Below are 57,671 nucleotides of genomic sequence, written 5' to 3'. Positions count from 1 at the left end.
TTGATTATTGGAGTTTACAGTCAGTACAGGTGTAATTCCTGCTGGGAAAGTATGTGTAAAATGAGTTCCTGCTGTCATTGTTCCAGAAGAAACTGCAAAAGTTTTAGTTCCGTTTAATTTAATTATTGATGAAGTATCAAAAGAACCATCATTTATAATCGCTTCTTTAAAAGCTACAGCCGAAGCAGTAAGCGTACTTCCTGTAGAATTAACTCCTGTATCAATTAAGTTTTGTGCTTGCCAAAGAGATTTTCTCGCAGGGTGTTCTAAGGCAGCGAGCATTCTGTCAATCTGACCTTGCGTATACATTTTGTAGCAACCTTGTGCGCCATTGTATCCCATGTAATTTTCAAAATTTACTTTATCGCCACTACAATTTGTTCCTGGAGTACATCCTAAAGTATGTTTTCCGTCTTCCGCTGGAGTATCAGCAACTTCATCAGTTCCAGTACAACCGCCTTCAAAAGTATGAATCAGATTAAGAAAGTGTCCAAATTCGTGAGTAAGAGTTGCAGAGAATTCTTTACTATATGAGTTATCGTATAAATATGCTCCATTGAAAACAACACGAGCTGTATTGCTTGCTGTCATGTCTGAACTAGGATACCAAGCAACTCCAGAATTGTTTGTCGCTCCGTCATTATACAAATCATTCTGAATGTAAACATTCATGTATTTGGTATTATCCCAAGCATCGGCAGCAATCTGGTCATCGTAGCCTCCACCGTTTCCATAACCGTTTTTAGTTGGATGGAAAACAACACCCGTAGTACATCCGCCGTTAGGATCTTTTTTCGCGAGTTTAAATTCAATATTCAGCGTTCCGCGTCGAGCTTGAAAAAATGGTTCAACAGTTTGATAATCTGCATTACGGCCATTAAAATCATCATTAAGTTGAGCCAAATGGTTGACAATTTTTTCATACGTCACCGTTTTTCCACCTTGCACATCTCCATAAATATGAAATACTACTGGAATAGTGTAAGTAGTAACTGTAGCCGTTTTTGCTGTGGAAGATTTACGCTGTGCAGCAAAATTTTTGCTGAAAACATCAAAGTTCTTTTTTTCTTGAAGTGCATGAGGGTTATTCCGGTACACTTTTTCATTTTCTTCGCTTGTCCGACAAGGCAGACCTTGTGCACTAATTTTCACTGAACTGAAAATCAGAAAGCAGATTAGTAATTTTAATTTCATTTGTTTAGGTTTTTCATTAGTAATTGATCAAAGTTACCGCAGAAGCTTCTACCTTTCTGATAGTATTTTATTCAGAATTAATACATAATTATCATATTTTTAACCATAAAAAAACACATAATTAAAAAATACTTATAATAAAATATCAAAAACAAAAACCAATTAACTTAACTAAAAAACATCCATCATCCCTTACAAATACTATAAAACAAAAAAAACCAGCACTTAAAAAGTGCTGGCTCAAAAACAAATTAAACTAACTCAAAATTAAAATTTGTCCCAAAAAATCTTCGTTGTCATTAAATCTCCTCCTATTGCTGTTGAAGCTGCTTCATAATTAGCTGCGTTCAGCGTTTTATCAGATGTGGAATAAATATTTCTGACAGGAACTTTACCATTTGCTTCTTGCACTGCTGTTGGAGGCGCTACCAGTATAGGATAATCTAACCTTCTGTATTCGGTCCAAGCTTCAAAACCACGATTGTAGTAAGCGATCCAAAGCTGGTAGGCAATTTTTTGCTTGTCTGTTCCTGTTGCTGTAGCAAAAGCAACATCAGGACGTGCTAAATAAGTTTGGATATTCGCATCAGAAACTCCCCAAAATTTCATGCTTGCTTCTATTCCTTTTGTATAATATGTCGCCGCATCTGCACCTACGCTAAAGCCTCGGCTTGCTGCATCTGCTAGCAAAAAACAGGTTTCCGTATAATCGAATATTACTCCAGGATTTGTTTCTTTTCTCAATCTAAGTCCTGTATTTGAATAATCTACATATTTAACTAGCTGAGCATATGGAGCACCTTTGTATTTACCGTTTATTTTTGAAGCCGGATCAAAGAAAATATCACGTCTTGGATCTTCTTTTGCATTTAATTCATTAACAAAAAACTCTGCTATATTAATTTGGCTACTATTTACCAAACTATCATATAATGGATTCATATCTATTACTGATGAATAATACTGAAACAAAGCTGTATCAGCTTCTTTGCTCATTACCCCAGAACTATAAGCACTTTCCACCATAGCTTTAGCTCTTGCTGGTTCAACATCAGCAAGATGCAAACCCATTTTTAGTTTTACGCTGTTTGCCAATACTTTCCATTTAGCAACATTTCCTTGAAAAACTAAATCTGCTTTTTTATCAAAACTTGCGTTTGCGGTATCCAAATTTGCAATAGCTATATCCAAACGGGAAGCTAAATCCAAATAGATTGTTTTAGCATCGTCATATTTTGGAAGAGGGAACTTTTTAATATCTAAAGCTTCAGTGTACGCCACATTTCCAAACAAATCAACCAATGTCTGATATGTCATTACAATCTGTATTTCAAGAATTGCCAACTGATTTTTTTGCACCGCTTCTTCTACTGGACCTAATGCTTTAATTTCTCTGATTTGTTTTTGCGCATTTGATAAATCCTGTAATACATCTCTATAAAGCAATACAGCATGATTGCTTCCTAGATTTCTTTTTGCCTGGTTGTAATTAGCTTCATCTGTATAAGTCGAAGTCGACCAATGCTGAACATAAGCTCTGAAATTGTTTGAATTAACAGAAGCATTAGTCAAGAAATAAGCATAATTTACTTGAGCACTAGTCATTAATGCTGCAGGTACTGCTGTTTCATAACCTTTTTTGTCCTGATTCATATTGTCCAGGTTATCGCATGAAGCTATTGTACATAGAATAGCTCCAGCAAAAAATATTGTTTTTATAATTCTCATGTCTATATTTTTTAGAATTGAACTTTCAATGTAAAACTATACTCTTTTGTTGTCGGTAAAACCCCTGATTGAAAGCCTTGTAAATTACCCGAAGATGCTCCCGCTTCTGGATCTGCGTAAGGAAGGTTTTTGTGAATGATCCAAAGGTTGCTTCCATTAACTGCGAAGACCATATTATTGATAAACGTATTAGTTAAGAATCTTTTTGGGAATCTGTAGCTTAACCCAACTTCACGTAATTTTACATAAGATGCATCATAAACATATTCTTGTTGTGGCATAGAACCATAAAAATCGTATCCTGCAGCATCTGCGATTTCAGCAACCACAGTATTTGGTGTTCCATCTGCTTGAACTCCGTTTAGTAATACACCACCGCCATTAGCAACAGGCTCACGCTGTGGAACTCCATTATGGTTTTTACTCACTGTACTTTCATAGATACCTGTCTGATGTCCAAATTGTTGATCTAAAGAGTATACATCTCCTCCTTTTTTAACATCTATTAAGAAGTTGAAAGAAATATTCTTATACGTTAAAACGTTATTAAAACCACCAATCCAATCAGGATTTACATCTCCGATCACTACTCCTGAAGTTTTTTGATAAGTTCCATTTGAGTTAATAACTCTCTGACCATTTAAATAAGTATAACCAGAACCCACAAGCTGACCAACTGGTTTACCAACTTCTGCTACATAACTAATTCCTTGGAAACCTCCCAATGAAATCTGATTTGCTCCTGCTAAAGAAATTACTTCATTTTTATTAGTAGACCAGTTTACAGTTGCCTGCCATGTAAAATTGTTTGTTTTGATTGGAGTAGCATTTACCGTTAACTCAAATCCTTTGTTTTGAACATCTCCCCCATTAATCCATGCTCTAGTGTATCCTGTTTGTGTAGGCGTTTCAATAGATAGAATCTGATTTGTTGTATTTGTTTTGTAGTAAGAAAAGTCAACCCCTAATCTGTTTTTGAAGAACTTAAGCTCAAGACCTGCCTCAAAACCTTTTGTCAACTCACTTTTTAAATCGGAATTACTTCTACTATCTTCTGTTGAAAAACGAATTCCGTTTGGTCCAAAATTATTATTTTTAGAATATCTCGGAGAAGTTACTGCAAACTGAGCATCATTTCCTGTTTCAGCATAGTTTAAACGCAGCTTACCAAAAGATAGCCAATCTGCTTTAATATGATTACTAAAAATATAAGTTCCTGTGATTGAAGGATAAGAATAAGTATTATTCTCCTTTGGCAAAGTAGAAGACTGATCTATTCTATAGGTCCCTTCTACAAAAAATGTGTCAAGATAAGCAAAATTTGCTGTTCCGTAAATACTGTTTGTACCGATAGTCTGCTCGGCCTCGCCAGGATAGTTGATTAGATTTATTGAGTTTGTCAAAGCGTAAATTCCTGGAACAACCAATCCACCATTTGTCTCAGCATAAATAGAATTTAATACAGAACGTCTAGAGTTTCCTCCTAACATCCCCGTGAAATTAAGACCTTCCGTGATAGCCGTTTTAAAATTCAAAACTAAATCTAAGTTGATTTCACGAAAGTTTTTATCATATCTAGAGTATTGCCCTAATCCGTTTGATGTTCTTTTTGAACCTACAGCTATGCGCTCTTCTTGTAACTGATGATAAAAATCGACAGCACCTCTTCCCATGATATCAAACCAATTTGTAACTTCTGTTTTTAAGATTACATTTCCAAAGAAACGATCTCTTTTCATCGAGTTGTAATTGTTATAACGCTGAAAATAAGGATTATCATGAAACAAAACGGTCAACTTAGTTGGCGATTGCACGTTCCATGTTATATTTTTACCTGTTAATTCGTAAGCCTCTTTAAGATCGCCAAAATCAGCACTTGTACTGTACCATTGTCTTACACTGCTCAAATAGTTGTTCCCGCCATCTCCGTATCCAGTCTCATTCATACCAATCGCATCTGATTTCATATAATTTGACGATGCTGAAATTCTAGTTTTTGGCGCAATTTTATAGCTGGCAGAAAAATTAAAATTATCTTTTCTGTTATTGCTATTAGGCAGAATTCCTTGCTGCTGATTGTAGTTAGTATAACCAAATCTAAAATCACCCTGATCATTCGAACCAGAAATAGCAATATTATTGATATAAGTTAAACTGTTTTGATAAAAACTGTTTGGATTCTTTTTTACCGCTGTATAAGGTGATAATTTCCCATAAGTCGGTAGATTAGGATAAAAAGAAGTCCAATTGTACACCAAGACAGAAGGATCAAATTTTGGCCCCCAAGAAGCATCTTCTATACTTACAGACGGATGAGAACCGCTCCCTAAATCTACAGTTGACCCGAAAGATCCATATCCTCCACCATATTGGTTTTGATATTCTGGCAATGTTTCTTTATCAACCACCCCAACGTTTATTCCAGTGCTGAAATCTATACCTAAACCTCCTTTAGCTTTGCTTCCTTTTTTTAGTGTTACAATAATAACTCCATTTGAAGCTCTTGATCCATATAACGCCGTTGCTGCAGCACCTTTTAAAACGTTCATTGTCTCGATATCATCAGGGTTTATATCAGAGGCAGCATTACCATAATCATATCCGCCTTTATTACCACTTGATTTCTGGTCATTTGTATTGGTGTTATCATTGTTTAATATAATTCCATCCACAACCCACAAGGCCTGATTGTTTCCTGTCAAAGAAGTTGTACCACGAATCACAACGTTTGTAGATCCTCCAATATTATTATTTCTTCTAATTTGCACACCCGCAATTTTTCCTGAAATATTATTCGAAACGTTACCTGTATTTATTTTTGTAAGCTGATCTCCATTTATTTCTTGTGTTGCATAACCCAAAGATTTTTTCTCTCTTTTAAGCCCCAATGCTGTAACTACAATTTCCTGCAATTGCGTAGATCCTGCAGTCATTTTTACGTTTATGCTATTACCACGTGCTGGAACTTCTTTAGTTTGCATTCCAATAAAACTAAACACAAGTACCGCATTTGCATCAGCTTTTATTGAATATTTCCCATCAAAATCAGTCTGAGAACCTGTTTGAGTTCCTTTTACCAGTACTCCAACACCTGGCAACGGAACTCCATTCTCATCTGAAACAATTCCTGACACAACCCGATCTTGGGCAAAGGTCAGTTTAGTCAACAGCACAAAAAAGAGTACTGCAATTTTTCTAACATTAATCTTGAATTTCATAAAATGGTTTTATAATTAATGTGGCAAATATTTTGCTTTTTAGATAATTTTTCTGATAATATATTACCGAAAAACCTGCTTATATTACCCTATAAGTGCCAATTTCGCAATTACATAATTACTATATTACCATTTAGAAAAAATTTCAAAATCAAACACTTAACTCAAAACCAAAAGAAATAAATACATAAAAAAAGGAGAATTTCAATTTGATGAAACTCTCCTTTCTTTTTAGGATATGTATTTTTATTATTTTGCACCTGGCGGGCAATTTTTTTCAATAAATCTGACAAAAGTATCTACTAGATGTTTTTCTGTTCCTTCTCCTTCATCAATACTGTGAGAACGGTTTGGATAAATCATTAAATCAAACATTTTATCATATTTGATTAATTCATTTATTAAAACTTCTGCATTTTTATAATGCACATTATCATCGCCTGTTCCGTGGATATACAATAAATTTCCTTTCAGATTTTTAGCGTGAGTTACAGGAGAAGCCTGAATATAAGCTGCTTGATTTTCGTCTGGCAATCCCATGTAGCGCTCTGTATAGATATTATCATAGAAATGCTGATCTGTTACTGCTGCAATTGCAATTCCAGTTTTGTAAATCTCTGGATACTGAAACATTAGATTTAAAGTTACAGCACCTCCTCCGCTCCAGCCATGAATCGCCACACGATCAGAATCGATGAAATTCCATTTTAAAACCTCTTTGGCTGCCATTGCCTGATCACGCGTATTGATAATCCCTATATTTTTATAAATAGATTTTCTCCACTCTGTTCCTTTCATTACAGGAGTTCCTCTATTATCCATAGCAATTCCGATATATCCATTTGGAATCAATTCAGCGATAAAACCATTAAAATAAGGTTTGTCATTTGCTACAGAAGCCATTGGTTCTCCATAAACATAGAAGAAAACGGGATATTTTTTTGAAGGATCAAAGTCTAATGGTTTTGCCATTACTCCATCAATTTCAACTCCATCTGCAGTTTTCACTTTAAACTTCTCCATCGAATAATTTCGTCTTGGAGCTGCAAAAACATCTGCTTCTTTTGGATAAATCTTTTGGTGACCAGACAAAGCAATCAATCTCTGATTGTAATCTCTCGAAATGCTAGAATTAGTATGTCTTGCATAAGCTGCATCTGTAGAAAAAACATATCGGTTTGTACCGTCAAAAATTGCTGGAGTTATTCTTTTTGTTTTTTTCGAACTTAAATTCGTTTCATACAAATAACGCTGAGTAGCATCTTCTGGACTTGCGATAAAATATATTGTTTTTGTTTTTTCGTTGTAGGCTTTAAAATAAGCATCAAAATTAGTTTTAGTGATTAACTCTTTTGATTTTCCGTCAAGGCTTATTTTGTAAATATGCATCCATCCGTCTGCATCAGAACTCCATAAAAAGGCTTTTCCGTTGTCTACAAACTGACAAGGAAAAACATCATATTCACCAGCAGAAGTATCAAACACGTCAATCCATGCTTTTGATTCTTCTTTATAAATCACTCTCGCTGCACCCGATTTTGCATTACAATCATACATCGTAACCTGATTCTGGTTTCGGTTTAACTGAACCACCATAATAGATTCATTGCTAAGCCATTTCATTCGAACCAAATAATTATTATCTGGTTCTCCAGGGATATTTAACCAATTGGTTTGAAGAGAATCAATATTTACAATTCCGATTTTTACAGAAGAAGGTTTTTCTCCTGCTTTTGGATATTCTACAGGAATAATTGTTGGATACAATGAATCTGTATTATTGATCATAAAATGGAATTTAGTCGAAGTCGCATCAACTCTCCAAAAAGCAATACTTTTTCCGTCTGGACTCCATCTGAATCCGTCACGCGCAGCTAGTTCTTCTTCATAAACCCAATCAAAAGTTCCGTTAATAATTTTATCTGTGCCATCAGTTGTTACTGGAGTAATTTTTCCAGAATTCAGATTTTCAACATAAATATTGTGCTTTGAAACATAGGCAACATTTTCATTATCGCTAGAAAATTTTGCAAACATTAAGGATGATGCGTCTAAGTTTTTGCCCAATTGTTTTCCTTTTCCTGTAGCTAAATCAAAATACCAATAATCACCTCTGGTATTGTCTCTCCAAACTTTCTTTGAATTTGTATAAACTAAAACTTTTGTTTTGGAGTCGTTCCAAACCAACTGCTCAATTTCGCCAGTAAATCCAGCAGCTGCTAATTGTTCTTTCGATAAAATAGTGTTTTGTTTATCTAGCTTATCAACATCATAAATGACCACATTACTATCTTGATTTACCCAAAAAGAATGAGAATTGGGCAACCAATTTAGATTGTTAATATCAATCTTCTGTGCAAAAACAGAGGTGCATATAAACAGAAGAAATAACAAATACTTTTTCATCTTACTTTTTATTTTTAATTAAATTTTCAATTTCTGCAATTTCAATAGGCATGGCTTCACTCAGATTGATATTTCCATTTTCTGTTATTAGATAATCATTTTCTAAACGGCATCCTATTCCTTCTTCTCTAATGTAAATTCCAGGTTCGCACGTAAGCACCATTCCTTTTTCAAAAGGTCTTGAATACAAACCAACATCGTGAACATCAAGTCCTAAATGATGCGCAGTTCCATGCATGAAATATTTCTTGTAAGCAGGTTTTTCTGGATCTTGAGATTTAATTTCTTCTTCTGTAATTAATCCTAATTTTACCAATTCAGCTTCAACTAATTTTGCCATTTGAAGTTCATAATCTTTAGACAAAACTCCAGGTTTCAGCAATTTTGAACCTTCTTTCAAACAATGCAAAACAGATCCGTAAACCTCTTTTTGTCTTGGACTAAAAGTTCCATTAACTGGAATACATCTTGTGGTATCTGAATTATAGTTGGCATAACAGCTTCCAAAATCGAGAAGAACCATTTCATTCTCTTCGCAAATATCATCGTTTGTATTATAGTGCAGTGAACAGGCATTTCCACCAGACGCTATAATTGATTTAAAAGCTTGTCTTGTTCCTCCATTTTTTACGGTAGCATACAGCAACTCGGCCTCTAATTCATATTCGTTTATATTAGGGCGAATGGTATTCAAAATTCTATGAAAACCTTCAACACTTATTGCAGTTGCTTTTTTAATTAAATCAACTTCCTCGTTCGATTTAATTGGACGCAATTCACGCGTTATTTTTGCCACACGTTCGTATTGATGCAATGGATACTTTTCTTTGCACCATTTTATCATTCGGTCTTGTCTGGTTTCCATTTCAGCAGTTACCCTTTTGATATGCTCATTGTGACCTAAATAAAAAATATCAGATTCAAAAGCAAAAAGCTGCAAAGTCTTTTCAAATTCGTGAAGCCATTTGATATTCTGGATTCCGGAAATAGCTGTTACTTGTTCTTTAGTCAAAAAATTACCATCCCAAAGAAGTGTATGTTCATTTGCTTCTTTTACAAAAAGTATAACTCTGTTTTCTTCTTTAAAAGCATCTGGATAAAGCACCAGAATGGTTTCATCCTGATCAATTCCAGATAAATAAAACAAATCATTGTTTTGTGAAAACCCCATAACGTCATCCGCGTTATTGGGCATTACGTCGTTTGAAGTTAAAATTGCCACACTATTTGGCAGCATTTTGTCGGTAAATCTTTTTCGGTTTTCTATAAACAAAGAAACCGGAATCTGGTTGTATCTCATATTTTATATTTGGAATCTGTCAATAGCTACAGAAGTCGGTTTTCCAGAAATAATTTCTGTTATAATTTTTCCTGTTGCCGGTGCGAGGCTTAATCCCATCATGGCATGTCCTGTTGCTAAGGTCAAATTTACAACTTTTTTGTCTCTGGCAATAATAGGCATTCCCGATGGCGTACAAGGTCTAAACCCAAACCAAGTGTCTTCTGTTTTTGGCATTTCCACTTTCATGTCTGGATAGAAATCATTAATGCTGCTTATAATTCCCTGAAGCCTGTTTGCATTTATTTTATTGTCTTTGGCGTGAGTAATCTCCATAGTTCCTCCAAATCTTATATCATTTGCCATTGGAGTTACGGCCACTTTTCCTTCGCATAAAATAGATGGAATACTTGGTTTTTGGGATTTATCTTTTAATGTAAAACTGTATCCTTTTCCTGGTAAAATAGAAATTGAGATATTTAATTTTTTAGCCAAAAAAGGACTCCAAGATCCTGATGCCAAAACCACTTCGTCAGTTCTAAAAAGCCCTTTATCGGTAACAATTTTTTCAATTTTATTTCCTTCTAAAACAAAATCTTTAACGCTGGTTTGTGAATGGATTTCGACTTTTAAACGAGATAATTCTTCTTTGATAAAAGCCATAAATTTTTGCGGATACAAGTGGGCATCACTTTTATAATGAACTCCTCCAATTACATTTGTATTGGTTCCTTTTTCTAAAAGTGCCACTTCAGATTTTGACAGATAATCTACTTCAAGCCCTAGACGTTCTGCTTCTTTTCCTTCGTGATGCATCTCTTCTCCTACTTTATCACTTTTATAAAGCATTAAAAGCCCTTTTTCTTCATAAAAGAAAGAATTATTCTCTTTGGCAAAATCCTGATATAATTCTTTACTTAATAAAGATAGGTCACGTAAAGCAGGCATTGCATTTTCTACATGACGTAAATTGGCATGCTTATAAAACTGCATTCCCCAGTTTATTAAATCTTTGCTTAAACGTGGTTTTACATAAAACGGACTACGGCTGTCAAACATCCATTTTATTCCTTGAGCAATCATACCCGGCTGTGCCAGCGGAATTATGTGCGATGGTACAATCATTCCTGCGTTTCCGTACGAACAGCCATTGTTCATATCAGATTCATCAAATACGCTCACCTCGTAACCTTCCTTTGCAAGATAATAGGCAGAACATAAGCCTATAATTCCACCGCCAATAACAGCAACTTTTTTCATAAATTTTATTTCGTTAAGAGTTCTTTGAACTGCTAATTATATTTTAAATCTGTTGGATTAGATTATATGTTTCAATAAGTTAAAAATCAATTGCATTCGTCTTTACTTAGAAATTATTTTTTTTGCATCTATTTTTAAATATAGCCCGTGGTTTCAACCACGGGTATGTAATCAAAAAACAATCTATAGGAACCCGTGGTTGAAACCACGGGCTATGTCTGAATATTATTATTTAATTCTCAGCTCCAATCTGAATGCAAAAATCTCTTAATTTAACGACGATAGAGATAATCAAAATTGTAAAAGATGGTTTTAGCTTAAACAACAACCATGTTAATTTGGCTAAAGCCCATCCTACTTACAATTTCTAAAATCCCTTAGTCAAAACTAGAGACTATTCAAAGAACAATAATTTAGCTTAACCAACAGCTTAATTATATTATAAACTGATTTTTAAATAACCTGAAATCCAAATGCATACGGATCGTCGCTTTCATCAATTATAATATTATTGTATCCGTACACTTTTGCCCAGCCCTGAATGCTTGGAACAATAGCTGGAATATCTCCAATAGAAGTTTCTTCTACAACTTTTCCAATAAACTTACTTCCAATATAACTTTCGTGAATAAACTCTTCTCCTTTTTTCAATTTCCCTTTAGCGTGCAATTGTGCCATTCGGGCTGATGTTCCAGTTCCGCATGGCGAACGATCGATTGCTTTATCGCCATAGAAAACGGCATTTCTGCCAGATGATGTTGAATCTATAGGCGATCCTGTCCATAACATATGTGATACATCTCGAATTGTATCATTCTCTGGATGGATGAAATAATCTGGATATTTTTCGTTAATCTTTTTACGCACTTCCTGACTATACTGAACAATTTTACTTGCTGTAAAATCTTGAACACCAGAAAAATTCTTTTGCGGATCAACAATGGCATAGTAATTTCCTCCGTAAGCCACATCAAAAACAATTTCGCCCAATTCTGGACAATCAATAGTAAGTCCTTCTGCAGCTAGATAAGATTTTACGTTGGTCAGACGTACCCAATCTACTTTTTTTCCTGTTTGTTGATATTCGATGTGCACTAAACCTGCAGGCGCTTCCATTTTAATAATTCCTGGAACTTTTGGAGTCACCAAACCTTCTTCGACAGCAATTGTAATAGTTCCAATTGTTCCGTGTCCGCACATTGGCAGACAGCCAGAAGTTTCTATAAACAAAATTCCAAAGTCATTATCAGGATTACTTGGCGGATATAAAATGCTTCCGCTCATCATATCGTGTCCTCTCGGTTCAAACATTAATCCTTTACGAATCCAGTCATATTCTTTTAAGAAATGCTGCCGTTTTTCGCTCATCGAATTACCTTGTAGATTTGGTCCGCCACCGGCAACAACCCTAACTGGATTCCCGCACGTATGAGCATCTACGCAAAAAAAAGTTTTCTTTACCATTTTATATTTGAGATAGTGTTAGTTTATTATTTACTGTACGAACAATTTGCAGCGGATTCTCATTTTGTAATTCAGCTGGCAGCAAATGATCTGGCCAATTCTGAAAACTTACTGGACGCACCCATCTGTAGACTGCATCTATACCTACTGCAGTATAACGTGAATCTGAAGATGCTGGGTAAGGTCCGCCATGAAGCATTGAAGCACAAACTTCTACTCCTGTAGGAACGCCATTGTATATTAAGCGACCTACGCGATTCTGTAAAGCACCAATTATTCCTTTATGGGTATCAATTTCGTTCTCTTCACTTATAATTGTTCCTGTCAGCTGTCCTTCTAATTTAGAAATTACTTCTATTAATTCAGCTTCATTTTCGCATTCAATTAAAATAGAAAATGGTCCAAAAACTTCATTATGCAATGTCGCATTTTTTAAAAATTCTTTTCCATCAACTTTTAAAACAGTTGAAGCACCATGATTTGGTGTTGTCTCGCCTTTAAATTGAGCTATTCTTGAAACTCCCTTCTGTTCTTCTATTTTTGCAATTCCGTTATTAAAATCGGTATAAATAGAAGGATGAAGCATACAGCCTGGCTGAATTTTTTCGATTGCCTGATCTAGATTTTCTGCAAACTCATTTAATTCTTCTCCTTTTAAAGCTAATAATAATCCTGGATTCGTGCAAAATTGTCCTGCTCCCAAAGTAATAGAACTTGCATAAGCCGTTGCCCATTTTTGGCTATTTTTTTTCAAAGCATTAGGTAATAATACCACTGGATTGATACTTCCCATTTCGGCAAATACCGGAATTGGTTCTGGACGCTGTGCTGCTAAATCGCACAAAGCACGGCCACCTTTAATGCTCCCTGTAAAGCCTACTCCTTTTACTAATGGATGTTTTACCAAACTTGTTCCAAGCGTTCTTCCGTCACCGATAAGGTTAGAAAAAACACCTTCCGGCATATTGGTTTTCTTAGCCGCTTTTATAATTGCAGAAGCAACCATTTCGCCAGTACCTATATGCATAGAATGGCTTTTTACAATAACTGGACAACCTGCGGCCAAAGCTGAAGCTGTATCTCCTCCGCTTGTAGAGAATGCAAAAGGAAAATTACTTGATCCAAAAACCACAATTGGCCCTAAAGGTGTTAACATTTTGCGTAAGTCTTCTTTTGGCGCGGGCTGTCTGTCAGTTATTGCTGTATCTATTGTAGCTTTCACCCAGCTTCCTTCTGTAAGCATATCAGCAAAAGCTTTCAATTGGCCGATTGTTCTTCCGCGTTCTCCTTCTGCTCTTCCTCTCGGATAACCCGATTCAGTACAGTATTGAACTAAAAGATCATCTCCTAATGCTAAAATTTCATCAGCAATAGCATTTAAAAATTTAGCTTTTTCAATACCAGAATAATTTTTATAACTCGCAAATGCTTGATTGGCTAGCGCAACCGCTTCTTCAATTTCATCTTGAGTTGCCTCTGTAAAAACCCATGGATTTTCTGTATTCAATAGCGGATTAAACGTTTTTAGTATTTTTGAACCACCTGCTTTTAGCTGGCTTCCTATATAATTTTTTCCTGTAATCATGTTTTTTTCTTATAAATGAATTAAGTGCCATTTTAGTTTTCAGCCTCGGTTTTTAATCTCAAGTTTCAGTCGCAGCCCCAGTAAACACAGTATCCGAAAACCCTGACTGTAAATGGAAACTGAAAAACTGAGACTGCGACTGAAAGCTGAGAACCGAGACTGAAATCTAAAAAAGCAAAGCCAATCTTTTAAATATGCTGTTATAAGTTTTTATAATCTGGTAAAGTTGGTCTTGTACGCAGTCCTTCAGCAATAATCGCTAAAACTCTTTCTCTTTCTGCTCCTTGCAATGGCAATCTTGGTGCACGAACATATTCTGAACCAATTCCTGTTGCAACTTCAGCTAATTTAATATTCTGAACTAAAAATGCATTAATATCCAATTCTAATAAAGGCAAGAACCATCTGTAAATCTTCAAAGCTTCATCAAATCTTCCTGCTTTTGCCAATTTGTAAATTGCAACTGTTTCTTCAGGGAAAGCGCAAACCAATCCAGAAACCCATCCGTCAGAACCCATAAATAAGCTTTCTAATGCTAATGTGTCTACTCCTGATAATATTTTTAAACGATCTCCAAAACGGCTGATCATTCTAGTTACGTTAGAGATATCTCTAGTTGATTCTTTTACTGCTTGAATGTTATCATGTTTCAATAATTCTTCAAACATATCTAGAGTAACTTCAATTTTATAGTCAACTGGATTGTTGTATACCATAATAGGAAGAGAAGTATTTTTTGCCACTTCACTATAGAAAGTCACTGTTTCAAAATCAGATGCTTTGTAACGCATTGGAGGAAGCATCATTAATCCTTTTGCTCCATCTTGTTCAGCTTTATTAGCAGCCAAAATGGCATTTTTTGTAGACTGCTCTGCAATATTCATAATTACAGGCACTTTATTTTCTGTTAGCGCAACAGTATGTTTTACTAATTCTCTTTTTTCTTCTTCTAAAAGTGTACTGGCTTCACCTAAAGTTCCTCCTAAAATAATTCCTGAAACTCCAGCATTTAATTGTGCCTTCATATTAACTTCAAACATATTGAAGTCTAATTTGTCATCTGCAGTAAATTTTGTAGTTACCGCTGGCATAACGCCATTCCATTGAATACTCATAATTTTAATTTTTTATTAAGGCCAAAATTATCTAGAAACAACAGAGCGCACCCTTTAAAAATTACCACAAAATGATACTATATTACCCTCTATAGTGGTAAATTTTAAAAAACTGAACATTATAGCATCATTTTTTTATTCAAATGCAATATATTTGATCATAACTAACTAACCACTATATGAAAGTTTTCCCATTTAAAATTCCAAAATCTGGAGAAGATCCCCTTATATATCAAGAAGATATCGAAGTATCATTCTATGATAAACTACATCAGCATGAAGAAATTCAAATTAGTTTTATAGAAAAAGGAGAAGGTGCCGTTTTTGCTGGTGATACTATTTCGCAATATCATGAAGGCGATATACTCGTAATCGGAAGTAATTTGCCACATGTTTTTAGAAGCGACGTTCAGGAAAATGTAATTTCTGTAATGCGTACCTTATTCTTTACATTCAATTCGTTCGGAAGAGATTTTTTTGAGTTGCCTACTTTTAGAAATATCCATCCCATTCTGGAAAGCAGTAAAAACGGATTCATAATTCATAATGCACCCAAAAAAGTTGTCAAATATTTTAAGAAACTAAAGAAAGCTGACAGCTATACGCGTTTTATATTATTTCTGGATATTTTAAAATGGCTGTCAACATCTGAAACTACTCCACTTTCTAATTATTTATATCAAAAGAAAATAACGGATAACGAAGGAAAAAGAATGCAGATTGTGTTTGAATATGTAATGACCAATTTCCATAAAAATATCACGCTTGATGAAATTGCTTCGATTGCGAGTATGACAAAAAATGCCTTTTGCCGGTATTTTAAAGTCCGGACCAACAAGTCTTTTTTTCAATTTTTAATTGAAGTGCGTATTGAGAGAGCGGCAAAGTTATTATCTAATAATGAAGAACTCTCTGTTTTGGAAATTGCCGAATTATGCGGTTTCAATAATATTTCCAATTTTAATAGAAAATTTAAGGAATTAAAGCAGCTTTCGCCTTTACAATATAGAAAACTGAATTTGTAGGTCGTATAATTTCACGCAGATCTAACAGATTTCAGCAGATTAAATTAGATTTTTAATAACTGAAATTCCGTTCCAAATTTCTGTAGAGACGCAGTGCAGTGCGTCTAACTCGCAAAGTCACAAAGTCGCTAAGTTTTTTTTTGCCACAGATTATTAGGATTAAAAGGATTTTAAAATCTGTGAAAGAAAAGACATTTGTACAGACGCACTGCAATACGTCTAATGTATTGCGGATATACGTTGTGTAGACGCACTGCGGTGCGTCTCTACAGATATACTTTGGGTTAAAAATAAATCAGCTGTTTAATCTCATTATTTAAAACGAGATCAAACAGCTGATTTACTTAAAAAAAATATTTTTTAATTTCCAGACACTGCTGTGATTTCAAGCACTACACTTGATTCTACTTTTGAAGAAGAAACTCTCAAACCTACATTCATTAAATAATCTCCCGTAAAAGATTCTCCAGATTCTTGTAGCGTTTGCTTTGCTTCAGGCATTAAGTTGATTTCTTCAACTTTATACTTTTTATTGGCATCTAAACCTTGAAAACGAACCAAATTATATTGCGGATCATAAAGAGGATGAAGCGTATACGAAAATAAAACCGCTTTGTCTTTTGATTCGTCAACATACATTAATACAGCGCGACTGTCTTCATAAGGAGAAACAATTCTATACATATCGCCATGCCAGATTACAGAACTTAATCTTTTATAGTTGGCCACTGCATCCTGAGTATATTTTAATTCTTTTTCTTTCAGTTCTTTTACATTAATGTCAAAACCTAATTTACCCATCATAGCAACATCAGTTTTAAATTTAATAGACTGATTTCCCCATGATGTTACGTGATTGCAAATTGCAAAAGCTGGAAAAAACTGCGAATAACCCCATTGAATAAATACTCTATTATAAGGATCTGTATTGTCACTAGCCCAAAACTCAGTAAAATATTTTAAGAAAGCATAATCTGTTCTTCCGCCGCCACCTGCACAAAGCATCATTGGCAAATGTGGATATTTTGTTTTAATTCTTTCTAAAACTTTATACAAACCTCTGGTATATTCAATAAACAAATGCGATTGCTGATTTTTTAAATAAGTAGAATATGCGTTGGTCATCATACGATTACAATCCCATTTAAAGAATGCTACACCTCCATTTGTCTGCATAATATCATCAACTGTTTTAAAGACAAAATCCTGCACTTTAGGATTCGATAAATCCAAAACCAGTTGCGTACGATAGTAGCTTTCTGCTCTATTTGGCAATTTTAAAACCCAATCTGGATGTTTTTCATACAATTCACTTTTCGGATTTACCATTTCTGGCTCAATCCAGATTCCGAATTTAACTCCTGTTTTTTCTGCTTGCTGCATTAGAAAACCTAAACCATTTGGCAGTTTTGTTTTCGTTGCTTCCCAATCTCCTAAACCAGATTTGTCTCCGCTTCTTGGGTACTTATTTCCAAACCATCCGTCGTCTAATAAAAACATATCAACACCCAATGTTTTAGAATCCTCAAACATTTCTGTCAATTTGTTTTCGTCGAAATTAAAAAAGGTTGTTTCCCAATTGTTCAATAAAGTTAAACGAGATTTGTATCCATCTTTTACGCCATAGTTTTTTGCCCAAGAATGTAAATTTCTGCTCGCTTGTCCCTTTCCTTTGTTTGAAAAAGTGTAAATAAAAGAAGGCGTTGTAAATACTTCACCAGGCTGAAGACTGTATTCTGAAGCAAACGGATTAATTCCAGAACTGATTCTCAGTGATTTTTTATTGTCAAGTTCAAAAGTAAACTTAAAATTTCCCGACCAGGCAATAGTTCCTGCTACAAGTTCTCCAGTGTTCTCTTTTGCTTTGTCATTCAATGCCAAAAAGAAGACTGGCGTCTGGTACATATTGGTTCTTACACCTAATTTAGAATCGATTACTTTGGCACCGCTTGTCAATTCGCTTTCTTGCATTCTAACTTCTTTTGCCCAATCGCCATGAAATTGAGTCAGCCAATATTTATCAGCATCAAAATGCAACATAGACGAAGCATAGTTGTACAACGTTACAGGTTTCTTTTCGCGATGCACAATCTCTGTCCATTGCTCTATTACATTTTCTTTGTAAAAAGACTTATAATGAAGCGTAACTTCTACAGGATAAACTGGATCTTTCATTTTTATGCTAGTTTCAGTCGTATTACCATCAATCTTTGTGTTCTGATGGCTTACATAAACTAGCTCCAAAGCAGGATTTCCATCGTTATGCGTCATTCTGATAGCCGATTCAAACAAATTATCTGTCCCATAAGTTGGATATGCCTGATGTCTTAGATTAAGCAATGGATTTCCATCGTTTATAACAAATGTTCTTTCGGTTTCTTTAGAAAGCGCATTATATGCTGAAGCTTCAAGTTTTGTCCCTAAATAAGACTGGTAAAGCAATCCGTTTTTTGCTACTTTTAAGATTAATGCCGTATTCTGGGTTTCTATAGCAATAGGATCATTTTGTGCATTAGCCTTCCAAAAGAAAGAAGTCAGAACTAATAGGAATAGTACTTTTTTCATAAAATTTTAATTAACAATAGTGAATGTTCTTTTAATGAAGATTTCTAAAAAAAGTCAAAACAATCATTTTCAGATTAGAATTGTATTTCTTTTGAAACTCCGTGCTTCACATTTATCAATAAAATCACGAGAAAAAATTCATTTAAATACACCAATAGCGGAACATAACTGGTGCTATTCATAAGAAAAATGGCGTTGAGCTCTAATCAGTCCATTTTTAATTATGAAGAAATGAAATCCAAAAATAGCAAAATATAATTAAATCCAATTTTTTGCCTTTTGATTTTCTTTTTTAAAGCATAGAGAGTTTTTTTTCACAAAATAGACTTTTGATAAAAATTTTATCAGTTTTTATCGATTCTGATATTTTATTACCTAAAAATCGCTCCGAATCGTAAAATACGAATAAACATAAACAAGTTTACTCTTACATATTAGCTTAAAAACACAGACTGGTATGGTTAATAGAGGAAAAACGTTCAAAAAGCCTAAAATTATTTAGCAAAAAAAAATCTGATACTATATTATCCACTTTCAAAAATAAAAATTGATATTTCAGCAATTCAAATTTGCAACCAATTTTAAAAAACGGGCTTATAGACATAAATTTTAAATAAAACCTCATGCAAAAACCAAGAAAAACCTTATTTATTAACTCAAATCTTTCAAATTTGAGTTTTATGCATATATTATCCACTTTATTTTTGATATTATTTTAAACAAGTCATGTTTTTTACACATATCGCAAAAAACTGGTAGGTACTGGTATGTGTCAGCTTAGAAACATTTATACATTTGGATTTCACATTTATCTCTTTTTTCATGAACAATATGCAGGAGCTCAACGCATTTTGTTTTTCCAAATGAAAAAGAAAAAAACGGACCACGAGAGAATAAATTACTAACTGACAAAAACCATTAAGAAACATGACCAAACAAAAACCAACAAAAGATTGGCTTTCTTCTGAGACATGGAAGATTACCAAACTAACATCGGGAGCCTTACTGGCCCTTACTTTACAAACTTCTTTTGCCGCTGAGTCAAAAGAAACAAAATTCTCTACTAAGGTGAGCAGTGATCTAACTCTAAGAAAAGCTGAAAACACATCATTATTTGTAGAAAAACTGGTAAAAGGAAAAGTAACTGGTCCACAAGGAGAACCACTTCCTGGTGTAAATATTCTTGTAAAGGGAACAAAAATTACAGCTACTACTGACTTTGATGGTAATTTTACTATTGAAGTTCCAGATTCCAACAGTATTCTTGTTTTTTCTTATACTGGATTTGTAACTAAAGAAGTTCCAGCAGATCAAGCAATAAATGTAAAGCTTGAAGAGCAGAATCAAACATTGAACGAAGTTGTTGTCGTTGGATATGGAACGCAGAAAAAAGCTTCTACAACGGGAGCAATTGCATCGATTAAAGGAGGCGTTTTGACTCAAAATGCATCTGCAAACGTTTCTAACGGAATCGCTGGACGTATGTCTGGAGTAATTGCCAATAACCGTTCTGGAAGACCTGGTGATGACAGTTCGAGTCTTTTAATTAGAGGATTCAACTCTTTTGGCGGAGGAACAAGTCCGCTTGTAGTTGTTGATGGTATTCCTGACCGTGACTTAAACAGGATTAACCCAGATGATATCGAGTCTGTAACAGTTCTAAAAGATGCATCGGCGGCAATTTATGGAGTACGTTCTGCAAATGGAGTTATTCTGGTAACTACCAAAAGAGGAAAAGTAGGTGCACCAACTATAAAAGTAGATGGATCTTATGGTGTTCAGCAGTTAACTAGAATGGGCGAAAGAGTTAATTCGTGGGAATACATGACGTATTACAACGAACTTAATGCTCATAAAGGAACAACGCTTCCGTACACTCAGGCAGAGATTGACAAATACAAAGCTGGAACCGATCCAAATTATACGAGCACAGACTGGATGAAACAGGTTTACAGAAAAGATGCTCCTCAAGCCAACCTTTCGCTTTCTGTAAATGGTGGTAATGAGCAGGTAAAATATTTCTTTTCTGGCCAATATTTAAATCAAGAAAGTAATCTTAGATATAGTGACGAGAGATACAGACAATTCAATTTAAGATCAAACATTGATGTTAATATCACTTCAAACTTTAAGGTAAACTTAGATATTGCTACTCGTAAAGAAGACAGAAACTATCCAGCAGTAAGTATTGGAAGTATCATGCACGAAACGGTTAGTATGTATCCTTTTATTCCTGCTTATTGGAAAAATGGCTCGCCATCATCGGGTATTACAAATGGTAGAAACCCAATTTTAATGTCTTCGCCATCGGCAGGTTACGATCACGTGATAAACTTAATTGTAAACCCAAAAATCGGATTTGAATTAAAATTGCCAAGAATAACTGAAGGATTATCTCTTAGCGGATATGCTGCATTTGATTATAATGTGCGTAGCGAAAAGAAATTCACAAAACCTTGGGATGCTTATTCTTATGATAAAACAAACGATAGTTATAACAACGTAAAAAACAGTACCAGTATTACTAGCGTAATGCAAGATGAGCGAATTGCAAATCAAAATACGTATTTCGCAAAACTTGCCTACGATCGTAAATTCGATAAACACTCTGTAAACGCTTTTGTAGGATATGAGCAGACTACAATGGACAAAACTCAAACGTATGCTTATAGAAGAGATTTATTGAGTGATCAATTGGATCAGATTTTTACTGGAAGCACTAAAGGGCAAAATGCTACAGGTGGCGCTTATCAAGACGGACGTGAGAGTTTCCTTGGAAGAGTTGCTTATAATTTTGACGATAAATATTTTGCAGAAGTTACTGCTCGCTACAACGGATCATTCAACTTCCCATCTTCAACTCGTTGGGGTATGTTCCCTTCGGTAAGTGCAGGTTGGAAAATTTCTGAAGAACCTTTCTTCAAAAACAATATTAAAGGATTTGATTTACTAAAAATAAGAGCTTCTTGGGGAAGAATGGGTAACGACGATTTGAGAGAAACTATTAATGGCGTAGAATATCTTAATCAATATCTTTTCTTAACTAGATATCAGTTAACAACAGATCAGCAACTTTATAGTTACTTTGGATCAGACTATACATTAAACAACAGTATCTATCTTTCTTCTACTCCTAACCCAAATATTACTTGGGAAATTCAAGACTCTAAAAACATCGGTTTTGATTTTGGTTTCTTCGGAAATAAATTAACAGCAACTTTTGATTATTTCAGTAATAAAAGATCTGACATCTTAGCAGCAAGAAATGCTTCTGTGCCTTTGTACACAGGATTATCGCTTCCAAAAGAAAATATCGGAAAAACTGTAAACAGAGGAACTGATTGGTCTATTAATTATGCTGATCGCATCAATAGTTTTAAATATAGTGTTGGTTTTAATTTTACTTATGCGCAAAGTGAAGTATTGTTTCGTGATGAAGCGGCAAACATTCCAGCTTGGCAAAAATCAACCGGAAGAGCAATCGATTCTTGGTTAGTTTATCAAACAAATGGAATTTACCGTACTCAAGCAGACGTTGACAATTCACCGCATTTTGAAGGAGCAAAACCAGGTGATCTTTGGGTAAAAGATACTGACGGTGACGGAAGCATCACTTCTAATGATAAAGTGAGAATTCCTGAATCTGCAACGCCAAAAATTGCTTATGGTATTCCGATTAGAGCTGAATACAAAGGTTTTTCTGTAGACATGCTTTGGACAGGACAAGCAAAAGCAAGACAAATGATTTTACCACAAGCTCAAGGAGCTATCGTAGCACCTCCAAGATGGCTGTACGAAGACAGATACACTGCAGATAATCCAAATTCTAAATACCCTGTTGCATTCAATGATTCTGATCCTAGAAACAATATCGATGCAGACTTTTGGTTAAAAGATGCTTCATTCTTCAGATTAAAATCTTTAGAGGTTTCTTATACATTACCTGAAAAAATGCTGTCTAGATTCGGAATACTAAATATGAGATTCTATGCTGGAGGAACCAATTTGTTCTCTATTGACCACATGAAACAATACAATTTAGATCCTGAAACAAACAGTAGAACAGGTGTAATTTATCCACAAACCCGTATTTACAGAATCGGTGTAAGCATTGAATTATAACAAGGTAAAAGATCAAAACATGAAAAATTATAAAATCAATAAACTAATAAATATAAAAAAGAAAGCTGTTATTGCGGCTGCCCTTTTTGTCAGCTTTACTGCTGTAACATCCTGTAGTGAAGATCCTTTGGACAAAGCTCCTTTGGATTCTTATACAGATGAAAATGTATGGAATGACTTAAAACTTACAGAAGCTTTCGCTAATAATCTTTATACGGTATTGCCAAGCACTCAGCACAACTGGAATGATAGAACAAACAGAAGCTGGATCTTATCTACTGCTTGCGACGAAGCCTTCAATAACTTTAACGATTATGACGTGTGGAATCTTAATTCTGGTGCTCTTACTCCAGACAACGCAGGAGATTTCAATACTTGGAAACCAACTTATGCTACAATTCAAAATTGCAATATCTTTTTGTCCCGAATTGATAACGTGCCTGGAGATGAAGCTTGGAGAAACAGATTAAAAGGTGAAGTCCTTTTCTTAAGAGCTTATGCCTATTTCAAATTAATTAGTGATTACGGAGGAGTTCCTCTTGTTACTAAACCTTTTGAACTAAATAGCAATTTTAAAGTAGATCGCAGTTCTTATGACCAATGTGTTGATTTCGTTGTTGGAGAATTAGACAAAGCGGCTGAATTACTTCCTTTAACAGCTAAAGATCTTGGAAGAGTTACAAAAGGTGCAGCTCTTGCTATAAAATCAAGAACATTACTTTATGCAGCAAGTCCGCAATGGAATCCTTCTAATGATTTGGCAAAATGGAAAAAAGCATCAGATGCTGCAAAAGCGGTTATGGATTTAAATATGTATTCGCTTTACGACAAAAAGTATGAAGATCTTTTTACTACCAACAATTCAGAAGTTATCTTCTCTCGTTTGTCTAGTAAAGACCCACAATGGAGTGCTTTTAATGGAGTAGAAATGTTTAATTCGCCAAGTGGTTTTCATGGATGGGCAAATTTTGCTCCAAGCCAAAGCCATATCGATGCTTACGGAACAGCTGATGGAAAAGACATTACAGATCCAACATCGGGTTATGATCCTCAAAAACCTTATGTAAACAGAGATCCACGTTTTTACAAAAATATTGTATACGACGGACGTGCTTACGGAAAACCTGAATTCTTTCAAGATCGCTACGATGCAGGAAGTTCAAATAAAGCTGAGTTCTACGAAGGTGGTTTAGATTCTCCTCAAGGATGGGATACTTGGAATGCTAGTAAAACGCGTTATACTTTCCGTAAATATTGCGATACAACGTACAATTACAATAATGAAACACAGACTAATAAAGCTTGGATTATTTCACGTTTAGGAGAAATTTATCTTAATTATGCTGAATCAGAATTTAAATTGGGGCATGAAGGAACTGCTATTCAATATTTAAATTTATTAAGACAGCGTGCAGGAATTACAAATCCGTTAACTGGTTTAACAGGAACAGCTTTAGAAAACAAAATTCGTAACGAAAGACAAGTTGAATTATGTCTTGAAGGTTTCCGTTACTACGATGTGCGTCGTTGGAAAATAGCCGAAGAAACTGAAAATAAACCTTTAATGGGAGTAATTATTACCAAAAACAATGACGGTTCTAAAACTTACACCTACTCTAAAGTTCAGGAAAGGATTTTCAAACCACAGCATTATCTGCTACCTATTCCAAGAGATGAAATTAACAGAACAGGTTTACCCCAGAACCCAGGTTATAATTAACAATAACCAATTAAGCAAACCCATCTAAGGGCGATGGGTTTGCTTTTAAAATGTATTCAAACCAAAATCCAAATCGAAAATAGCTTTATGAAAAATCACTTTTTAGTTTTACTGACTCATTGCTGTTTCTTTTTGAATGCATTTAGTCAAGAAACAGTTACTTTCAAATCTTCAGATGCTGCACTTCAACTAGCTTTCGAGCGTGCCAAAAGTATGGCATTGAGTTATAAAGGAGATTCTAATGATCCTGTTGGCCCATGGTATGAAGCAGCTCTACCTTCTCGATCTGCATTTTGTATGCGAGACGTATCGCATCAGAGCATTGGCGCAGAAATCCTTGGATTGAGTAAGGAAAATAAAAACATGCTTTCGCTATTTGCTAAAAACATTTCAGAAAATAAAGACTGGTGTTCTTATTGGGAAATCAATAAATATGGAAAACCTGCTCCCGAAGATTACAGAAACGACAAAGAATTCTGGTACAATCTTAACAGCAATTTTGATGTCATATTTGCCTGCTGGAGACTGTATTTATGGACTGGTGATGAAGGTTATATAAAAAATCCTGAGTTTGAAAATTTCTTCGAAAAATCTTCAACAGAATATATAGAACGCTGGGTTTTACAAGCCGATTCTCTACTAACAAGACCCGAATTTGTAAACTCTCCTGCTCCATTCAATATTAAAGACGATTTTCATAAATGCCGCGGACTGGCTTCTTATTCAGAAGGCATTCCAGGTCTAAAAATGGGAGTTGATCTAGTTGCAGCAATTTATCGCGGTTTGCTTACCTATTCTTCTATTTTAAAAGAAAAAGGGCAATTTGAAAAAGCAGCTTTCTTTGAGAAAAAAGCAGTACAATACCAAGAGCAGATCGAACAAATCTGGTGGGATCAAAATGCTTCGGCTTATAATGTCATTTATACCGCTGACGGCAAATTCAGTAAAGATTTTGGCGAACTATTTTTATTATGGTTCGATGCTTTAACAAATACAGACAGAACCGAAAAAACAATTAAGAACATTCTTTCTTCCAAAAGCAATGTAGAAAACGCCTCTTATCTTCCTTTTTTATTATATAAATATGGTTACGAAGACAAAGCGTATGAATACATTTTACATTTAACAGCCCCTGAAACCAAAAGAAGAGAATATCCAGAAGTTTCATACGGCGTAATTGAAGGCATTATACATGGCTATATGGGAATAGAGCCAAATGCATCAAAAAAAACAATAACAACAGTAAATCGAGGAAAAAAAGATAGCATTTCTGAGGTCGACAATTTACCCGTGTTGCATACAACATTAGCTGTACAACACAAAAACCAAACAACAACACTACACAACAAAGGCGAAAATTTTATAGAATGGAAAGCTATGTTTACTGGAAATTATAATTCTATTTTTATAAATGATAAAAAAGCTGCCGTAATTCATGAAAAGGACAACAAGGGAAATCCCTACACTGCTATTACAATTCGTGTGAATCCTGGACAAAAAATAACGGCAGCCTTTCGCTAAAACAACTCGTCCAATGTACTACTAATACAATGGACACAATTTAAAATTAAACGCTATGAAGATATCTTCTAGAAAAAAACTTAAATCTTTTTTATTTGTCCTTATTGCATTCTGCTTTATTACAAATACAGCACTTTCGCAAAACGATCAACGTTGGCAAATTAATACCGACGGTTCGATTTCTTGGCAAATAAACAATACAATTCCGCATGATGATCATATCGAAATGAGCGGTAAAAGAATCTCGTGCGTTCTGAGATATGGTGTCGCGGCAGATGGTTCATTTCATGCTACACGCAGTTTGGTTTGGCCAATGCTGAGAACCATTCCGAATAATACGCATGCAAGTTTAACGCGTCAGTTTGCTCAGGATGCTTTTGATCTTGTGACAGTAAATTATAAACCAATTCCAGCAGAAAAAACAGTTTCATTAACATTAAACGGAACATTACTAGTTAAAAGCAAAACAGACAAACTTGAACTTACAAGACAGTTTTTTCCTTCTACAGCTTTAGCGGTTTATAATGAAATCTACACCATTAAAAACAGCTCTGATAAAAACTGCATTGTAGAAATTCCAAAATCGAATGCGGTTTATACTACAGATCCAGCAAAAGGAACTGAAGGCAGTTACACTATACATGCAGATCTTATTAATAATGGAAGTTTTAATTTAAAACCAAATGAATCGGTTAGCTTTTCTGTTATCTATTCAGGCGTTAAAGCAAACGAAACAGTTCCTGCTGTAAATGCTGAAGAAGAAAAAACGAAACGTTTAGAATTAATTAGCGAAATATGGAGCAAATTGATTTTGGAAACACCAGATCAGGTTTTGAATACCGAATTTGCTTTCGCGAAAATCAGAGCAGCAGAAAGTATTTTTGAAACCAAAGGCGGTCCAATGCACGGTCCAGGCGGAGAATCATATTATGCTGCCATTTGGGCAAATGATCAGGCGGAATATATTGGACCATTTTTTCCTTATTTAGGCTATGAGTATGGAAATAAAGCTTCGTTAAATGCCTATCTTCAGTTTGCAAAATTCATGAACAAAGAATACAAACCTATTCCGAGTTCTATTGTTGCTGAAGGAACGGATATTTGGGCTGGCGCAGGAGATCGCGGAGATGGCGCTATGATTGCTTATGGAGCTGCACGTTACGCGCTTTCGAGAGGAAATGCAGATGAAGCAAAACAATTATGGCCATTAATTGAATGGTGCTTAGAATATTGCCACAGAAAAATAAATACTGATGGCGTAGTTGCGTCTGATTCTGATGAACTTGAAGGACGTCTTCCCGCAGGAAAAGCCAATTTGAATACTTCTTCTTTGTATTATGATGCCTTAAATTCTGCTGTTTATCTAGGCAAAGTTTTAGGAAAAAACCAAACGCAACTTAAAGCATATAAAGCCGAAGCTGAAAAACTAAGAACTGCTATTGAAAAGTATTTTGGAGCTAAAGTTGAAGGTTTTGAAACCTACAAATATTATAAAGAAAATGATGTTTTAAGAGCTTGGATTTGTACTCCGCTTACAATGGGCATTTACGATAGAAAAGACGGAACTATAGATGCATTATTTTCTCCTAGATTATGGACAAAAGATGGTCTTGCAAGTGTTGCTGGCGATAAAATATTCTGGGATCGTTCTACTTTGTATGCTTTAAGAGGAGTTCTTGCTGCTGGCGAAACAGATAAAGCGCTTGATTTCTTGCATTATTATTCTGACCGACGCTTACTGGGAGATCACGTTCCGTATCCTGTAGAAGCGTATCCAGAAGGAGATCAGCGTCATCTTTCGGCTGAAAGCGGTTTGTATTGCCGAATTTTTACAGAAGGGTTATTTGGTATTCGCCCAACAGGTTTACACAGTTTTGATTTTACGCCTCGTCTTCCAAAATCTTGGAATACCATGAAATTAAAACAGATTCATGCCTTTGAACACGATTTTGATATTACAGTTGAAAGAGCCGGCAAAAATCTAAAATTAAAAATAACTGATGGGAAAAAGTTAGTAATCACTAAGGTTATTAAAGATGGTAATACTATAAATATTAAGTTATAATTTTTTTTTGAATTATTGTTTTTTGATACAAGCCTCCAAAATATACTTGGAGGCTTGTTTTTTTTATAGTTTTTTAAGCAGATTAGTTTATACATAAAGTATATCTGTAGAGACGCACCGCAGTGCGTCTACGCCCAGTATATCTACAACAGGAAAATCTTTGAGGACAAACGCGCGTGAGACGCACTGCAGTGCGCCTCTACGGAATATTGGAACGATAATAATTTCTGTATTTTGAATTCAAAAAAAAATCAAAATATATTTTAAACACAAAGCATATCTGTAGAGACGCACCGCAGTGCGTCTACGCCCAGAATATCTGCAACAGTAATGTTTGAGATAAACCAATCTCTACTTTAAAGCCTTAAATAATATTTCTACCGGATGTTGCGCTTTTCGTCCTGTGCCATCAGCAATCTGATGCCTACAGCTTGTTCCAGGCGCAGCGATTAAAGTAATGGCTTCCTCCGCCCTAATTGTTGGAAACAAAACCAATTCTCCAATTTTCATAGAAATATCATAATGCTCTTTTTCATAACCAAACGAACCTGCCATACCACAACACCCACTTGGAATATTTAAAACAGTATAATTCTTTGGCAATGAAAGTATCTTTTTAAGCGGCACTAAAGACGATAAACTTTTCTGAAAACAATGTCCATGCATGCGAACTCTTTCCGTTTGGTCTGTAAAACTATCAGGCGTAATTTTTCCTGCATCCAACTCTTTAGCCAAAAATTCTTCAATCAGAAAAGTTCTAGTTGCCACTTTTTTAGCTTTTTCTTTTAAATCTCCACGGCACAAATCAGGATATTCGTCACGAAATGAAAGTATTGCTGAAGGCTCAATTCCGATCAAAATGCTATCATTTGGAATTGCATTTTCAAAATCTCTGATATTCTGTTCCGCTATTTCTCGCGCCTCTTTCAGCATTCCTTTTGAGAGATATGTTCTTCCGCTAATGCCAATTTTAGGAACTAAAACTTTATACCCTAATTTATTCAAAAGTTTTACCGCCGTCTGCCCTATTTCGACATCATAATAATTCAGAAATTCGTCATTATACAAATACACCTTTCCGTTTCTAAAATCACCTATTTGACTATAATTTTTTATCCATTTTCCAAAAGTAATTTTGTGCATTAAAGGCAATTGTCTTTCTACAGCAAAACCAGTACTTTTCTTAATCCAATTTCCAAGAGTTCCTTTAGCAGATAAATTATAAAGCCACGGAGCTGAGGCAAACAATTGGTTTATTTTTGGCGTATTTCCAATTAGTTTAGATCTGAATTTTACTCCATTTTTATCATGGTATTGCTGTAGAGTTTCGGCTTTCAATTTAGCCATATCCACATTAGAAGGACATTCTGACTTACAGCCTTTACAGCTTAAACATAAATCCAAAACCTCCAACAGATTTTCATCATCAAATCGGTTTATTTCTGTAGAATTTGTTATGGTTTCTCTGAGCATATTGGCACGCGCTCGAGTGGTGTGTTTTTCATCTCGAGTAGCCATATAACTTGGACACATTGTACCGCCACTTTTCTCTGTTTTTCTGCAATCACCAGAACCGTTGCACATTTCTGCGGCGCGAAGAATTCCGTTATGTTCTGAGAAATCGAAATACGTTTCAGGCATCGGCGTATCTTGTCCTGCCATGTAACGCAGACTCGTATCCATAGGAGGCGTATTCACAATTTTTCCTGGATTAAAAACACCCCACGGATCCCAAACTTCTTTTATCTGAACAAATAATTGGTAAATTTCATCTCCCAACATTAGCGGAATAAACTCTCCTCTAAGCCTTCCGTCTCCATGTTCTCCGCTCAATGAGCCTTTGTATTTTTTTACCAAATGCGCAATATCGGTTGCAATGGTTCTAAAAAGTTCTGTCCCTTCATGAGTTTTTAAATCTATAATTGGACGCAAATGCAATTCACCCGTAGCCGCATGCGCATAATGCACACAGTTTAGATTTCTCTCCTTTAGAATAGCATTAAAGTCTTCTATAAAATCAGGTAAATCATTAACATCAACAGCTGTATCTTCAATTACAGCAACTGCCTTGGCATCTCCCGGAATATTAGATAATAAGCCTAAACCTGCTTTCCTTAATGCCCATACTTTATTGGTATCTTCACCGTAAACAATTGGGAAATGATATCCAAGATTTTGCGAACGCATCAAAGCTTCCATTTCTTTTGCAATGCGGTCTATTTCTTCTTGAGAATCTCTCAAAAATTCTACTGCCAAAATAGCTTGAGGGTCACCTTTCACAAAAAAACGATTCTTACTTTGTTCGATATTTTCTTTGGTGCATTCCAGAATATAATGGTCAATTAATTCCACACTATCTGGGTTAAACTTCAATGCTTCTATATTAGCTTTTAAAGATTCGTGAATGCTTTCAAAATGAACGCAAACCAAAGCCGAATACGGTTTTAAGGCATCAACCAGATTTAATTTTATAGCTGTAGAAAAAAACAAGGTTCCTTCAGATCCTGCAATTAGTTTACAGAAATTGAACTTTTCATCAGCATCATTAAACGGACTGCTGTCTGCCAATAAATCTAAAGCATATCCTGTGTTTCTTCTTGGAATTGATTTCTTAGGAAAATTAGCCTCGAATAAGCTTCTATTGTGCTCAGACGATAATATCTCTTTAGCTTGCAGATAAATTGCTTGTTCCAGTTCGCTTACAACATTAATTCCATTGCATTTATCTTCAAATTCAGCATTGGTCAAAGAACCAAAAACAACTTCATTTCCATCTGCTAAAAACCCTTGTATTTCGAGTACATGTTCTCTTGTTGATCCATACACAACAGATCTTGCACCACAAGCATTATTTCCCACCATTCCACCAATCATACAGCGATTGCTGGTAGAAGTTTCTGGTCCAAAAAAAAGTTTATATGGTTTTAAATGAAGATTCAATTCATCACGAATAACACCAGGTTCTACCCAAGCCGACTTTTCTTCCTGATTTACCGATATAATTTTGGTAAATTCTTGCGAAATATCAACCACAATTCCGTTTCCAACCACTTGCCCAGCTAATGAAGTTCCGGCCGCACGCGGAATGATACTGCTGTTGTTTTCTTTTGCAAAAGCAATAATTTTCTGGATATCTTCTTTAGTTTTAGGCACAGCTACGGCCAAAGGCATTTCTTTGTAAGCGCTTGCATCTGTTGCGTACAGCAGACGCATGGTATGATCGTAAAATAATTTGCCCTCTAATTGCTTTTCTAAACCTTCAAGTTTAGCAGAAATCTTTGGAAGGATATCATTATTCATTTTTATCTATTGTTAACTATTGATTTAACACATAGAAACATAGATTTTATTTTTAAAAAAGGTAATAAAAAAGAAACTCGTTTCTTAACACATAGCTATGTGCATTCATGCTAAGTGAAACGTCTTTCTCACAAAATAAAAAACTATGTTTCTATGTGTTAAAGAAAATCTATAATTCGCTTAATGCTATATCTAATAACTCAATCATTTCATCAGCATTTTGTTTATTAAATGGCATTGGCGGTTTTATTTTTAAAACATTATGCAGAGGTCCGTCTGTACTTAACAAATAACCTTTGGCTTTTAGTTTTTCTACTACAATATCAATTTCAGGAATGGCTGGCTCCATGGTAATTCTATCTTTTACCATTTCTGCACCAATAAACAAACCGTGTCCTCGAACATCACTGATAATAGGATATTTAGCCATTAAACCTTTTAGTCCGTCCATCAAATAATTTCCAGTTTCTAGAGCATGCTTTTGCATTTCTTCTTCTTGAATAACATCTAAAACAGCCAATCCTGTAGCCATAGAAACAGGATTACCCCCAAAAGTATTGAAGTATTCCAAACCATTATTAAAAGCCTCTGCAATCTCTTCGGTTACAATTACAGCTGCAAGCGGATGTCCGTTTCCAATTGGTTTTCCTAAAACAACAATATCTGGAACAACATTTTGCAATTCGAATCCCCAGAAATGATCTCCAATTCTTCCGAAACCAACCTGAACTTCATCTGCAATGCAGACTCCTCCTGCTGCACGAACGTAGTCGTAAACTGTTTTTAAATAATTTTCTGGCAACGGAATCTGACCTCCAACTCCCAATAAAGTTTCACAGATAAAAACTGCTGGCGCTTTATCTTCTTTCTTTAAGTTTTCGATAATTCGCTGTACATCTTTAGCATATTTTTCGCCTGCTTCTGCATCTCCATATTTATAAGGACCACGATACAAATCTGGATTAACTGCTTTATGAATCCACGGCATTTGGCCAGAACCTCCTTTGCTATCAAATTTATACGGACTCATTTCCATTGCTACGGTCGAAGTTCCGTGATACGCATGATCGAGTACGATAATATCTTTTTGTTTGGTAAAATGACGACTCATACGAATGGCCAAATCATTGGCTTCACTTCCAGAGTTTACAAAATAGCAGACACTTAATTTTTCAGGTAAAGTTGCCGTCAATTTTTCTGCGTAATCTGTTATGGCATCATTTAAATATCTGGTATTTGTATTTAAAGTAGCTATTTGATGCTGCATTTTTCTAACCACAACCGGATGGCAATGCCCCACATGCGAAGGATTATTCACACAATCAACAAAAGTTCTTCCTTTGTCATCATACAAATATTGCAAAGCTCCTTTTACAATTTTTAGTTTGTCTTTGTAGCCAATGCTTAAATTTCTTCCTATTTTCTTTTTTCTAACTTCAAGAAGTTCTGAGTAATCATCATTATTGATTAATCCGTCAAAACCACATGCTTTTCTAAACGCATCTTGTGCTTTAATTGGGTTTATTTTTATCCATTTATACAACAAATCCCAAGCTGGTTTTTCGGTCACAAAATGATGTTCGTTGTCACTATCCAATGATGCATTATAAGCAGATTGCGTCACGCTGATGCAAAGTCTTCCTGCAATGAGATAATACAATAAATCTAATTCTTGTTCGGTAAGCGCATACGAATTATGGTATCCTTCAACAATTTTTGTTGCTACAGCCAACGGATCTTTTTCATCAAGCATCGCATAGACACAAGCAATCGCTAGATTGTTGATTAAAGCCGTATACACCATATCACCAAAATCAATCAAACCGCTGATGCGATTGTCTTTTACCAAAACATTATAATCGTTGGCATCATTATGAATGTATGCATGTCTCAATCTGTGCAATTGTGGCACTACTTCTGTATCAAACTGCAATAAAAAATAACCCGCTATACGTCTTCTTTCGTGATTTAGAATATACTTTAGATTATCTCCTGCTTCACTGGCACGGCTAATATCCCAAGTATAATTGCGATGCATTGCCGGATGAGAAAAATTCGCCAGCTCAGCATCCATATTACCTAAAAACGAACCTAAATTGTAATGCAGCTGACTGTTTTTATTCTTTTCATCTACCCAAAAAGTGCCTTCTAAAAAGTTTAGAATTCTAATATAATAAGTTTGAGAATCTGTTATAATCTGAGTCAGCTCCTCTCCTTTTGTATTCAGGCAGAAATGCTGAAAGCAATCAGAAATATCACTTTTGGCAAGATGTCTCATGATGGCAGCCTGCGCTTCTAAAAATGGAAATGAATGGCTCTCATTTGATACTTTTAGAATGTACTTTTCATTCTTATCATCAGATAAAAGAAAATTCAATTCATCATATCCATTTAATGCTTTTACGGTTACATTTAATCCGTAATGTTCTTTTACTAAGTCCTGAATAACTGCTTCTGAAAAAATCATTGCTATTCTTTTAAGTTATTTATTCTTTTTTTTAGCCACGAATTACACCAATTTTCACTAATTTTTTTCTTTTTATATTATCCTGCAAGGTTTTAAAAACCTTGCAGAAAGATTTATAATTCGTGTAAATTAGTGTAATTCGTGGCAACTTTATTAAAAAATATTCGTGGAAAACTTTATTTCCATATAACAGCTTGCGCTGGTTCTAATGGATTTTTTCCCACTAATATTTTGCTTCCATCAGGAATTGGCAGATTTATAGTTTCATTGGTATAATTTACACCCACGTAAAAACCATCACGCCATTCTACATAAACCCCTTTTGGCAAATCTTCAATGGCAACTTTTGCGCGTTCATATACTGTTCTTGCCACTTGTCTCTCCAGATTTCCATCTTTACTTTCAGCTCCAATATACGTAACGGTTCCTTTTCCTAATTTTCTGGTAATCGCAGCCGCTTTGCCTTTGTAAAATTGATCGGCGTAAGAAGCTAAAACTTCAGTTCCTTGTTTCGGATTTAAAACATCAGCCCAAACATTCCACTTATAGGTATTATTTCCTGCAGTTATAGTTCCGTTTACATCTTCAACCAGCATATCAAAAAACTCAACGTCTGCACCGATTAAAGGCACGATTGGTCCGCTCCAATTGGCTTCGAAAAAATGACCATTTTTATCCTTTTGTCCCGTACGGCAAGAAAGGATTAAATTTCCGCCATTTTCAACATATTTCGTCCATTTGTCTACCAATTTTTGATCAACTAACTGATACGCTGGCGCAACAATAAACGGATAAGCCGAAAAATCACTTTCTTCTGTAATAAAATCCATTGGCGCACCAGTTGATTTTACTGCTGAAGTATAAATATTTCTATGTCTCCAAGTACTCCAAAATTCGGTTTGTTTCTGATTTTCTAAATCCCACAGATTCTCGTGGCTCCATAAAAATCCTGTCTTTCTTTTTGCTATTTCTTGCGGAATAACTGCTTTCGGATTGTATTCTTTACGAAGCAATTTCATGTCTTCAATAGATTGTACAAACTCTTTTCCTCCAGTGGTTAAAGTTACTCCGTCTGTACCAACAATTCCATCGTGATACATTTCACTGCTTCCTAGCGGATGTCTATATCTATACGTACAAGTAAAAGAACAGCCACCGCCAAAAGCCTGAGAAATCCACATGTGGACTGTTCCTGGCAATAACTGCGGATTAATGCTTGCCCAGTTTACCTGTCCAGGCTGCATTTCCATTACGCCCGTAACGCCATTTATAGATCTGTAATAATCATTGGCTTCCGAAATTTTATTAGGATGTCCCATTCTGAAATTTTGTCCGCCTAACTGATTTCTACCGCTTACAGGATACATCGTGTAAGTTGCAAAATCCATTTTATCTGTTTTCCTTGGATCAGCTCCGTAAACTACATTGGTGTAATTTGTCGTAATCCATTGTTTTGGGTCGATATATTTTCGAAGGACTTCAGCTTGTAAATTCAAATATTCAGCTTGAGAATCTGCTGTAAATCTTTTAAAATCTAGAATAGCATGCGGACTAAGTTTATCTTCAAAATAAATCTCTGCATTTGGAATCGCGATCTGTTCAAAATTATTGTACCTAATGCTCCAGAAACTCGCTACCCACTCCGCATTTAATTTTTCGATTGTTTCGTATTTCGTTTTTAACCATTTCTGAAATCCTTTTTGTGCTGATGGACTAAAATCGTCTGGCGCTCCTGGTTCGTTATCAACCTGCCAGCCAATTACATTTTTGTTATTACCGTATCTTTTTCCTAATTCAGTAACAATTTTAGCTACAAATTCTCTGTATTTCTCATTAGACACAGATTGATTAGCTCTGTTACCATGTTCTCTGCGTCTTCCGCTTGCATCTACCAAATAGATTTCAGGATACTTTTCTCCCATCCATGCTGGCGGAGTTGGCGTTGGCGTACACATGATTACTTTCAAACCTTGTTTTTCGGCAATGGCTAATGCGTCATCTAGCCATTTAAAATCATACTTTCCTTCTTCAGGTTCCAAAAAAGTCCATGCAAATTCAGCAAAGTGCGTAAACTCAAAACCTAGTTTTTTAATGTTTTTTAAATCACGCTCCCATTGTTCTCTTGGCCATTGCTCTGGATAATAATAAACTCCAATCTGCATTAAATCAGGTTTGGAGAAAAATCGCTGCGGATCTTTATTTTCTGTAGTTGTGCTTTTCTTACTTTGGGCTAAAACTGGCGTCAAATTGCAGCCTGCAACAAACAAGCCTGCTGCTATTATTTTTGTGAAAGATATATTGTGGTTAAACATAGTTAGCTGTTGTTATTTATTAAGTTAAATTAAACACATAGAGACATAGTTTTTATTTCTAAAAAGATAGATGAAAGAAACTAGTTTCTAACACATAGCTATGTTTGCTTTAGAAAAGTGAAACATCTTTTAACGTTCCTATTACAAATCTACCGATCTATGTTTCTATGTGTTTAAATCTTGACTTTTTATTATTTATCTTCTAAAAGTAGCATTAAGTAATGTGAAGCCGACCAGCTGAAGTTAAACGCTTCTAATCCTTTTCCGTTTAAAGGCTGATAATTTTCTCTTATGGTAGTTCCTTTATCCAAAGCACCTTCTGCATTATGCATCAGTTTATGTGCCAGTTCGTTTGCTTCTTTTGAGTAACCGTATTTTTCCAATCCGTTAATACCAAAATAACTTTGGTCAAGCCAAATTGGCCCTCTCCAATATCCGTTATCAGGTTTAAACTTTGGGTGATTTGCTGCCAATGTTGGCAAAGGCACAAAAGTGTTCAGACTAGCTGGATCAATCATATTGTTTTTTGCTGATTTAGCCTGTTCTGCAGTAGCAACTTCTGCCCAAATTGGACAATATCCTTCACATCCCATTGCTTTTATCAATGTTTTGCCGTCAATTGTCGTGTCATAAAACCAGCCTGTTGATTCATCCCAAAATTGCTTTTGAATTTTCAGTTTTAATGCGTCGCTTTCGTCTTTCCATTTTTTCGCTTCATCATTTAATTTTAAAACGGTTGCCATTTTACTCAGATAATTTTTCTCAGCAAATAAAAACGAATTTAAATCAACGCTTTCCTGGTCTAACGAATATGCTTTTTCGTCATTTTTCAAGATTTTGCTATCATCAAAACGCACAGCATTATCCATTCCGCTTTCCCATTTTGCGGCGATTACAGTGCCATCTGTCGAACCAAATTCGCATAAACCATCCTGATCATGATCGCGTTCTTTGTACCACCAGTTATGATATAATGTAAGCTTTTGATAAAACTCTTTTATGAAATCAGCATCTTTCGTTTTTTCATAAATCTTCCAAATTGCCCAAGCAGCAAGCGGTGCTTTTGTATTTCTATAATTGTTTTCTTCAAGAAGATTATTTCTGTAAATGCAATCTGGAATAAAACCATTTGGATCCTGATAATCGAACAAAGCACGCATTTGATTTTTGGCTAATTCGGTATCATAATTCGCTACTGCAACGGCATGTTTCCAGCTGTCCCAAGCCCAAAAACCGTGAAACCATTCGTAATTATAACTCGGAAAAAGACCTCCGTGTTTTAATCCTTCAGCTGCAATTCTTGTGTTGTTTTGTAAAGTCAATACCAATTTTGCTGCAAAATCTGAATAAATCTGATCTTTGTAAATACTTTTCTTTTTGGCAATAAGGTCTGCCAACAGTTTTTCTTTTTCTTTTTGTGTGTTGTTTAACAGTGTAGTAAATACCGTTTTTTGTATCGTTTCATTTTCTGTTTTCCAAGAATATTGTGGAAAAATAAAACTTTGTGAAACGATAATTTCTTTGGTTTCATTTGGTTTTAAAACCAATTTTTCTGTCTGTGCTTTGAATCCTTGTTTGGTGATTTCAAATTCAGGATTTATTTTTAAAAACTGAACATATCCTACAGCAGTGCTTTTTGTAGAAACAATTTTTAAAGTGTTTTTTTCATTAGACAATTGTAAATCATCCAAAAAAAGAGACGCATTATACGAAGGAAAAATAGTGATTGATTTTGTGCTTTTGTTTGTAATGCTTGTTTTTTGCAAAGCCGAATGACCTGATAAAAATACCAATTGCTGTTTTACTTCTAATTTGTCATTTTTAAACTGTTGTTCTAAATGGCTGTTGAAACTGTTTTGTGAAACCAATGAACTTTTCCAGTTGATTACTTCTTGTTTGTTTTCGTCTTTTAGTTCTAGCGAAACAAATGATGGACTTAACCAAACTCCGTTTTGTTCTGTCATCAAAAAAGGTCCTGAAAATCCTGCCTGAACATTTGAACCTTCTAAAAATCCAAATGCAAACCAAGCTCCTTTATCTGAGAATGCTAATGGTTTTCTATCCGTTGCGTTTGATGGATTTCCTTTATAATTAATGCTGTTTTTAGCAGATTCTAAATTTGGAAAGTTTTTTTGAGACCAACCTGATTGTATTAGAAAGAGGGATGAAAGAATAAAAAGTATTTTCTTTTTGCTCATGTTGTGTCGTTTTTTGTGTTGTGTTGTTATATAGCTATAGGTCAGCCCATTTTACTGAGCAGACCAATATCTTTAGATAAAAAGAATAGCCAAGAAATATAGGCTATTCTTTTTAAATATTTAAATCATTTTGAGAATTAATTCGTTTGTAATTCTGTTAATGGAATTGGGTAAAAGTTGTTCTTAGCTGCGTCAAAACCTGTACGTCCAACTGCATCAAGAGCTTGCTTTGTTTTCCCCCAGCGACGTAAATCGTAAAAACGGAAATTTTCAAGAGGGAATTCTAAAATTCTTTCGTGTTCGATTTGCGCTTTTACTTCAGCACCACTTGTTCCTGTCATTGCTGGCATATCTGCTCTAGCGCGAACTTTGTTGATATACGGAATAGCTTCTGCTGGACGTCCTAATTCATTTAGAGCTTCAGCCTGCATCAACAATACATTTGAATATCGCATTAAAGGAATGTTGATTGCTGTAAACTCCTGATCCATTTTTTCCTGTGTGCTTGGAATAAATTTACGATATACTGGTTTATCTGTATCTCCAAATTTATCATCGTAAGTTGTTCCTAATACCAATGGATTATTAGCATCATTAAAATAAGGATCTTTAAAGAAAATTGTGCTGTAAAAACGTGAATCATAGTTTCCTGTTGTCGCAATTTTTCCCTCTTTTTTGAATTCATTTACAAGCATTGGGCTTGGAAGAATTTCATCCCATCCGCCAAGCTCAGCCGCTGCCATCCAGTAATGAAGTGCATTGCGATAGAACGCTCCGTTTGCTGTAGTTTCTGAAAACTGAAGTTCAAAAATCGATTCTTTAGTGTTTTTCATTGTTCCGTCAAACATAGAAACGTAATCTTTAACTAACTCATAACCTTGCACTTTGCTAAATGCCGTAAGTGCTTCATTTAGGAAAGCTTGTTTTTGAGATGCTTCTTCATAAGATCTTGTCAAATACGCAAATCCTAAATAACTATTTGCTGCGCCACTTGTTGCACGTCCTGTTTTATCTGCAGATTGTTTTGCAGGCAAAATAGCTGCTACAGCTTTAAATTCGCTTGTAATAAAATCCCAAGCTTCTGCACGACTTGATAAAGGAATATTTAAATCACTTTCTTTTGTAACGTATTTATTTCTGATATAAATTTTATCCCAGTTCAAAATCAATTTCATGTGGTAGTATGCACGTAAAAAACGAGCTTCTGCCTCAATTTGCTTGCGATCTTCATCGCTTATTTTTGATGCAGGAACCTGTGGCAATTTATCAATAACCTGATTGGCATTACTAATTCCTCTGTAGTTAATTCTCCAATAGCTAGTAAACTGGCTGTTTCCGTTTGTGTAGGTAAAAGTAGAAAGTTCAACCCAGTTTTGGTAGTTTAATGCATCGCTTCCTAATTCGTTTATGTCTTCACGATAAGCCTCAACTGGCCATTTTACTTCAGCGAAAGCCCATTCATCAACAGCGCATTCTAATTGTGAATAAGTTGAAGCCAAAGCCGATTCGGCATCAGCCTTATTTCTCCAGAAATTATCTGATGTAAGTTCATCTGGAGATTGTTTATCCAAATAGTCATCACAGCTTGCAAACGTGAATAAACCTATAGCGGATACTATTAAAAATATCTTTTTCATGATAATGTCTTATTAAATAGAATTAAAATATATACTGAACTCCAGAAACAAATGATCTTGTAAATGGATAAACAAAACGGTCAACACCTGTGTTAACTACCGAACTACGAGAGAATTCTGGATCAATTCCTGAATAATTGGTGATAGTAAACAAGTTTTCGGCACTTACATAAAATCTAAGTTTGTCGATTTTTGCTTTACCTAACATTTTGCTTGGTATAGTATATCCAAATTGCAATTGGCGCATTCTGATAAAATCTCCACTTTCAAGAAAACGATCTGATTCACGACTGTTTCCGTTTGGATCTTGCAATACTGCACGCGGAATATTACTGTGGTTTTCTGGTGTCCATGAGTTTAATGTAGAAGCTAACATGTTAGTTCCAGCATTCATAGACTCATAAAAATATCTGTTTCCGTTGTATAATTTATTACCCCATCCGCTTCCTATCAAAGCAGAAAAATCAAATCCTTTATAGCTAGCACCTAAACTAAGGTTTACTTCTAGTTTTGGCAATCCTGTTCCAGCATAAGCTTTATCATTTTCATCTATAACACCATCTCCGTTCAAATCTTTAAAACGAATATCTCCAGGCTGTGCATTTGGCTGTAATAAAACACCGTTTTTATTGTGAGCCGCTACTTCTTCAGCAGATTGGAAAATACCATCTGTTTTATATAAATAGAATCCGCTTATTGGGCTTCCTACACGAGCTTGTGTTGGAAAGTGCTCGTCTCCGTATTTCAATCCTTCTCCATAAATAGTTTGTCCGTCATTAGCCAATTCTTCTACTTTGTTTTTAAGCGTCGTAAGGTTTAATCCAGCATTGTATTTAAACTCATTTACCTGATCGCGGTAATTTACTTCAAACTCAAATCCTCTATTGCTAATTTTACCTACGTTAAGAACGGGATCATCAATTCCGGCAGATGGAGCAAGTTTTTTTGTAATCAATAAATTGTCTGTTACATTATAGTAGTAGTTCATAGATCCGCTAATTTTTCCATTCAGAAGCGTATAATCTAAACCGATATTTTTGGAATCTGTAGTTTCCCATTGCAGATTTCTATTTTCTAATGCTGTTGCAATACTACCCGGCCAAGGATTGCTTCCTACGCCCTGAACATAACCGTTCCCTAAAGAATTACCTGTTTTGATCAGCGTATTTGCAGAATAATATCCTAAAGCCGCTTCGTTACCCAATTGTCCCCAGCTTGCTCGCAATTTTAAAGTAGAAAGAATCATATCTTTTGGGAAGAAATCTTCTTGTTCGATTTTCCATCCTAAAGCTATAGAAGGGAAAGTTCCCCAACGGCTATCTTCTCCAAACTTAGAAGAACCATCTTTTCTAACTGTCACCTGAAGCAGGTAACGATCATTGTAAGAGTAGTTTAACCTACTAAAGAAAGATACTCTGTTGTATTCAAATTTTGAGCCGTCAGCAGAATAGGTTCCTCCTCTTCCAGCACCAATTGTTTCAAAACCAGGATCAAGGAATCCAGAAGGACGGTCGATAGAAACCAACTGTCCGTTTTCTACAGTATAATCAGTTGTTTTTCCTTCAACGCTAACCTGATTCCAGTTTGATGCCTGACTGTTAAAAGTATTACCCAACATTAAACCAAAAACATGTTTTCCGAAAGTTTTATCAATAGTAATAATATTGTCTAAGATTTGCTCATTCCAAGTTGTTCTCAACTCTGTCTGCATTGGGTAAAGATGAACCTCTTTTGGATTAGCAATATATGGAGGGAAATGTGCTGTCTGTTGGTTGTTTTTTACACGGTAAGAATAAGCCAGTTTGTATTTTAACCAAGGTGCAATGTTTGCCGTTGCCGAAATATTTGCCGTGATATCTTGTCCGATATCATTACTTTTCTTAAAATGCTCTTCAGCAACTGGGTTTGTTCCTGCTGGCAAACCATTTTTATTTGCTAGTCCGTAACCGTATTCCTCTGTATCGTCATAAACAGGAACTAAAGGAGCCATGGTATATACTTCTTTTAGCTGAAAATTTGGTAATGCATTTTGCGTTCCCATGTACGCCATTTTTGCATCGATATCAAAAATTGATTTTTTAAAACTAACTCTCGCACTACCTGTTTGCTGACCAAATTCGTTATCTATTACAATACCTTTTTGCTTCACGAAATTACCATAAAGCGCAAATTTAAAATCTCCTTGTCTTCCCTGAATTCCTAAACCATAGTTTTGTGTAAAACCAGAACGGAAAACTTCGTCCTGCCAATCTGTATTTACATCTGATGGTGCTGTAATATAAGCTGGAAGCGGTTTTGGTGAAGTTGCATATTTATTGTACTCATCATACATTCTTTTATTGACAGTACGATAACCGTCAGCATCTAACATATCTAATGTTTTTGATGGATTTGTAATGCTTAAAAAAGAACTGAAATCTACTTTTACACCTTCTTTTTGTCCATTTTTAGTCGTTACGATAATTACACCATTAGCAGCGACAGATCCGTAAATTGCAGCTGCGGCACCATCTTTAAGAACCTCCATAGATTCTATATTGGTTGGATTTATAGTATTAATAGACCCCTGAAAACCGTCAATGATATAAAGTGGTTCTGTTGCTCCAAAAGTATTTACACCACGAATTTTCACACTTACTGAAGCACCTGCAACACCACCGCTTTTTTGCACGTTCACACCTGCAACTAAGCCCTGAAGTGCTTCTGATGGACTTGTTGTCGCACGAGTTTCTAGACTTTCTTTTTTAACTGTAGAAATAGCTCCCGTAACATTACTTTTCTTTTGAGTTCCATAACCAATAATAACAACTTCATTCAATTTATTGGTTTCTTCCTGCATAGATACATTAAGTTCTGAACGATTGTTTATACTCTCACTTATGGATATAAATCCTACATAAGAAAAAACAATAATCGGATTCTCTAACGTCGATGGATACACTAAGGTATAATTTCCATCAATATCTGTCCCAGCATTGTATTTAGAATCTTTGATCGAAATACTTACGCCAGGCAACGTATTATTTTTGTCATCCGTCACTTTTCCTGAAATTGTTTTTTGTGCTTGTGCAAAACTGATGTTTGGCAGCCACAAACATAACAGCAGAGGAATAAAGTAAATTACCCTAATTAGTTTTTTGTTCATCTTGGTAATGGTTTAAGTTAGTAAATTTTTTAGGTTTTTAATTTTTTAGTTTTTGTATTGCATGTATATACATCTTGCTTGATAATGCCTTAAAAAACATTATCAAACAAAATGCAGTATTCTCGTTGCTATTTTTTGTTAAGCTTTAGCTGGCTCTAAAGATTTTACAAGTCAAATTTTATTCCTTGAGCTAAAGGCAAACTTGTAGTATAATTGATTGTGTTGGTTTGCCTTCTCATGTAAATTTTCCAAGCATCAGATCCAGATTCCCGGCCACCACCAGTTTCTTTCTCACCGCCAAAAGCACCTCCAATTTCAGCTCCAGAGGTTCCTATATTTACATTTGCAATACCACAATCAGAACCTGTAACAGACAGGAATAATTCGGCTTCTCTTAAATTATTTGTCATAATTGCAGAAGAAAGTCCTTGCATTACACCATTTTGCATTTCAATTGCAGCTTCAACAGTTCCTGAATATTTTATTAAGTATAAGACAGGAGCAAAAGTTTCGTGCTGTACAATTTCAAAAGAATTATCAGCCTCAGCAATTGCTGGTTTTACATAGCAGCCACTTTCATATCCATCACCAGAAAGTACTCCGCCATCAACCAAAATTTTGCCACCTTGTTCTACCACTTTTTTCAAAGCATCATTATACAATTCAACTGCTTGCTTATCGATAAGAGGTCCTACATGATTTTTTTCGTCTAAAGGATTCCCGATGCGCAATTGTCCATAAGCAGAAATCAGAGCTTCTTTAACTTTTTCATAAATGCTTTCATGAATAATTAAACGGCGTGTAGAAGTACATCTTTGTCCTGCTGTACCAACAGCACCAAAAACAGCACCAATAACGGTCATTTTAATATCTGCATCTGGCGTTACAATAATGGCGTTATTTCCGCCTAATTCCAGTAACGATTTTCCAAAACGTCCTGCAACTACCTGCGCTACAATTTTACCCATTCGCGTAGAACCAGTAGCCGAGATTAACGGAATACGTTTATCATTGGTTAGCAATTCTCCAATTTTATAATCTCCCGTAATCAAGCATGAAATTCCCTCAGGCAAATTGTTCTCTTTTATAACCTCTGCCATAATATTTTGGCAAGCAACTGCACAAAGAGGCGTTTTTTCTGAAGGTTTCCAAACGCAGACATCGCCACAAATCCAAGCTAGAGCCGTATTCCAAGCCCAAACAGCCACTGGAAAGTTAAATGCCGAAATGATTCCGACAACTCCCAGAGAATGGTACTGCTCGTACATTCTGTGTCCTGGTCTTTCTGAATGCATTGTTAATCCGTGCAGTTGACGCGAAAGTCCAACCGCAAAATCACAGATATCAATCATTTCTTGAACTTCACCATAACCTTCCTGAAGTGATTTTCCCATTTCATAAGAAACCAGTTTACCTAAAGCTTCCTTATTTTTGCGTAATTTTTCACCAAACTGACGCACGATTTCTCCACGCTGAGGCGCTGGCATTAATCTAAATTGCTTGAAAGCATCAGTCGCCGATTCCATTACTTTTTCGTAATCAGCTGCACTTGATGTTTTAACCTTTCCGATTAATTTTCCATCTACTGGCGAGTAGCTTTCTAAAATTTCCCCATCAGAAAAATTATTAAGCCCTGTCCAAGTTCCATTATTAACTTCTTTTATATTTAGCTGCTCTAAAGCTTCTTTTATACCAAACTGCAATTCTGTATTCGTCATTGTGACTTTTAATTGTTCTTTTTATACTAAATGAATATTATAACGTTTTTTGAAGCTTTACATCGGTGCTTTCAAATATTTTATCTGCTGATGAAGCCACAAAACCTTGATATAATTCTCCGTTCGCCATCGGATAACGCAATGCAAATTCATAATAGCATGACGGCACTTTTAACGTTCCTTCTTCAAAATCAATATCGTATAAATCAGCCAATGTGCTCGATTGTTCCAAAAGCTGTTCTGGAGTTCCTTTAATTTTTCCTCCAGATGCATTCAATTCCCATCCGCTAGATTCTAGGAAATTATTCAATTCTTCTAAAGTTTTAAATCCTTTTAAAGCATTGGTATTGATTGTAAAGTGATTCGCTCTAAAACCATACACATACATCCAAGCCGCATATTCAGATTCTTCCAATAATGATTTGTAAACTGCTTGTGAATTTCCGTTCCAAACAGATCCGCTTAAAATCAATTCTGGATTATTAAACGCATTTTGATCACAACTGTCTAGTAAATTAGCCACTGTAGCCTGTAATTCTGCAGAACATTTTTCTAATTCCAGTTCAGAAATAAAAATTCTTGGTGCGTCTTTATCAGTTGCATGCTCGTAATGCTTTGCAAAAAGCTTTTTGGTTTCAAAATGATACTCTCCTTTTGCCTCGTAACCAACATTTAGAAATGGCTTTTCTAAAACTTGGATATTCACACGCTTATCATTGAAAGTACGAATTGCGATATGATCATTTTTAATTTCTTCTCCCTTGTCTTCCAGGAGTTCATGAATTTTTAATGCCGACGGAGTAATTTCAACATATTGCTCCCACAGCTTTGTAAGTAGTTGATCTTTATTCATTTTGTAGTTAAGTTAAAATAGTGTTATTATGACACAAATCTATATATATAACTGTTATTATAACAGTATAACAATACGATTATTTACAATTAGACATTTGTTATGTTATTTTTTGTAATTTTGACACTTTAAAAACCATTTTTAACAAAAGAATTGTCAAAATAATAGAATCATCAATTAAAAAGCACTTATGGCAAAGGTCAAGAAGAATGAAAATACTGACTATTTAGATCGAGAAATCATACAAAAACTCAGCGAGAATGCTAGAATACCATTTTCTGATTTGGCTAAAGAATTAAATATTTCCAATTCGCTGGTGCATCTAAGAGTCAAAAAACTGCAACAGGCAGGAGTAATTAATAGTTTTTCTGTAAAATTAAATCCAAAAGAACTTGGTTTTGAAACTATTACCTATACAGGAATTGTTACAAAAGAGGCTCGTTTTTCCTACTCCATTGCCGAAAAACTTAAGGAAATACCCGAAGTAATAGAATGCCATTGGGTATCTGGAAAATATGCTTTATTCATAAAAATAGTAGCTGCAAATAATGAAGAACTCCGTAAAATTCTATACGAACAAGTGCACCAGATTGAAGGCGTAGGAAGCACCGATTCTTTTTTCTCGTTTGGTTCTGCTTTTGAGAAAAATCTTCCTGTTTAAAATTTTTATTATTCTAACCGGTCTACCCAAAATATAAAAAGTGGTACATTTTGATGATACAGTAAAATGATACATTTGACCAAAAATCATTAAAGCATATCAAAATAAATGAACACGCAAATTAGACACGACTGGAAAAAAGAAGAAATTCAAGCTATCTACGATCAGCCTTTATTAGAATTGGTTTATCAGGCGGCAACCGTACATAGAGAATGGCACAAACCTTCAGAAATACAGGTTAGCACATTACTTTCTATAAAAACAGGCGGTTGTCCAGAAGACTGTTCATATTGCGGACAAGCAGCACGTTATCATACGGATATCAAAGTTCAGGCGCTTCTTCCGACAGAAAAAGTATTAGAACATGCGCAAAAAGCAAAAGATGGTGGTTCTTCTCGTTTTTGTATGGCTGCCGCTTGGCGCGAAGTTCGTGATAACAAAGATTTTGACCGTGTTATCGAAATGGTAAAAGGTGTAAACGATCTTGGTTTGGAAGTTTGCTGCACACTCGGAATGCTTACAGAAGAACAAGCTGTACGTTTACAAGAAGCAGGTTTGTATGCTTACAACCATAATCTGGATACATCTGAAAGTTATTATGATGAAATAATCAGCACGCGTAAGTTTGACCAACGTCTTGACACTATCAATAACGTCAGAAAAGCAGGAATCACGGTTTGTTCGGGCGGAATCATTGGTCTTGGAGAATCTAATGCCGATAGAGTTTCTATGCTCTTAACTTTAGCAACAATGCCTGTTCATCCAGAATCTGTTCCTGTGAATGCCTTGGCAAGAGTAAAAGGAACTCCGCTAGAAAACAATCCGAAAGTGCCTATTTGGGATATGGTTCGAATGATAGCTACAGCGCGTATTGTGATGCCTGCTTCTATTGTTCGTTTGAGCGCCGGACGCATCGAAATGACCGAAGAAGAACAAGCTTGGTGTTTTATGGCAGGTGCCAATTCTATTTTTACAGGAGAACGCGAAACTTTATTGGTAACGCCAAATCCAGGATTGTCAGAAGATATGCAGATGTTTCAAAATCTTGGGCTTAAACCTTTGGTAAAAGAAAATAAAAGTGCTTGTTCTGTAATTTAAAACGAGTTTTAATCACCCTTTTATAGCCCGTAAAACTGCACAATCTCGAAAATTTTCAGGATAGTGCAGTTTTTTTTAGTTCAAGAACCAGAAAATAAAAGTGCTTGTACTGTGATTTAAAAGCAGATATAATATCTGACAAAAAAATATTTTATAGGATATTTTTCTATCTTTGAAATTCATCAAAATGGCTTTATCTTTGAACCAATAGAAAAATAAAACGCAATATGGAACAGAAAATTCATCAGGGAAGAAACATAAAACGCTTCAGAGAAATGCTTAACATTAAGCAAGAAGCATTGGCTTATGATCTTGGAGAAGACTGGAGCCAAAAGAAGATTTCTATATTGGAACAAAAAGATACAATTGAAGAGAGTCTGCTTAGACAAATCTCAGCTATATTAAAAATTCCTGTTGAAGCTTTTCAAAATTTTGATGAGGAACAAGCCGTGAATTTAATTTCATGTAATTTTTCAGATAATGCAATGTTCAATAACCGAATTGAAGTTTTTAATAACAATCCAATTGAGGAAATTAAAAAACTTCATGAAGAGAAAATTGCATTGTTTGAGCGTATGCTTAAAGAGAAAGATGAAATGATGGCTAGGCTTGAGAAATTAATCGGTAAATAAGATTTATTACAATATTAGTTCAATTGAAAAGAGACTTTAAAAAAGTCTCTTTTTTTATGTTTTATTTTAAAAATAATGATTTATTAAGCTTAAAATTTATAAGGTGAAAAATACGCAAAGTCTATTTCATAATCAGTAGATGTTCGACGCAGTAATTATGCATCAACACATCTGATACATTACCCTAAATAATAGCTTTACCTCTTATTTCTTTTGGAATACTAGAATAAATCGGAGTATAAATAGTATTATAGTATGAAATTAAATCATCTTGATTATCAAGTCTATAAAATTCTTCGATGTTATTACCTTGCTGTCTAATAACTTCCATAGTTAAACGTGTGACTATTGAACCATATGCTCGGTAAATAAATTTCTCTAAATGTTTAACTTTTTCATAATCAACAGCAACTCTGTTATTCACTTCTGCATTATGGATATAATACCAAATTTTAGCGTTTTTTTCATATGTAGTAAATACAGGACCAAAGTCCTTAAAATCTGGAATTGTTAACTCTATTTTCTTAGGTCTCAAATGTCCTAATACTTCCCAAGTTTTATTTTTTAATGCTGGATATATATTAAGGACATAAATGCCGCCAAGCAGTAAATCATTATCATCTATATTATTTACTACAATATCTTCATCTCTAAAAATTCTATCATAAACATAAATAAATTCATTATATCCAATATCTTTTTTAATTTCATTTAAGTTAATAAACTTAGCTAACACATAACCCAAATTATGTTCTAAAGGAATCTTAATTATTGATCCAGTTTCGATTTTATTTTTTTTCATTTTTCTTATTTTGACCAACCTGGTAAATGTTTATTAAGATGTTCGCCCTTTCCGCAAAGTGTTCTCCACGTTAGCGCTGTGCAATCCCGAAAGCTTTCGGGACTGACTTTGCGCTAACTCATATTCGTCTTAAAAAATCTCCTGCTCCGCAAAGTGCTCTTAATTAACGCTGCGCAAATGTCTCCGACTTTGCGCTTTTTATGCAAAAGTTCATTAAACCGTTCACTTCTAAAAGTCTCTGACTTTATTATAAAATTACTAATAAAGATTATCTCGAAAAACAGACTTTAAATTCAAAACATCTACAATTGGATTATCTGCTTTTTCAATACTTAACAATCCTTTATCATTAGTATAATTGCTTGCGCTAGAATAAACATATTCTGATGCACGACTGACAAGATCTGCTCTTACAGGATTTAAATGTATATAATCCAGTTTAGACCACATAAATTTATTGCTGTAAATTTCTTCTGCGTGATTTCCGTACTGCCAAAATTGATAAAGCTTATTTCTAGTGTGTTTTTCTGCAGCAAGTTTAAATCTTTCCAGCAGCCACTCTCTTCTGCTTTCTGGACTATTTTGTATTTTATCTAGTATAGTTTTTGCTGTAAACTTTTTAAAATCTCTTATTAAATCTGAAAGCTTTCCGTCTTCCGACTGCACAATCATATGAATGTGATTGCTCATTATGACATAACCATACAAAATCATTCCTTTATTTTTAATGCAGTAATCTAAGCATTCAATTATAACATCCCTATAACTCTGTCGTGTAAAAACATCGATCCAGTCTACAATTGTCGGCGTGATAAAATGTGGCAGTTTTTGATCTCTTATTACATAGCCTTCTTTTATTTTCTCTCTTTTTGAATAAAAACATAGGATTTAACCTATTATTTACCACTATGCAAAAGAAAAGAGCCGGGAGGCTTTCGTCACGTTAACAACTTCTAAGGCAAAAAAATTGTGCAAAGTCAGTCCCGAAAGCTTTCGGGATTGCGCAGCTTTTCATTAGAAACTCTTCGGGGAGCGGAAGCATTTGCGCAACTTTCAGTTGAACGCTTCGGGAACAGGGAAGCGTTGTACGTTGCCCTTATTTTTCCTTTTTAAATTTTAAAATCTGTTTTTTTTCAAGTACAACTAATGAATCACTTGTTAGCTTTAGAATTTTCCATTGAAAATTAGACACGTCATCATCATTAAAAAAATCAATTACATTATCGTTCATTTCATACTCAAAAAACAATTGCTTATTATTTGGATAAAAATTCATTTTCATTGCCTTACCGCTAATATTCAGTTTAAGAATTAAGTCATTTTCCTTTGTAACCCAGTTACCACAAACAGAATTTATATTTGTTTTACTAACAGGGCTATCCGTTATTGAATTGTTTTTTTGGGAGTAAGCAAAGACCCCAATAAAAATAATATAAATTAGGATAACCATTAGCATTTGAAAGAGGGATCTATTTTTTAAGAACCATGTGAGGCCAAAAGTTAAAAGTACACCTATAATACTAGAAAAAAGACTTCCTAAAATTGAAGAAGATTGGAAAACATATTCTTTAAAAAAGAAAAATGTCAATACAAATATTAACACTACAAATCCAATCGTTTTATAAAATTCTTTTTTAAATTTTTGTTTCATTATTTTTTACTTTTTGTTCTTTTATTTCATCCATCCCCCCCTGCTCCTCAAAATGTTCTTAATTAGCGCTGCGCAATCCCGAAAGCTTTCAGGACTGACTTTGCGCCACATTAGTTTCTTTTAAGACGTAAATATCTAAAAGTTTTTTCTTTTAAAACTAAATCCAATACCAATTAAATACATTTATTCATTTTGATTTTTAAGTCTTCTTCTCATTTCAAATCTTTATCCCTAATTTTACAAATCAAAGAAAATCAGAAAAAGTAATGCTAAAAAAAGCCCTCCAACCATTAATAGATAATTCCACAATTATTCTAATTATGGGAACTATGGCGGGCGAACAATCTATTGCGAAACAGCAATACTATGCAAACAAAGGCAATCTTTTCTGGAAAATTCTGTTTGCTATTTTTGAGGAAGAATTCAGCACTTCTTATGAAGATCGAAAAGCGTTGTTATCAAAATACAATATTGGTCTTTGGAATGTCCTTAAAAGCTGCAAAAGAGAAGGAAGCAGTGACGCCAAAATAACCGAAGAAACTGTTAATGATTTTGAAAGTCTGCACAAACAGTTTCCGAATATCAAGTATGTTTTTTTTGAAAGTAAAGCCGCTGCAAAATACTTTCACAAACATACTATACCGCAAGAAGGAATTATTTACACAATCCTGCCTTCCACAAGCGGACTAAATGCAGGTTTAACTAAAGCTGAAAAAATGGAACAATGGAAAGCTGTATCGCAAGTTGGGCTTTCAAAAGATGAAGATTAATTTTCAGGTAATATTGAAGAATTACCTATTTCGCATGATATAGAAAAGAATTTCTTCTTCTAATTCTCTTGACAGATTTTCGAATTTCATTCTGCGTCGGAAATTTTTTTCGCTTCTATCCTTATAAAGCTCTGTTTTAGCCGTACTTGCGCAGTAAGCATCGCACATCACTTTAAATTTTTGATCCAGTATATACAATTCTTTCATTGAATCAAAATATGCTGCAAATTTAACATTGTACAATTCGTCAGGAATAGCGGCCATAGGTCTGGTTGTATTTAAATTAATACTTTATTTTACCTTATAAGTTCATTACATACTCAATTGCAATCAGCTCTTCTTCTGCGTAAGAAAAACTGCAATTGTAATAATATTTAAAATTAAAATGAAAAACTTTAATCTTTCTTTCTGAACCTCTGGAAATGGTTTCAGATTATAATCTGAAACCAGAAATAGTAAAATGAACCTTGAACCGTTAAAATGAAACATTGAAAAATCAGGTGTTTTTCACATCATACACATAAATCTGCACCTCATCATCATTGGCTAGGATTCTGCGGTCAGCGGCACATTGCTGTCCAATATCTGACTTAAAAGATTCCATCATCGCTTCTAAAGAATCGAAATATAAATTGGCCACAAGATATACATCTGAATGTCCTGTCGTTGATCGAACTGCTCCATTGCTTACTTCATACTTTATTAATCCCGGAAGCTTTTTGGCTAATGGAATATGAACTTCGTAATAATGTTTTTCGAAAGAACTGATGTCTTTTGGTGTTTTGTAGATTACTGTCATTTTTGCCATGATATTGATTTCTTTTTGATGTTAGACAATTGTTTAGAGTAAATTTAAAAGTAAACTCTAATTTGTTTGATGTGAAAACCAGACATTCTCAATGGTGTATTTGGACAGCAACTTTTAGTACCTTTATATAAAAAAAGAAAATGAAACAGCTTACCATCATAGTTCCTGAAGGTGACAATAATCTTTCAAGTATATCTGGCGCATACGAAATCTTTACAAAAGCAAATGCCTTTTATAGAGCAAATGGCAAAAAGGAATTATTTCATATCCAACTTGCTGGAATTTCCGAAAAAGTAGAGTTCAATCAAGGAATATTTACTGTAAAACCTCATCTTCATATTTCTCAGGTCAACAAAACCGATCTTATTATTATTCCTTCATTAAACCATAATTATAATCTTGCCCTTGAACATAATGACGAATTGGTGCAATGGCTTCAGAAACAATATAAAAAAGGAGCCGAAATTGCCACTATCTGTACTGGCGCGTTTATGCTTGCTGCATCGGGGCTCCTGGACGGGAAAAGCTGTTCTACACACTGGTCCGTCAAAGAAAACTTCACCAAGATGTTTCCAAAAATAAACCTGCAAATTGATGAATTGATTACAGATGAAAACGGAATTTACACCAATGGCGGAGCATATTCTTTTCTAAATTTAATGATCTACTTAATCGAAAAATATTACGGCAGATCTACAGCCGTTTATTGTGCAAAGGTATTTCAGATTGAAATGAACCGAAGTACGCAATCGCAGTTTATTATCTTTTCTGGTCAGAAGAAACATGAAGATGAAATGGTGCTTCATGCTCAATCTTATTTAGAACAAAACTTGGGAGAAAAATTATCCATGAACGATCTTTCTACTAAACTTAATGTCAGCAGAAGGAATTTTGATCGAAGATTTATAAAAGCCACAGGAAATACTCCGAGTGAATATCTTCAAAGGGTAAAAATAGAAGCTGCCAAAAAAGCTTTTGAAACAGATCGCAAAACAGTAAATGAGGTAATGTACGAAGTAGGCTATTCTGATGTAAAAGCCTTTCGAGATGCTTTCAAAAAAATTACTGGAATTCCGCCAATGGAATATAAAAAGAAATATCATAAAGGCGCTGCCTAATTTCATCTCTTCAAACTTCTCTTTCTGAATCAATTAGACCAAAATAAAGTCTGGCCTTCTTGAAAGTATTTTCTATTTGATTAAAAAAATGTTAATTAACACAGAAAATGCAAAAACACGTAATACTACTCATAGTAATATTCCTATAGATTGAATAAATTTACACTCCTTTTTACAAGCCACTATTTAATCCAAATATTTTGATTCTTTTTAAATCAAGTTATAAAACCATTTTAATGTTTAATAGAGAAATGACTTTGTGTATCAAAAACTATCGGTTAGACTCTATCAGATACTAAAACGGCTTTATAGCAAGAAAATGTTATTATTTATTTTTCATTTCGTATGACATATTAGCAATACTATTTCATAAGAAGCAACACCCCCAAAAGATGCTCGAAAAAAAATCTATAGTAATTGGATGTGACGATATCACAATATTGACTGTGATATTGAATGCCATATCTATAGTCTCAGACTATGCATTTTCTACAGTCACTGTCTCGAGAGGAGTAGATTTAAAAAATACTATAAATTCTTTAAATCCTGATTTGGTAATTTTGGGTTTTAAACAAAATAAACTTGTTTTAAATGACACTAATTTCAGTTCTGATAAAAGGGATATTCCAATTTTATATTTGACTCAAAATTATGAATGCGAATCCTTATGCTGGTCAAAGCAGAATATTGTTTTCACCTATCCGCATAATCAGATTCAAAATACCGACTTTTTAATTTATAGAATACGTTCTATTTTTCTTTTAAAAAAGACAGAGTCGCAAAATAAATCTGCCACATCGTTTGCCGAAGCAGCGATTCAGCAGAACGATTCAGATAAATTAAGCCATTATGTAATGGAACTCGACCAGAAAGTTGAAGTTTTATTAAAAATAAAAGAACGCATTTCTTATCTCTATCCTAATGTTGACAATGCAACAAGAATTGAATTAATGTCTATTGTAAATTCTATCAAAACGGTTGCAAATGACAATAAACTTTGGGATGATTTTAAAATCTATTTTGAACAGTCCAATCCCAATTTTCTTCTGGCTCTTGCCAAAAAACATCCTTCTTTAAGCTCTAGAGATTTAAAATACTGCTGCTATATTAAAATGAATATGAGCAACAATGATATTACCAATCTTCTTGGTATAAATCAAGACAGTGTTCGAACTCATAAATATCGTCTGAAAAAGAAATTAACGCTTAAAAAAGAAGATGATATTATTTCATACTTAAGAACAGTTTCTTAAAATTTTCCCCTTTATTTTACCTTCAATATTTGCATGTTTTCCTTATACCTCAGCATTAAGGAAACAGCTTCGTGCTTTCAATTTTTCTGCTTTTTATTTCTTTAAATCTATACTTCTTCTAAAGATACTTTTATAAGTGTGACAAGAAATTGAAAGCCATTAAACGGCAATCTGCGACAAAGCATAGACAAAAAAAACTTTGTCTACATTTTGTCTACAAAAAACAGATAATCTCTCTCAGCTCTGTCTACAAAAAGTATATTGCTAATTTTTCGTACAAATCTAATTCTCAGCTACTTTTACAATTACGAATAGCTAATTTCCCAGCTATGACACTTAATTAATTCTAAGAGTTAAATGCGATGATCAATCAGGCACTTCAATTTACGAATAAATTACTAGGACAGTTTTTAAAAAACCGTTTTGGTTTAACCGAAGACAAAACCGTCTTGAATTATCTTATTGAGCCAAGCGGAACTTTGCCAAAAGCAAATCAGAACAAAGTGGTTTTATCTCTTATAAATATTGAAAAAGAAACCAATCAGCCTTTTTATATCAGAAATCAGAAGTTAGAAAGCGGTAACTATTCCAATTTTAATCCAACAGAAAGATATAACATAGACTTGCTCATAAGCAGCAATTTTGAGGATTATACAGAATCTTTAAAATTTCTAGACGCGATAATTGTCTTCTTTCAAATCAACAATTATATAGATGCTTCATCCTCCTCTTCTATTCCAGACGGCTTAAGCAGATTAGAATTTGAATACGAAAAGATCTCTTACCATCAGATGCATAGTTTGTGGACAGCAATGGCGGCAAAATATCAGCCTTCAATTATTTATAAAATGAAACTGATAAAAGTTCAGGCACACGAAACTATGGAAATCATACCGTCTGTAAAAAATACCAGTAATAACATTGTCAAATGATACAGAGTAATTACATAAAGATTTTTAGCATTGCGGCTTATCATACTTTTTTTGATAACGGAAAATGCAATTGTCTCCACTTTATTCCAAATCATAAAACAGATAAAACATTAAAAAAATTCGGATTCAAAATGAATTCCGCTTCAAACGGATTTGATTTGTATTCTAACACAAAAGCTTCGCTAGCAGAACTATTAGATTATATTTCTAAAACTTCACAGCAAGATTATTTTGAGTTTGATATCAAATGCAGCAATCCCAATTTTATTCTCTTTACCACATTGCCCATGAACTGGATTGGAGCTATTACCTACTCTAGTCAAGATCCTAAAAATTTAAACAATAACGGTAAAATACTATTGAACCAAACTTTAGAAAACAAACCTGTTTCTTCTCATTTTGGCCATTTAAAAATTTATTTCGAAGATATAGTATCTGCCAATTCTCCGCTTTTTGAAATAAACTTTACTGCAAGAGCAACACAATGGCAATATTATTTTATCAATAAAAATGCTGTACAGCTCAATAATCCTTCAATTACCGAAAAAGAAAACATACTATTTGACGGACCTCAAAATGTAACGATCCAAACCGGAGAATCGGCATTATTGTTTACTTCCAATAAAACCTATATCACACTTAGCGAAAAACCAAAGTATAAATTTGATTTGGTAAGCAGTTCAGCATCTGCCAATCAAAACAATACAAAGCCTAAAATAATTATAAAAGGGCTTCCCTGTCCAGATGTCTCCCGAGTAGGAATTATCGAAAATAGCGACCAAAATGAAGTCGCATCACCAATGTATATCTATTTATAAAAAACTATTAAAAATGAACACTAAAAACTAAAATCAATGAATTTATCTACCATTCAAACTCCTGGTGTTTACATTCAAGAATTAAATGCTTTTCCCAATTCTGTTGTTGGAGTTGCTACGGCTATACCAGCATTTATAGGGTACACACCACAGGCCGCATACGAAGGAAAATCGTATACGAATGTGCCAGTAAAAATCACATCTTTTGCTGATTTTCAGGCTTTTTTCTGTTTGCCGGATCCACCTGCGCCAGCAAGTCCGTCCAAACAATACAGCCCTGAATACTATCTGGTAGCAGAAAAGAGTCAGCCCCTAAAGGGTGACTACATGCTGATTGCAGGAACGTATTATTCAATTGTTCCAGATCCTAACACGGTCTATTATTTATACAATAGCGTAAGGCTATTTTATGAAAATGGCGGTGGAGACGCTTATATTGTCTCTGTTGGTTCTTATGGGCCTCAGTCACAAAAAGCAGGAACTCCAGGCATTCCGGTTGTAAACCCAAACGTACAATTGAATGATTTGACAAAAGGTCTTTCTTTATTGCTGAATGAGCAGGAACCGACGATGTATATTTGTCCTGAAGCTACTTTGCTAAGCGTAGAAAACAATGGAACTCTAATGCAATCTATGCTTCTTCAGGCTACACAAATGCAGACTTCAATGTGCTTGTTTGACATTATTGGCGGTGACGCTCCTGATCCTATTTTGTATACTGAAGATATTAGCAATTTCAGAATGAATACAGGTTCTGTCGGATTAAACTACGGAATGGCTTATTATCCTTTTATAGGAACTACGATAATGCAGACTTCTGATATTGATTACACTAATTTGTTCGGAGGAGATTTGAAACAGCTAGAAGCAGTTCTAAACCCTCCAAGTGCTCCTAACCCAGCCGCTGCATCTATTATTGCTAATATTCAAAGTCCATCAAGCACTTTGACTGTGACACAAAACCACAATGCGCTGCTTATTGCCAGCCAGACTTACTCTTTAATGATTAAGCATATTTTGGCCGATGCTAATATTCTTCCTCCAAGTGGAGCTATGGCAGGAGTTATCACAACTGTTGATAATGCCGTTGGTCCATGGGAAGCTCCTGCAAATACTTCTTTTGTAGGCGTATCATCATTGCCGATTTCTCTTTCTGAAAGTCAGCAAGCCAATTTAAACGTTGATGCCGTTTCTGGTAAATCAATTAATGCGATTAGAACATTTAATGGTC

Annotated in this window: 37 protein-coding genes (2 of these 37 cut by a window edge); 14 read left to right on the top strand and 23 right to left on the bottom strand. The window is 34.7% G+C overall.

Going from position 1 to position 57,671, the window contains the following annotated elements; translation table 11 throughout:
- The 9 genes from DMA14_RS03655 to DMA14_RS03615 all read right to left on the bottom strand — a co-directional run.
- Positions 1-1,194 carry the 5' end (the start) of a M43 family zinc metalloprotease gene (locus DMA14_RS03655; RefSeq protein ID WP_111423222.1) on the bottom strand. The gene continues 2,655 nt to the left of window position 1, outside the view, so the window shows 1,194 of its 3,849 coding nt (coding positions 1-1,194); it begins with the start codon at positions 1,192-1,194; the stop codon falls past the left edge of the window.
- A 267-nt stretch (positions 1,195-1,461) separates the two neighbouring features.
- Positions 1,462-2,922: a SusD/RagB family nutrient-binding outer membrane lipoprotein gene (locus DMA14_RS03650; RefSeq protein WP_111423221.1), complete on the bottom strand. Its 1,461-nt coding sequence runs from the start codon at positions 2,920-2,922 to the stop codon at positions 1,462-1,464.
- Between the two features lie 11 nt (positions 2,923-2,933).
- A complete protein-coding gene (locus tag DMA14_RS03645; RefSeq protein WP_111423219.1) occupies positions 2,934-6,140 on the bottom strand; it encodes a SusC/RagA family TonB-linked outer membrane protein in 3,207 nt (1,068 codons plus the stop codon).
- Positions 6,141-6,389: 249 nt separating this feature from the next.
- Entirely contained in the window at positions 6,390-8,546 is a 2,157-nt protein-coding gene (locus tag DMA14_RS03640) for a S9 family peptidase (RefSeq protein WP_111423218.1), read from the bottom strand.
- Between the two features lies 1 nt (position 8,547).
- Positions 8,548-9,846, bottom strand: a complete 1,299-nt coding sequence (locus tag DMA14_RS03635) for an aminopeptidase P family protein (protein WP_111423216.1) — start codon at positions 9,844-9,846, stop codon at positions 8,548-8,550.
- Between the two features lie 3 nt (positions 9,847-9,849).
- Complete coding sequence (locus tag DMA14_RS03630) at positions 9,850-11,085, bottom strand: NAD(P)/FAD-dependent oxidoreductase (protein WP_111423214.1); 1,236 nt, start codon at positions 11,083-11,085, stop codon at positions 9,850-9,852.
- A 453-nt stretch (positions 11,086-11,538) separates the two neighbouring features.
- Positions 11,539-12,549, bottom strand: a complete 1,011-nt coding sequence (locus DMA14_RS03625) for a 4-hydroxyproline epimerase (protein WP_111423213.1) — start codon at positions 12,547-12,549, stop codon at positions 11,539-11,541.
- 1 nt (position 12,550) lies between these two features.
- Positions 12,551-14,134 (bottom strand): aldehyde dehydrogenase (NADP(+)), encoded by a 1,584-nt coding sequence (locus tag DMA14_RS03620; RefSeq protein ID WP_111423211.1) that lies wholly within the window; start codon positions 14,132-14,134, stop codon positions 12,551-12,553.
- Positions 14,135-14,334: 200 nt separating this feature from the next.
- On the bottom strand, positions 14,335-15,249 hold the full coding sequence (locus tag DMA14_RS03615) for a dihydrodipicolinate synthase family protein (RefSeq protein WP_111423210.1): 915 nt from the start codon (positions 15,247-15,249) through the stop codon (positions 14,335-14,337).
- A gap of 179 nt (positions 15,250-15,428) precedes the next feature.
- On the opposite strand from DMA14_RS03615, the gene DMA14_RS03610 reads away from it, so the two are divergent.
- Positions 15,429-16,274 carry an AraC family transcriptional regulator gene (locus DMA14_RS03610; RefSeq protein WP_111423208.1) on the top strand — a complete coding sequence of 282 codons (846 nt, stop codon included), beginning with the start codon at positions 15,429-15,431 and terminating at the stop codon, positions 16,272-16,274.
- Positions 16,275-16,634: 360 nt separating this feature from the next.
- Here DMA14_RS03610 and DMA14_RS03605 read toward each other — a convergent pair whose 3' ends face one another.
- Positions 16,635-18,839 (bottom strand): alpha-galactosidase, encoded by a 2,205-nt coding sequence (locus DMA14_RS03605; RefSeq protein WP_111423206.1) that lies wholly within the window; start codon positions 18,837-18,839, stop codon positions 16,635-16,637.
- A gap of 927 nt (positions 18,840-19,766) precedes the next feature.
- Here DMA14_RS03605 and DMA14_RS03600 point away from each other — a divergent pair.
- From DMA14_RS03600 to DMA14_RS03585, 4 genes are all read left to right on the top strand, one after another.
- A complete protein-coding gene (locus DMA14_RS03600; protein ID WP_111423204.1) occupies positions 19,767-22,961 on the top strand; it encodes a SusC/RagA family TonB-linked outer membrane protein in 3,195 nt (1,064 codons plus the stop codon).
- Between the two features lie 19 nt (positions 22,962-22,980).
- Entirely contained in the window at positions 22,981-24,681 is a 1,701-nt protein-coding gene (locus DMA14_RS03595; RefSeq protein WP_157957663.1) for a RagB/SusD family nutrient uptake outer membrane protein, read from the top strand.
- An 87-nt stretch (positions 24,682-24,768) separates the two neighbouring features.
- Positions 24,769-26,202, top strand: a complete 1,434-nt coding sequence (locus DMA14_RS03590) for a hypothetical protein (RefSeq protein WP_157957662.1) — start codon at positions 24,769-24,771, stop codon at positions 26,200-26,202.
- A 55-nt stretch (positions 26,203-26,257) separates the two neighbouring features.
- Positions 26,258-28,267: a hypothetical protein gene (locus tag DMA14_RS03585; protein WP_111423198.1), complete on the top strand. Its 2,010-nt coding sequence runs from the start codon at positions 26,258-26,260 to the stop codon at positions 28,265-28,267.
- Between the two features lie 351 nt (positions 28,268-28,618).
- On the opposite strand, the gene DMA14_RS03580 is transcribed toward DMA14_RS03585, so the two are convergent.
- The 8 genes from DMA14_RS03580 to DMA14_RS03545 form a co-directional block, all read right to left on the bottom strand.
- Positions 28,619-31,567: an FAD-binding and (Fe-S)-binding domain-containing protein gene (locus DMA14_RS03580; RefSeq protein ID WP_111423196.1), complete on the bottom strand. Its 2,949-nt coding sequence runs from the start codon at positions 31,565-31,567 to the stop codon at positions 28,619-28,621.
- Between the two features lie 169 nt (positions 31,568-31,736).
- Positions 31,737-34,034: an aminotransferase class III-fold pyridoxal phosphate-dependent enzyme gene (locus DMA14_RS03575; protein ID WP_111423195.1), complete on the bottom strand. Its 2,298-nt coding sequence runs from the start codon at positions 34,032-34,034 to the stop codon at positions 31,737-31,739.
- Between the two features lie 176 nt (positions 34,035-34,210).
- Positions 34,211-36,346 (bottom strand): beta-galactosidase, encoded by a 2,136-nt coding sequence (locus DMA14_RS03570; protein ID WP_111423193.1) that lies wholly within the window; start codon positions 36,344-36,346, stop codon positions 34,211-34,213.
- Between the two features lie 191 nt (positions 36,347-36,537).
- On the bottom strand, positions 36,538-38,544 hold the full coding sequence (locus DMA14_RS03565) for an MGH1-like glycoside hydrolase domain-containing protein (protein WP_111423191.1): 2,007 nt from the start codon (positions 38,542-38,544) through the stop codon (positions 36,538-36,540).
- Positions 38,545-38,681: 137 nt separating this feature from the next.
- Positions 38,682-40,181, bottom strand: a complete 1,500-nt coding sequence (locus DMA14_RS03560) for a RagB/SusD family nutrient uptake outer membrane protein (protein ID WP_111423189.1) — start codon at positions 40,179-40,181, stop codon at positions 38,682-38,684.
- A gap of 22 nt (positions 40,182-40,203) precedes the next feature.
- Positions 40,204-43,326 carry a SusC/RagA family TonB-linked outer membrane protein gene (locus tag DMA14_RS03555; protein WP_238989908.1) on the bottom strand — a complete coding sequence of 1,041 codons (3,123 nt, stop codon included), beginning with the start codon at positions 43,324-43,326 and terminating at the stop codon, positions 40,204-40,206.
- A 164-nt stretch (positions 43,327-43,490) separates the two neighbouring features.
- A complete protein-coding gene (gene amaB / locus DMA14_RS03550) occupies positions 43,491-45,044 on the bottom strand; it encodes an L-piperidine-6-carboxylate dehydrogenase (RefSeq protein ID WP_111423187.1) in 1,554 nt (517 codons plus the stop codon).
- A gap of 37 nt (positions 45,045-45,081) precedes the next feature.
- Positions 45,082-45,897: a DUF1338 domain-containing protein gene (locus tag DMA14_RS03545; protein WP_111423185.1), complete on the bottom strand. Its 816-nt coding sequence runs from the start codon at positions 45,895-45,897 to the stop codon at positions 45,082-45,084.
- 190 nt (positions 45,898-46,087) lie between these two features.
- Here DMA14_RS03545 and DMA14_RS03540 point away from each other — a divergent pair, with 190 nt between their 5' ends.
- The 3 genes from DMA14_RS03540 to DMA14_RS03530 all read left to right on the top strand — a co-directional run bounded on the left by DMA14_RS03540 (position 46,088) and on the right by DMA14_RS03530 (position 48,288).
- Positions 46,088-46,558 (top strand): Lrp/AsnC family transcriptional regulator, encoded by a 471-nt coding sequence (locus DMA14_RS03540; RefSeq protein ID WP_111423183.1) that lies wholly within the window; start codon positions 46,088-46,090, stop codon positions 46,556-46,558.
- Positions 46,559-46,666: 108 nt separating this feature from the next.
- Positions 46,667-47,656 carry a biotin synthase BioB gene (gene bioB, locus DMA14_RS03535; protein WP_111423181.1) on the top strand — a complete coding sequence of 330 codons (990 nt, stop codon included), beginning with the start codon at positions 46,667-46,669 and terminating at the stop codon, positions 47,654-47,656.
- A gap of 227 nt (positions 47,657-47,883) precedes the next feature.
- Complete coding sequence (locus DMA14_RS03530) at positions 47,884-48,288, top strand: helix-turn-helix domain-containing protein (protein ID WP_111423179.1); 405 nt, start codon at positions 47,884-47,886, stop codon at positions 48,286-48,288.
- Positions 48,289-48,472: 184 nt separating this feature from the next.
- Here the strand turns inward: DMA14_RS03530 and DMA14_RS03525 are convergent, their stop codons facing one another.
- The 3 genes from DMA14_RS03525 to DMA14_RS03515 all read right to left on the bottom strand — a co-directional run bounded on the left by DMA14_RS03525 (position 48,473) and on the right by DMA14_RS03515 (position 50,741).
- Positions 48,473-49,090 carry an Imm26 family immunity protein gene (locus tag DMA14_RS03525; protein ID WP_111423177.1) on the bottom strand — a complete coding sequence of 206 codons (618 nt, stop codon included), beginning with the start codon at positions 49,088-49,090 and terminating at the stop codon, positions 48,473-48,475.
- A 258-nt stretch (positions 49,091-49,348) separates the two neighbouring features.
- The gene (locus DMA14_RS03520) at positions 49,349-49,915 is read right to left on the bottom strand and encodes an REP-associated tyrosine transposase (RefSeq protein ID WP_394336006.1); all 567 of its coding nucleotides are present in this window, start codon (positions 49,913-49,915) and stop codon (positions 49,349-49,351) included.
- A gap of 271 nt (positions 49,916-50,186) precedes the next feature.
- Positions 50,187-50,741, bottom strand: coding sequence for a hypothetical protein (locus DMA14_RS03515; protein ID WP_111423173.1), 555 nt, complete (start codon positions 50,739-50,741; stop codon positions 50,187-50,189).
- A gap of 266 nt (positions 50,742-51,007) precedes the next feature.
- Between DMA14_RS03515 and DMA14_RS03510 the strand changes: the two genes are divergently transcribed.
- Positions 51,008-51,511 carry a DNA-deoxyinosine glycosylase gene (locus DMA14_RS03510; RefSeq protein ID WP_111423171.1) on the top strand — a complete coding sequence of 168 codons (504 nt, stop codon included), beginning with the start codon at positions 51,008-51,010 and terminating at the stop codon, positions 51,509-51,511.
- A 21-nt stretch (positions 51,512-51,532) separates the two neighbouring features.
- Here the strand turns inward: DMA14_RS03510 and DMA14_RS03505 are convergent, their stop codons facing one another.
- Both DMA14_RS03505 and DMA14_RS03500 read right to left on the bottom strand, forming a co-directional pair.
- Positions 51,533-51,775, bottom strand: a complete 243-nt coding sequence (locus tag DMA14_RS03505; RefSeq protein WP_111364648.1) for a hypothetical protein — start codon at positions 51,773-51,775, stop codon at positions 51,533-51,535.
- 232 nt (positions 51,776-52,007) lie between these two features.
- A complete protein-coding gene (locus tag DMA14_RS03500; RefSeq protein ID WP_111423169.1) occupies positions 52,008-52,319 on the bottom strand; it encodes an EthD family reductase in 312 nt (103 codons plus the stop codon).
- Between the two features lie 140 nt (positions 52,320-52,459).
- On the opposite strand from DMA14_RS03500, the gene DMA14_RS03495 reads away from it, so the two are divergent.
- From DMA14_RS03495 to DMA14_RS03475, 5 genes are all read left to right on the top strand, one after another.
- Positions 52,460-53,437: a GlxA family transcriptional regulator gene (locus DMA14_RS03495; RefSeq protein ID WP_111423167.1), complete on the top strand. Its 978-nt coding sequence runs from the start codon at positions 52,460-52,462 to the stop codon at positions 53,435-53,437.
- Between the two features lie 392 nt (positions 53,438-53,829).
- Positions 53,830-54,690: a helix-turn-helix transcriptional regulator gene (locus tag DMA14_RS03490; RefSeq protein ID WP_111423166.1), complete on the top strand. Its 861-nt coding sequence runs from the start codon at positions 53,830-53,832 to the stop codon at positions 54,688-54,690.
- 362 nt (positions 54,691-55,052) lie between these two features.
- Positions 55,053-55,622, top strand: a complete 570-nt coding sequence (locus DMA14_RS03485; protein WP_111364641.1) for a Pvc16 family protein — start codon at positions 55,053-55,055, stop codon at positions 55,620-55,622.
- Positions 55,619-56,440, top strand: coding sequence for a hypothetical protein (locus DMA14_RS03480; RefSeq protein WP_111423164.1), 822 nt, complete (start codon positions 55,619-55,621; stop codon positions 56,438-56,440). The genes DMA14_RS03485 and DMA14_RS03480 overlap by 4 nt, the downstream gene beginning before the upstream one ends.
- Positions 56,441-56,476: 36 nt before the next feature.
- Positions 56,477-57,671: the 5' portion of a phage tail sheath family protein gene (locus DMA14_RS03475; RefSeq protein WP_111423162.1), read on the top strand. Its footprint extends 383 nt past the window's final position; 1,195 of the gene's 1,578 nt are visible here — the first part of the coding sequence; it begins with the start codon at positions 56,477-56,479; the stop codon falls past the right edge of the window.

The organism is Flavobacterium sharifuzzamanii, from assembly GCF_003254585.1.
Classification (GTDB): domain Bacteria; phylum Bacteroidota; class Bacteroidia; order Flavobacteriales; family Flavobacteriaceae; genus Flavobacterium; species Flavobacterium sharifuzzamanii.
The sequence above is the reverse complement of the archived record's forward strand: the minus strand, read 5'-3'. Positions and strand labels throughout refer to the sequence as shown.

Coding starts and splice junctions, on each gene's coding strand:
- DMA14_RS03510 (WP_111423171.1), top strand. CDS start 51,008: ATGCTAAAAAAAGCCCTCCAACCATTAATAGATAATTCCACAATTATT.
- DMA14_RS03650 (WP_111423221.1), bottom strand. CDS start 2,922: ATGAGAATTATAAAAACAATATTTTTTGCTGGAGCTATTCTATGTACA.
- amaB (WP_111423187.1), bottom strand. CDS start 45,044: ATGACGAATACAGAATTGCAGTTTGGTATAAAAGAAGCTTTAGAGCAG.
- DMA14_RS03575 (WP_111423195.1), bottom strand. CDS start 34,034: ATGATTTTTTCAGAAGCAGTTATTCAGGACTTAGTAAAAGAACATTAC.
- DMA14_RS03595 (WP_157957663.1), top strand. CDS start 22,981: ATGAAAAATTATAAAATCAATAAACTAATAAATATAAAAAAGAAAGCT.
- DMA14_RS03480 (WP_111423164.1), top strand. CDS start 55,619: ATGATACAGAGTAATTACATAAAGATTTTTAGCATTGCGGCTTATCAT.
- DMA14_RS03495 (WP_111423167.1), top strand. CDS start 52,460: ATGAAACAGCTTACCATCATAGTTCCTGAAGGTGACAATAATCTTTCA.
- DMA14_RS03505 (WP_111364648.1), bottom strand. CDS start 51,775: ATGGCCGCTATTCCTGACGAATTGTACAATGTTAAATTTGCAGCATAT.
- DMA14_RS03615 (WP_111423210.1), bottom strand. CDS start 15,249: ATGAGTATTCAATGGAATGGCGTTATGCCAGCGGTAACTACAAAATTT.
- DMA14_RS03500 (WP_111423169.1), bottom strand. CDS start 52,319: ATGGCAAAAATGACAGTAATCTACAAAACACCAAAAGACATCAGTTCT.
- DMA14_RS03640 (WP_111423218.1), bottom strand. CDS start 8,546: ATGAAAAAGTATTTGTTATTTCTTCTGTTTATATGCACCTCTGTTTTT.
- DMA14_RS03590 (WP_157957662.1), top strand. CDS start 24,769: ATGAAAAATCACTTTTTAGTTTTACTGACTCATTGCTGTTTCTTTTTG.
- DMA14_RS03600 (WP_111423204.1), top strand. CDS start 19,767: ATGACCAAACAAAAACCAACAAAAGATTGGCTTTCTTCTGAGACATGG.
- DMA14_RS03565 (WP_111423191.1), bottom strand. CDS start 38,544: ATGAGCAAAAAGAAAATACTTTTTATTCTTTCATCCCTCTTTCTAATA.
- DMA14_RS03545 (WP_111423185.1), bottom strand. CDS start 45,897: ATGAATAAAGATCAACTACTTACAAAGCTGTGGGAGCAATATGTTGAA.
- DMA14_RS03570 (WP_111423193.1), bottom strand. CDS start 36,346: ATGTTTAACCACAATATATCTTTCACAAAAATAATAGCAGCAGGCTTG.
- DMA14_RS03585 (WP_111423198.1), top strand. CDS start 26,258: ATGAAGATATCTTCTAGAAAAAAACTTAAATCTTTTTTATTTGTCCTT.
- DMA14_RS03610 (WP_111423208.1), top strand. CDS start 15,429: ATGAAAGTTTTCCCATTTAAAATTCCAAAATCTGGAGAAGATCCCCTT.
- DMA14_RS03485 (WP_111364641.1), top strand. CDS start 55,053: ATGATCAATCAGGCACTTCAATTTACGAATAAATTACTAGGACAGTTT.
- DMA14_RS03560 (WP_111423189.1), bottom strand. CDS start 40,181: ATGAAAAAGATATTTTTAATAGTATCCGCTATAGGTTTATTCACGTTT.
- DMA14_RS03530 (WP_111423179.1), top strand. CDS start 47,884: ATGGAACAGAAAATTCATCAGGGAAGAAACATAAAACGCTTCAGAGAA.
- DMA14_RS03555 (WP_238989908.1), bottom strand. CDS start 43,326: ATGAACAAAAAACTAATTAGGGTAATTTACTTTATTCCTCTGCTGTTA.
- DMA14_RS03630 (WP_111423214.1), bottom strand. CDS start 11,085: ATGAAAAAAGTTGCTGTTATTGGCGGTGGAATTATAGGCTTATGTTCT.
- bioB (WP_111423181.1), top strand. CDS start 46,667: ATGAACACGCAAATTAGACACGACTGGAAAAAAGAAGAAATTCAAGCT.
- DMA14_RS03490 (WP_111423166.1), top strand. CDS start 53,830: ATGCTCGAAAAAAAATCTATAGTAATTGGATGTGACGATATCACAATA.
- DMA14_RS03515 (WP_111423173.1), bottom strand. CDS start 50,741: ATGAAACAAAAATTTAAAAAAGAATTTTATAAAACGATTGGATTTGTA.
- DMA14_RS03645 (WP_111423219.1), bottom strand. CDS start 6,140: ATGAAATTCAAGATTAATGTTAGAAAAATTGCAGTACTCTTTTTTGTG.
- DMA14_RS03525 (WP_111423177.1), bottom strand. CDS start 49,090: ATGAAAAAAAATAAAATCGAAACTGGATCAATAATTAAGATTCCTTTA.
- DMA14_RS03605 (WP_111423206.1), bottom strand. CDS start 18,839: ATGAAAAAAGTACTATTCCTATTAGTTCTGACTTCTTTCTTTTGGAAG.
- DMA14_RS03635 (WP_111423216.1), bottom strand. CDS start 9,846: ATGAGATACAACCAGATTCCGGTTTCTTTGTTTATAGAAAACCGAAAA.
- DMA14_RS03625 (WP_111423213.1), bottom strand. CDS start 12,549: ATGGTAAAGAAAACTTTTTTTTGCGTAGATGCTCATACGTGCGGGAAT.
- DMA14_RS03620 (WP_111423211.1), bottom strand. CDS start 14,134: ATGATTACAGGAAAAAATTATATAGGAAGCCAGCTAAAAGCAGGTGGT.
- DMA14_RS03580 (WP_111423196.1), bottom strand. CDS start 31,567: ATGAATAATGATATCCTTCCAAAGATTTCTGCTAAACTTGAAGGTTTA.
- DMA14_RS03540 (WP_111423183.1), top strand. CDS start 46,088: ATGGCAAAGGTCAAGAAGAATGAAAATACTGACTATTTAGATCGAGAA.